The organism is Calderihabitans maritimus (assembly GCF_002207765.1).
Taxonomy (GTDB): domain Bacteria; phylum Bacillota; class KKC1; order Calderihabitantales; family Calderihabitantaceae; genus Calderihabitans; species Calderihabitans maritimus.
Genome location: NZ_BDGJ01000002.1, coordinates 1 through 57671, shown reverse-complemented (window position 1 = coordinate 57671; position 57671 = coordinate 1). Strand labels below are relative to the sequence as shown.

General features: G+C 47.7%; 58 protein-coding genes, 1 other RNA gene and 1 pseudogene (1 of these 60 running past the window's edge). 18 read left to right on the top strand and 42 right to left on the bottom strand.

All coding sequences use genetic code 11. The features are described 5' to 3' along the window. From KKC1_RS00610 to KKC1_RS00595, 4 genes are all read left to right on the top strand, one after another. Positions 1-37, top strand: partial view of an arsenic resistance protein gene (locus KKC1_RS00610; protein ID WP_088552576.1) — the 3' portion only. The gene continues 956 nt to the left of window position 1, outside the view; 37 of the gene's 993 nt are visible here — the last part of the coding sequence; the start codon falls outside the window, past its left edge; its stop codon occupies positions 35-37. A gap of 89 nt (positions 38-126) precedes the next feature. After that, positions 127-696, top strand: a complete 570-nt coding sequence (locus tag KKC1_RS00605; RefSeq protein ID WP_088552575.1) for a GerMN domain-containing protein — start codon at positions 127-129, stop codon at positions 694-696. 152 nt (positions 697-848) lie between these two features. Beyond that, the gene (locus tag KKC1_RS00600; RefSeq protein ID WP_192868009.1) at positions 849-1937 is read left to right on the top strand and encodes a 2-hydroxyacyl-CoA dehydratase subunit D; all 1089 of its coding nucleotides are present in this window, start codon (positions 849-851) and stop codon (positions 1935-1937) included. Further along, a complete protein-coding gene (locus KKC1_RS00595; RefSeq protein WP_088552573.1) occupies positions 1934-3181 on the top strand; it encodes a 2-hydroxyacyl-CoA dehydratase subunit D in 1248 nt (415 codons plus the stop codon). Before KKC1_RS00600 ends, KKC1_RS00595 begins: the two co-directional genes overlap by 4 nt. 88 nt (positions 3182-3269) lie before the next feature. Here KKC1_RS00595 and KKC1_RS00590 read toward each other — a convergent pair whose 3' ends face one another. The 9 genes from KKC1_RS00590 to KKC1_RS00555 form a co-directional block, all read right to left on the bottom strand. After that, positions 3270-4121 (bottom strand): 3-hydroxyacyl-CoA dehydrogenase family protein, encoded by an 852-nt coding sequence (locus KKC1_RS00590; protein ID WP_088552584.1) that lies wholly within the window; start codon positions 4119-4121, stop codon positions 3270-3272. A gap of 36 nt (positions 4122-4157) precedes the next feature. After that, entirely contained in the window at positions 4158-5360 is a 1203-nt protein-coding gene (locus tag KKC1_RS00585; RefSeq protein ID WP_088552572.1) for a thiolase family protein, read from the bottom strand. A gap of 36 nt (positions 5361-5396) precedes the next feature. After that, positions 5397-5552, bottom strand: coding sequence for an alpha/beta hydrolase family protein (locus KKC1_RS15920; RefSeq protein WP_153802832.1), 156 nt, complete (start codon positions 5550-5552; stop codon positions 5397-5399). 34 nt (positions 5553-5586) lie between these two features. After that, entirely contained in the window at positions 5587-6759 is a 1173-nt protein-coding gene (locus tag KKC1_RS00580; RefSeq protein ID WP_192868007.1) for a DUF362 domain-containing protein, read from the bottom strand. A gap of 161 nt (positions 6760-6920) precedes the next feature. Beyond that, positions 6921-8156, bottom strand: coding sequence for an MFS transporter (locus tag KKC1_RS00575; protein ID WP_088552570.1), 1236 nt, complete (start codon positions 8154-8156; stop codon positions 6921-6923). Positions 8157-8310: 154 nt separating this feature from the next. Continuing rightward, on the bottom strand, positions 8311-8694 hold the full coding sequence (mutT, locus tag KKC1_RS00570; RefSeq protein WP_088552569.1) for an 8-oxo-dGTP diphosphatase MutT: 384 nt from the start codon (positions 8692-8694) through the stop codon (positions 8311-8313). Positions 8695-8729: 35 nt separating this feature from the next. Beyond that, positions 8730-9785, bottom strand: a complete 1056-nt coding sequence (locus KKC1_RS00565; RefSeq protein WP_088552568.1) for a hypothetical protein — start codon at positions 9783-9785, stop codon at positions 8730-8732. A gap of 56 nt (positions 9786-9841) precedes the next feature. After that, entirely contained in the window at positions 9842-11452 is a 1611-nt protein-coding gene (locus KKC1_RS00560; protein WP_238134150.1) for a DAK2 domain-containing protein, read from the bottom strand. 24 nt (positions 11453-11476) lie between these two features. Beyond that, positions 11477-12310 carry a DegV family protein gene (locus KKC1_RS00555; protein WP_192868006.1) on the bottom strand — a complete coding sequence of 278 codons (834 nt, stop codon included), beginning with the start codon at positions 12308-12310 and terminating at the stop codon, positions 11477-11479. A 233-nt stretch (positions 12311-12543) separates the two neighbouring features. Here KKC1_RS00555 and KKC1_RS00550 point away from each other — a divergent pair, with 233 nt between their 5' ends. The 5 genes from KKC1_RS00550 (at position 12544) to KKC1_RS00530 (ending at position 15555) form a co-directional block, all read left to right on the top strand. Then, complete coding sequence (locus KKC1_RS00550; protein WP_088552565.1) at positions 12544-13230, top strand: Crp/Fnr family transcriptional regulator; 687 nt, start codon at positions 12544-12546, stop codon at positions 13228-13230. After that, positions 13223-13513 carry a hypothetical protein gene (locus KKC1_RS00545; RefSeq protein ID WP_088552564.1) on the top strand — a complete coding sequence of 97 codons (291 nt, stop codon included), beginning with the start codon at positions 13223-13225 and terminating at the stop codon, positions 13511-13513. Before KKC1_RS00550 ends, KKC1_RS00545 begins: the two co-directional genes overlap by 8 nt. A 120-nt stretch (positions 13514-13633) precedes the next feature. Further along, positions 13634-13873: an MTH865 family protein gene (locus tag KKC1_RS00540; protein WP_088552563.1), complete on the top strand. Its 240-nt coding sequence runs from the start codon at positions 13634-13636 to the stop codon at positions 13871-13873. A gap of 15 nt (positions 13874-13888) precedes the next feature. Beyond that, a complete protein-coding gene (locus KKC1_RS00535; protein ID WP_088552562.1) occupies positions 13889-14524 on the top strand; it encodes a flavodoxin family protein in 636 nt (211 codons plus the stop codon). Between the two features lie 215 nt (positions 14525-14739). Beyond that, positions 14740-15555 (top strand): tRNA 2-thiocytidine biosynthesis TtcA family protein, encoded by an 816-nt coding sequence (locus KKC1_RS00530; RefSeq protein WP_192868005.1) that lies wholly within the window; start codon positions 14740-14742, stop codon positions 15553-15555. A 198-nt stretch (positions 15556-15753) separates the two neighbouring features. Here KKC1_RS00530 and KKC1_RS16640 read toward each other — a convergent pair whose 3' ends face one another. The 9 genes from KKC1_RS16640 to KKC1_RS00490 all read right to left on the bottom strand — a co-directional run bounded on the left by KKC1_RS16640 (position 15754) and on the right by KKC1_RS00490 (position 30906). Further along, positions 15754-15969 carry a PIN domain-containing protein gene (locus tag KKC1_RS16640; protein WP_238134148.1) on the bottom strand — a complete coding sequence of 72 codons (216 nt, stop codon included), beginning with the start codon at positions 15967-15969 and terminating at the stop codon, positions 15754-15756. A 4-nt stretch (positions 15970-15973) separates the two neighbouring features. Then, positions 15974-16135 (bottom strand): hypothetical protein, encoded by a 162-nt coding sequence (locus tag KKC1_RS16625; protein ID WP_238134147.1) that lies wholly within the window; start codon positions 16133-16135, stop codon positions 15974-15976. 568 nt (positions 16136-16703) lie between these two features. After that, on the bottom strand, positions 16704-18389 hold the full coding sequence (locus tag KKC1_RS00520; protein ID WP_088552560.1) for a DUF262 domain-containing protein: 1686 nt from the start codon (positions 18387-18389) through the stop codon (positions 16704-16706). 188 nt (positions 18390-18577) lie between these two features. After that, positions 18578-21130, bottom strand: coding sequence for an ATP-binding protein (locus KKC1_RS00515; RefSeq protein ID WP_088552559.1), 2553 nt, complete (start codon positions 21128-21130; stop codon positions 18578-18580). Beyond that, positions 21127-23829, bottom strand: coding sequence for a DUF1156 domain-containing protein (locus tag KKC1_RS00510; RefSeq protein WP_088552558.1), 2703 nt, complete (start codon positions 23827-23829; stop codon positions 21127-21129). The genes KKC1_RS00515 and KKC1_RS00510 overlap by 4 nt, the downstream gene beginning before the upstream one ends. Further along, on the bottom strand, positions 23819-27166 hold the full coding sequence (locus KKC1_RS00505) for a helicase-related protein (RefSeq protein ID WP_088552582.1): 3348 nt from the start codon (positions 27164-27166) through the stop codon (positions 23819-23821). Before KKC1_RS00505 ends, KKC1_RS00510 begins: the two co-directional genes overlap by 11 nt. Before the next feature lie 653 nt (positions 27167-27819). After that, positions 27820-28134 (bottom strand): phosphoribosyl-ATP pyrophosphohydrolase, encoded by a 315-nt coding sequence (locus tag KKC1_RS00500; RefSeq protein WP_368731538.1) that lies wholly within the window; start codon positions 28132-28134, stop codon positions 27820-27822. Positions 28135-28139: 5 nt separating this feature from the next. Continuing rightward, positions 28140-28532: an HIT family protein gene (locus KKC1_RS00495; RefSeq protein WP_088552557.1), complete on the bottom strand. Its 393-nt coding sequence runs from the start codon at positions 28530-28532 to the stop codon at positions 28140-28142. Between the two features lies 1 nt (position 28533). Then, positions 28534-30906 carry a DEAD/DEAH box helicase family protein gene (locus KKC1_RS00490; protein WP_088552556.1) on the bottom strand — a complete coding sequence of 791 codons (2373 nt, stop codon included), beginning with the start codon at positions 30904-30906 and terminating at the stop codon, positions 28534-28536. A gap of 138 nt (positions 30907-31044) precedes the next feature. Between KKC1_RS00490 and KKC1_RS15915 the strand changes: the two genes are divergently transcribed. Both KKC1_RS15915 and KKC1_RS00485 read left to right on the top strand, forming a co-directional pair. Further along, complete coding sequence (locus tag KKC1_RS15915; RefSeq protein ID WP_153802831.1) at positions 31045-31200, top strand: hypothetical protein; 156 nt, start codon at positions 31045-31047, stop codon at positions 31198-31200. Then, positions 31197-31535, top strand: a complete 339-nt coding sequence (locus KKC1_RS00485) for a TOBE domain-containing protein (protein WP_192868003.1) — start codon at positions 31197-31199, stop codon at positions 31533-31535. Before KKC1_RS15915 ends, KKC1_RS00485 begins: the two co-directional genes overlap by 4 nt. Positions 31536-31658: 123 nt before the next feature. On the opposite strand, the gene rnpB is transcribed toward KKC1_RS00485, so the two are convergent. Beyond that, positions 31659-32065: RNase P RNA component class A (gene rnpB, locus KKC1_RS00480), an RNA gene on the bottom strand. A 183-nt stretch (positions 32066-32248) separates the two neighbouring features. Next, on the bottom strand, positions 32249-32467 hold the full coding sequence (locus KKC1_RS00475; RefSeq protein ID WP_088552554.1) for a hypothetical protein: 219 nt from the start codon (positions 32465-32467) through the stop codon (positions 32249-32251). Positions 32468-32877: 410 nt separating this feature from the next. Between KKC1_RS00475 and KKC1_RS00470 the strand changes: the two genes are divergently transcribed. Genes KKC1_RS00470 through mntR form a run of 4 tightly spaced genes read left to right on the top strand, consistent with a single transcriptional unit; the run spans position 32878 to position 35775 of the window. After that, on the top strand, positions 32878-33135 hold the full coding sequence (locus tag KKC1_RS00470; RefSeq protein ID WP_088552553.1) for a FeoA family protein: 258 nt from the start codon (positions 32878-32880) through the stop codon (positions 33133-33135). An 18-nt stretch (positions 33136-33153) separates the two neighbouring features. Further along, on the top strand, positions 33154-33939 hold the full coding sequence (locus KKC1_RS00465) for a FeoB small GTPase domain-containing protein (protein WP_088552552.1): 786 nt from the start codon (positions 33154-33156) through the stop codon (positions 33937-33939). Continuing rightward, positions 33932-35284 (top strand): nucleoside recognition domain-containing protein, encoded by a 1353-nt coding sequence (locus KKC1_RS00460; protein WP_088552551.1) that lies wholly within the window; start codon positions 33932-33934, stop codon positions 35282-35284. The genes KKC1_RS00465 and KKC1_RS00460 overlap by 8 nt, the downstream gene beginning before the upstream one ends. 17 nt (positions 35285-35301) lie before the next feature. Further along, on the top strand, positions 35302-35775 hold the full coding sequence (mntR, locus tag KKC1_RS00455) for a transcriptional regulator MntR (RefSeq protein WP_238134146.1): 474 nt from the start codon (positions 35302-35304) through the stop codon (positions 35773-35775). A 12-nt stretch (positions 35776-35787) separates the two neighbouring features. Here the strand turns inward: mntR and KKC1_RS00450 are convergent, their stop codons facing one another. Together KKC1_RS00450 and KKC1_RS00445 are read right to left on the bottom strand one after the other, a co-directional pair. Further along, complete coding sequence (locus KKC1_RS00450; protein ID WP_192868002.1) at positions 35788-35982, bottom strand: aspartyl-phosphate phosphatase Spo0E family protein; 195 nt, start codon at positions 35980-35982, stop codon at positions 35788-35790. A gap of 43 nt (positions 35983-36025) precedes the next feature. Beyond that, positions 36026-36256: a helix-turn-helix transcriptional regulator gene (locus KKC1_RS00445; protein WP_202819888.1), complete on the bottom strand. Its 231-nt coding sequence runs from the start codon at positions 36254-36256 to the stop codon at positions 36026-36028. A 209-nt stretch (positions 36257-36465) separates the two neighbouring features. Here KKC1_RS00445 and KKC1_RS00440 point away from each other — a divergent pair, with 209 nt between their 5' ends. Continuing rightward, complete coding sequence (locus KKC1_RS00440) at positions 36466-36837, top strand: helix-turn-helix domain-containing protein (protein WP_088552547.1); 372 nt, start codon at positions 36466-36468, stop codon at positions 36835-36837. A gap of 7 nt (positions 36838-36844) precedes the next feature. On the opposite strand, the gene KKC1_RS00435 is transcribed toward KKC1_RS00440, so the two are convergent. The 18 genes from KKC1_RS00435 to KKC1_RS00350 form a co-directional block, all read right to left on the bottom strand. Next, a complete protein-coding gene (locus tag KKC1_RS00435) occupies positions 36845-37552 on the bottom strand; it encodes a zinc ribbon domain-containing protein (RefSeq protein WP_088552546.1) in 708 nt (235 codons plus the stop codon). A gap of 60 nt (positions 37553-37612) precedes the next feature. Beyond that, complete coding sequence (locus tag KKC1_RS00430; protein WP_088552545.1) at positions 37613-38731, bottom strand: Nif3-like dinuclear metal center hexameric protein; 1119 nt, start codon at positions 38729-38731, stop codon at positions 37613-37615. Continuing rightward, positions 38707-39411, bottom strand: a complete 705-nt coding sequence (locus KKC1_RS00425) for a tRNA (adenine(22)-N(1))-methyltransferase (protein WP_088552544.1) — start codon at positions 39409-39411, stop codon at positions 38707-38709. Before KKC1_RS00425 ends, KKC1_RS00430 begins: the two co-directional genes overlap by 25 nt. Positions 39412-39489: 78 nt before the next feature. Further along, entirely contained in the window at positions 39490-40374 is an 885-nt protein-coding gene (locus KKC1_RS00420; RefSeq protein ID WP_088552543.1) for a restriction endonuclease, read from the bottom strand. A gap of 38 nt (positions 40375-40412) precedes the next feature. Continuing rightward, positions 40413-40865: a ferritin-like domain-containing protein gene (locus tag KKC1_RS00415; RefSeq protein WP_088552542.1), complete on the bottom strand. Its 453-nt coding sequence runs from the start codon at positions 40863-40865 to the stop codon at positions 40413-40415. Positions 40866-40974: 109 nt separating this feature from the next. Then, complete coding sequence (gene bioB / locus KKC1_RS00410; RefSeq protein ID WP_238134145.1) at positions 40975-41952, bottom strand: biotin synthase BioB; 978 nt, start codon at positions 41950-41952, stop codon at positions 40975-40977. A 291-nt stretch (positions 41953-42243) separates the two neighbouring features. Further along, the gene (locus KKC1_RS00405; RefSeq protein WP_088552540.1) at positions 42244-43413 is read right to left on the bottom strand and encodes a LysM peptidoglycan-binding domain-containing protein; all 1170 of its coding nucleotides are present in this window, start codon (positions 43411-43413) and stop codon (positions 42244-42246) included. Between the two features lie 129 nt (positions 43414-43542). Further along, complete coding sequence (locus KKC1_RS00400; RefSeq protein WP_088552539.1) at positions 43543-44016, bottom strand: HyaD/HybD family hydrogenase maturation endopeptidase; 474 nt, start codon at positions 44014-44016, stop codon at positions 43543-43545. Further along, a complete protein-coding gene (locus KKC1_RS00395) occupies positions 43958-44590 on the bottom strand; it encodes a cytochrome b/b6 domain-containing protein (RefSeq protein ID WP_088552538.1) in 633 nt (210 codons plus the stop codon). The genes KKC1_RS00400 and KKC1_RS00395 overlap by 59 nt, the downstream gene beginning before the upstream one ends. A gap of 2 nt (positions 44591-44592) precedes the next feature. Continuing rightward, the gene (locus KKC1_RS00390; protein ID WP_088552537.1) at positions 44593-46182 is read right to left on the bottom strand and encodes a nickel-dependent hydrogenase large subunit; all 1590 of its coding nucleotides are present in this window, start codon (positions 46180-46182) and stop codon (positions 44593-44595) included. Between the two features lie 3 nt (positions 46183-46185). After that, positions 46186-47274, bottom strand: coding sequence for a hydrogenase small subunit (locus tag KKC1_RS00385; protein ID WP_088552536.1), 1089 nt, complete (start codon positions 47272-47274; stop codon positions 46186-46188). Next, a complete protein-coding gene (locus tag KKC1_RS00380) occupies positions 47261-47671 on the bottom strand; it encodes a hypothetical protein (protein ID WP_088552535.1) in 411 nt (136 codons plus the stop codon). The genes KKC1_RS00385 and KKC1_RS00380 overlap by 14 nt, the downstream gene beginning before the upstream one ends. A 365-nt stretch (positions 47672-48036) precedes the next feature. Further along, complete coding sequence (hemG, locus tag KKC1_RS00375) at positions 48037-49458, bottom strand: protoporphyrinogen oxidase (protein ID WP_088552534.1); 1422 nt, start codon at positions 49456-49458, stop codon at positions 48037-48039. Continuing rightward, positions 49458-50399, bottom strand: a complete 942-nt coding sequence (hemH, locus tag KKC1_RS00370; RefSeq protein WP_088552533.1) for a ferrochelatase — start codon at positions 50397-50399, stop codon at positions 49458-49460. The genes hemG and hemH overlap by 1 nt, the downstream gene beginning before the upstream one ends. A gap of 21 nt (positions 50400-50420) precedes the next feature. Next, positions 50421-51452, bottom strand: a complete 1032-nt coding sequence (gene hemE, locus KKC1_RS00365) for a uroporphyrinogen decarboxylase (protein ID WP_088552532.1) — start codon at positions 51450-51452, stop codon at positions 50421-50423. Positions 51453-51584: 132 nt separating this feature from the next. Continuing rightward, the gene (gene nagA / locus KKC1_RS00360) at positions 51585-52739 is read right to left on the bottom strand and encodes an N-acetylglucosamine-6-phosphate deacetylase (protein WP_192868001.1); all 1155 of its coding nucleotides are present in this window, start codon (positions 52737-52739) and stop codon (positions 51585-51587) included. 62 nt (positions 52740-52801) lie between these two features. Beyond that, complete coding sequence (locus KKC1_RS00355; RefSeq protein WP_088552530.1) at positions 52802-53725, bottom strand: PP-loop family protein; 924 nt, start codon at positions 53723-53725, stop codon at positions 52802-52804. A gap of 16 nt (positions 53726-53741) precedes the next feature. Then, a complete protein-coding gene (locus tag KKC1_RS00350; protein WP_088552529.1) occupies positions 53742-53939 on the bottom strand; it encodes a MoaD/ThiS family protein in 198 nt (65 codons plus the stop codon). 169 nt (positions 53940-54108) lie between these two features. On the opposite strand from KKC1_RS00350, the gene KKC1_RS17255 reads away from it, so the two are divergent. Together KKC1_RS17255 and KKC1_RS00345 are read left to right on the top strand one after the other, a co-directional pair. Then, the gene (locus tag KKC1_RS17255) at positions 54109-54198 is read left to right on the top strand and encodes a flavin reductase family protein (protein ID WP_143288646.1); all 90 of its coding nucleotides are present in this window, start codon (positions 54109-54111) and stop codon (positions 54196-54198) included. A 149-nt stretch (positions 54199-54347) separates the two neighbouring features. Next, on the top strand, positions 54348-55496 hold the full coding sequence (locus KKC1_RS00345) for a YkvI family membrane protein (protein WP_192868000.1): 1149 nt from the start codon (positions 54348-54350) through the stop codon (positions 55494-55496). 28 nt (positions 55497-55524) lie between these two features. Here the strand turns inward: KKC1_RS00345 and KKC1_RS00340 are convergent, their stop codons facing one another. Together KKC1_RS00340 and KKC1_RS16175 are read right to left on the bottom strand one after the other, a co-directional pair. Beyond that, positions 55525-57381 (bottom strand): FAD-dependent oxidoreductase, encoded by a 1857-nt coding sequence (locus KKC1_RS00340; protein ID WP_192867999.1) that lies wholly within the window; start codon positions 57379-57381, stop codon positions 55525-55527. Between the two features lie 98 nt (positions 57382-57479). Next, positions 57480-57671 (bottom strand): annotated as a pseudogene (locus KKC1_RS16175) (hypothetical protein); the annotation flags it as partial.

Below are 57671 nucleotides of genomic sequence, written 5' to 3'. Positions count from 1 at the left end.
ATCCAGTAGAGCACCGTTGGCCCCCAGACATCATTAGCCCTGTTAATAACAACTACCTATTTTCAGCCGGCTCCATTTAATATACAATGAATGTAGGTAGCAAAATCTTAAAGAGAGGTATAGACCATGAAGCGAGTCTTAATTCTGTTTCTGGTAGCTATGCTTGTTTTGGGAGTTGCCGGCTGTACGACCAGGGGTGAGCCGGAGGGCGTGAACCAAAACCCGTCTCCTCCACCTGATTCCGGCCAGCCGAAGGAAACAACAAACGACAAGATAACTGTGACTCTTTATTTCGCCGATACGCAAGCCATGTACGTGGTTCCGGAAACCAGGGAAATCACCCTGAACGACGAAGAGAAACAGTCCCAGGAAAAACTGGTTAAAAGGATTCTTGAGGAACTGATAGCCGGTCCCGTTTCGCCTTCCCTGCATAGAACCATCCCCGACGGGGTAACCGTCAACGCGGTTGACATCCAGGGCGATATTGCATATATCGACTTCAGCCGGGAGATGGTCGCCAACCACTGGGGAGGCGCCGCAGGAGAAGCCATGACCATTAATTCTATCGTCAATACCCTGACCGAATTGGAAGGAATTAATAAGGTAATGATGACGGTAGATGGCGGAACCATGCTTATAGAACACATGGTTATCGAGGAGCCATTGGAAAGAAACGAAAGCATGATAAAACCTTAATAAGAGGCGGAAACGCCTCTTTTTTTATTGCTTATTCGATTTAAAAACAGTGAATGTTAAGCCGGAATCATTTCTCAAACCTTGACAGATGGCATCGTATTTGCAGTAATCATTACACAACACACAGATATTCTCATCCGAGGAGGGAAAATATGGTTTATAATACCACAGGTAGACCCTTTTTAGGCTATTTTTGTTCTTATGTTCCCGTGGAAATCATTACAGCTGCGGGTTTTGTTCCTTACCGTCTTACCGGAGACAAAAAGGCTACTACGCTTGCCTACTCCTATGTTCCACCCAACTGCTGCTCCTTCCAACGCAGTGTGCTGGAAAGGGCATTGCGGGGAGATTTTGACTTTCTGACCGGAATCGTTATTCCCCAGACCTGTGACGTAATGCGTGAAATTTTTGATGTCTGGGAAGAATACACCTCTTATGCATTTTACCATCGCTTGGCTGTACCACTCCGGGTAAATACTCCGGCAGCCGTCGACTTCTTTGAAGAGGAACTGGTAAAACTGACCACGGCTCTTTCCAAAATCAGCCCCCGTAAAATCACTGGTGAAACTTTGAGAGAAGCTATTGTTACCCATAACCGTCAGCGGCAGTTACTCCAGAAGATTGCCAAAACCCGTTCTTTTTCTACCGGTTTGAGCGGTAGGGAGTTTATGGAACTGCTGTTCAGGACCTTTAGGACACCACCGGAGAAAAGCATTTCCCAGCTAGAGACTGTCCTCAACTCTGTACCCGCCGAACAGGCAGAAGAAGCCGAAAAACTGCGTTTCATGGTCCTCGGTAGTGTGATTGACAACCCGGAAATAATATCTCTTTTGGAAAACGGTTCTGGTATGATAGTGGCTGACGATCTTTGCTACGGCCGTCGTTTCTACCGCCTTCAAGTGGATACCAGGGAAGAGCCCCTTAAAGCTCTGGCCACCACCTATTTAAGAAAAATAAACTGTCCGTGCAAATTCCCGGGTGAACGCCGCTGGGAAGCGATACTGGAAGAGGCGCAGCGGGTTTCAGTTGATGGGATGGTGTTTTTACTTCAAAAGTTTTGTGATACCCACCGGTTCGAACAGCCGGACTTAGAGCGAAAATTAACTGCCAGCGGATATCCGGTTCTGGTGCTAGAAATCGAAAATCAAACGGCACCGGAGACCCTGAGTACCCGGGTTCAGGCTTTTACGGAAATGCTTGCCACCCGGCGATCAATTACCGGCAGGAAGGAGAGAGGATGATGAACGCGAAAACGGTTAAGGTTCTGGAAAGTTCCCGCCAGCTTTCCCAAATAATCAGGAACACCTACCGGGAAGCTCATGAGAAAAAGGCAGAAGGCAAAAAAGTGGTCTGGTCTAGTGGGATAGCACCGGTAGAACTGTTTCATGCTATGGATGTAGTTCCGGTTTTTCCCGAAAACTATGCAGCCGCCTGTAGTGTTAAACAACTGGGACTAGAATTGCAACAATTGGCAGAATCTTCTGGATATTCCCCTGACCTTTGCTCCTATTTTCGTTCAGACTTGGGGCATATTATGGGCAACTGTACTTATTTGGGCGGCCTACCTGCGCCGGACGCGGTAGTGGCCAGCCGCAATCTGTGTACCACTCATGTCAAATGGTTTGAAATTCTTGCCCGTCGTTTCAACTGTCCTATGTTTGTATTGGATCAACCTCTGGGGTCCTTGGGAGCGGAGCTGGAACCCGAGCCTCACCGCCTGGCTTACGCGGTAACTCAGCTTAAAGAACTGATCAGCTTTCTGGAAAGACTTACCGGAAAACCCTTTGATCCCGACCGCCTGCAGGAAACAGTAAACCTCGGCGACAGGGCAGCTGCTCTTTGGATAACTATTAACGAAAGTCGCCGGGCCCGCCCGGTACCGATCAGCAGCACAGACATGCTGGGCAACCTTTTTGTGCTGGTCGTGCTCTCCGGTACCCAAACAGCTGTAGATTTTCTCGAAAAAGTTGCTATTGAAGTAACCAACCGGGTGGCGCAAGGCGTCGGGGTGGTACCCGAGGAACGTTATCGCCTTTTATGGGACGTAATGCCTCTCTGGTACAACATGAGGCTGTTTGAGCGTTTCCAACAGCACGGAGCCGTATTTGCCGTGGAGCTGTATAATTACGGTAGAGTATGGGGACAACGACTGGATCCTGCCAATCCCCTAGTGAGCCTGGCTCGTCGTAACCTGACCCATATTTTTAATATCGACGGACCTACCCGCGTTAAACTGGTTTCTCAAATGATTAGGAATTTTCAAATCGACGGGTATGTTAACCACGTCATTCGAAGCTGTATTGTTCTGAGTACCGGTACATATCACCTGGCCAATCAAATACACAAAGAACTAAATCTCCCTGTTTTGAGAATTCACAGTGATCATTGTGACCCACGTGCCTTTACCCCGAGTCAGGTGGAAAGCCGCCTGGAAGCTTTTCTTGAAATGCTCGAATCCAGACAAAGAAATGGTATACAGGCTTAATTGAATGAAAAACGGCTGCACTCCCGGAGCCAGGAGCCGCCCCTTCCTGGCTATTCCGGGAGGCAGCCGTTTTTTAGCGGATTATTTTCTAGTTTTTCGTATAATCATAAAAGCCCTTACCACTTTTCACCCCAAGATGACCCGCCTCGACCAGTTTGCGCAAAACCTGCGGGGGCCGGAAGCGGTCACCGTAAGCCTCGGTAAGATTTTCAGCTACAAAGAGCATGGTATCGAGACCGACGTAGTCTGCCAGTTCAAAAGGACCCATGGGATAATTCAGGCCCAACTTAACCGCCTTATCAATATCCTCTATCGAAGCCACCCCTTCCTCCAAAACTCTCATACACTCAATCATATGAGCCGCCAGGACACGACTCGTAACGAATCCCTGGGCATCCTTCACCCTAACCGTTTCCTTACCCAACCGTTGAGAAATATCTTCTATAGTAGCAACTGTCTCCGGTGATGTGTTTCGTCCTATTACGATTTCTATCAATCGCATGACGGGCGGTGGATTAAACCAGTGCATACCGATAACTTTATCAGGACGCTGGGTGGCCGCTCCAATCGCCGTAATACTCAGCTCCGAAGTGTTCGTCGCCAGGATCACCTCTGGACGGCATACCACATCCAAACGCCGGAAGATGTTTTTCTTCAGTTCCAGGTTCTCCGGCACCGCTTCAATAACCAGGTCTGCATCTTCAGCCGCTGCCTCCAAATCAATGAATCCCTGGATACGGCTGAGAACGGTCTCCGTACTTCCCGCAGGAATCTTTCCCGCCTTTTCCAAACGCTGCAAACTTCGGCGAGCCCTGTGCAGTCCCTTCTCAATCAACTCGAAGGTCAAATCTACAAGATGCACCTGAAATCCATTTTGCGCGGCTACCTGGGCAATACCGCTGCCCATTAACCCCGCTCCCAAAACGGCAATAGTTTTGATTGACAAGGTGTTTTCCCCCTTTCCTCGGCTTTAAGCTTATACCTCCACCAGCATGGCTTCTCCCTGGGCCAGGCCGCCACATATGGCAGCTACTCCTTTTCCACCGCCCCTACGTCCAAGTTCATACAATAAAGTCATCAAAATTCTGGCTCCACTGGCTCCAACAGGGTGGCCGATAGCAATAGCACCGCCGTTAACATTAATTTTCTCATGGAGGGCTCTTGCTTTGTCTTTATCTCCCCCGGCCAAAACCAGACTTGAAACTAAGGGCATGGCTGCAAAGGCTTCATTGATTTCAATTAAGTCAATTTCTCCCAGATCGATGCCAGTCCGACGAAGTAATTCTTGAATAACTATTCCCGGAATACTGGCAATATAACGGGGGTTCGTGGAACGTCCAAGGGCAGCCTTAATTCGTCCCAGAGGTTTAATACCCAAACTGTCTGCCTTTCGGCGGCTCATCAACACCAGGGCAGTTGCCCCATCGTTAAGCCCGGGCGCATTGCCCGCCGTAACGGTAGGGCTACCGTATACGGTGGGCAACTGGGCCAGTTTTTCTAAAGTAGTGTCAGGCCGGGGCTGCTCGTCACGCTCCACCTGTAGAGGAGGTCCCTTTTTCCGGGGAACCTTTACGGGAACTATCTCATCTTTAAATTTTCCGGCTGCCAAGGCTGCGGCATAACGTTTCTGGCTCTGTAAGGCCCAGCGGTCCTGATCCTCTCGCGTAACCCCGTATTCAAGCGCTACTTCACCGGCATCTACAGAAACAGGATTATATCCTTTGTATTCCAAACCGTAATTGAAGTCCTCTATGACCAGATGTCCTATCCGGGTTCCCCACCGGATTACCGGTGGAACCAGATAGGCCATCCGGCTCATGCTTTCCACGCCCCCTGCCAACGCAACCTCTGCCTGGCCGCTGGCAATAGACTGATAAGCCAGGCGGGTAGCCAAAAGACTTGAACAACATGCCGTATCTACCGTCACTGCCATTACCTCAGGAGGGATACCTGCCTTAAGGGCGATCTGTCTTCCTACTACCGACGGAGTCTCTGCCTCCGGTGCAAAACAATGCCCTATGTAAACTTCTTCAATAACTTCCGGGCTTATACAGGCCCTTTCTACCGCAGCCTCCACCGCAATTTTCCCCAGTTCCACCACCGGAACATCTTTCAGGCTGCCCAAATAGCGTCCAAAAGGAGTTCGGGCGGCACTGACCACCACAACTTCCTGAACCAATGTTTATCCTTCCTTTCCTTAGTTTAATTTCCAAAATTATAAATGCCGCTGAAAGAAATCCACTGTAAGCTGCCAAGCAGAAGAAAATCCACCTGGGGAAAAACTATGCCCTTCCTTCGGTATGATTTTTACTTCACAAGGCTTACCCAATTGCCTGAGTTTTTCCGCCATGGCCACTGAAGATTTGGCCAAAAAGACCCTCCTTCCATATATTGAATTCACCAGGTCAGGCATGTGCGGGGGTTAATTCTTTTTTAAAACATTCGTACATTTTTTGAACCGAAGGAGGACAACCTCTGATAAGCACCGCGTTTGGGTGCTTTCTGTTTGCATCACATGCGCACTTGCCCAAACAAAATACCTTGCTCGCCTCGGGGCTAGCAATCGTTTCTCTACCCATACATATTTCTATTCCTTGAAAATTTGCCCCGGCATTTTCCCGGAAAAACTTGTTCAAAGCGGCGAAAATACCAAAACCACAACCGGAACAGATGGACACTCCGGGGTCTTCCATGCGAATACCGGAAATGTTGTACCGTTGCATTAAGTCCCGGGGCCATCTATCCACCCACTCCAGCGGTTTACGGAGTTCCTCCACTTTTTCTCCCCGTATTTCTCCAGGCTCGACGGTTAAAGACCGGTCAGTTAATTCGGCAAAAATGCGCAGGTGCCCGACCTGCTCAGGCTCAATTCCCAACAGCCTGCTTCCAACTATATCCACTTGCAATATATCCTTCCCGGCCACCAGCAGATCAGTTCTGTGTACGTCTTCTCCCACCGGACCCTTCTGCATGGCAAAAGTACCGTCTATCACCGTAAGATCAACCTTTACTTTAGTACCGAGGAGGGCAATCATACGTTCCAGACCGTATCCGTGAAAATCTTTCTTGGATTTAAAGCTAAGAATACCTTTTAAGTTTTTCAGCCCCAGGGATACTTGGGTCTGGTGATGAGTTTTTAAAACCGGAAGGTTAATTACAAAATCCGCATCCAAAACCCGGCGGGCAATTTGTACCTTCAATCCTTCCAGATCAACCATAACGAAAGGCCCTTCATTAAGATCAATTAAGGGAACATTCAACCGTTCCGCCATTTCCACATATCCTGCCCATTCGTAGGCCGTAAAGGTATTTAGCCTGAGTTCCGGGTGTATGACCCCTCCGTCGGCTATTTCTATTTTCGAGCAACCCGCCTCCCGCAGAAGACTAATCATACCTTCTACCACTGTAACACTGGTAACCTGCCCGTGGGGCGGTTGATTCCGGCGACCCCGCATAACCATATTGGGTTTCAACAGAATTTTATCGTTCGGTTTCAAACCTTTGAACCCCTGGCAAAGCTCTATTACCCGCCTCAAACTTTCCAGAATGTGGTTCACTTTTGTTAAAGCTACGGACATTTTTCTTAAACCCCCGGATGTTTTACTATCATACTTTTTTGAAAATATATTTAAAAGCAATATTAATGCCATCAGTTGAATAGATTTTTACGCATAAAAAAACTCTCCTCAACGGAGAGCTGTTGCAATTTTGGTACAATGTATTGTACTAACAAGACGTTTTACTGGATTTTGCTAGCTTTTACTGGCTGACCAGCAATAGTTTTTCCCTTTCCCCAGAAGTTCAACGGTAAAGAAGTAGCTATTCCCACTAGAGAAAGCAGGCCAATTGCTTTAATAGTCACTATAATACCGAAATGATCAGCAATCCATCCCAGCAGGGTTACTCCAATGCCACCGGTACCGATGGCAAACCCCAGCATCAGCCCGGAAGCCACTCCTACATGATTAGGAAGAAGTTCCTGGCCCAGCACTACCGTAATGGCAAAAGTAGAAACAATGACCGCCCCGAGAAGGCTTACCACTACATAAGCCCAAAACCCGGAAGAATGTAAAAAAGCAAAAATCAGCGGACCGATCATTACCATAGATCCTATGATTACCCTTCTGCCTCCTACTGCATCAGCCAAAGGACCGCCAACCAGCGTACCCACAGCACCGGCAATCAAAAAGGCTGAAAGAACGTAGCCGCCTTTAGCTGGATCGCCGTGGAGGTAGTCCTGATAGTAAAAGGGAATGTAAGTAACCAGACCAAAATGAATCCAGGAACGGGCAATGACATAAAGCAGCAGTAGGATGAGAGGAAGCAAGCTCTTCCCCTTACCGGTATCCTCCAAACTGGCTGAACCCTCTCCCTTACCTTCTGTGGTCTCCTGGGCATTGGCAGGTACCTGCTGCTGGTTCATCCTTTCCCGAATGACGGGCAAAGACCGCCACAAAAAGAAACTCATGGGTAATCCAATTAACAGAAAAAGCATCGAACCCCGCAAACCCGCCCAGGTTAAAAAGACAGTACCCAGTAGAGGACCCAGACCGAAACCTAAATTACCTCCTACGGAAAAGACAGCCATGGAGGAAGCTTTCCGGTGGCCGCTCAAAAAGCGGGCGGTCTTTGACGCTTCAGGGTGATACGCGGCCACACCTAACCCGCTCATTAATACCGCCAGCAGTACTAAGGCGTAGTGAGGACTGATTCCGGCCAGGCCAATACCCACCAGTGACAGTAGGCACCCCACCGGTAGAAGCCAGTCGCTGCTTCGCAGGTCGCTCCATAAACCAAATAAGGGTTGAATTACAGAAGAACTGATATTGGAAACCATAACCAGAATTCCTACCGCAAAATAAGAAAGATTGAAAGCATCCCTAATTTCCGGAATTATTACCGGCAGCGCTCCTTGAGCCATATCGGTCACTAAATGCCCGAGACTCAACAGCCACAACAGGTTTAAATTTTGCAACTTCGATACCTCCCTGGCTGGTAAATTTTAAAACCGACTGGTTTTCGGTACACCATAAAAAAAACAAGGTATTAACTCTGCTCTTCTGGTAGGCGGTTTGAGACCGCTGGGAAATACCCATAAAAAATGTGGGGCGGACATTGGCTTCGGGTGATTAGGGCGTTTTTCGCAGCTTATTGACAATAGGCTTGTCTGCTTCCGTAAACTCGTAATTGTCTAGTTCTTCCTTGGTTACCCACCGGTAACTCTGTCCTTCCCGCGGAGTTACATTTCGGCTCAGTAAACGGCATTGATAACACAAAAGTAAAATGTGCCTGTCCTTATACTTGTGAGAAACAACTTCGAATATATCCCTCACTTCCACCTCTATACCCAACTCCTCGCGCAGCTCTCTGCGCAGCGCCTCCTGGGGATGCTCTCCTTCTTCTACTTTTCCCCCTGGAAACTCCCATTTCAAACCCATATAACTGCCCGCGGGTCTTTGAGCAATAAGGATTTTCCCGTTCGCCTTAATCAACGCTGCAGTTACTACAATCATAACTTTCCTCCCTCCCATCGACCCCGCCGATGTCCTTACTTTCCTGTATTCTCTCGAACCTCGAGCAAGAACCGGCGCAATTCATCGGGATTCAATCCCGAATCCGCCGCCCAGGGCACCATGTATTTTTCGGTAAACTTAATGAAGGAATCCAAGGCTCCCGTTATATAGGTCATACATTCCTCCGGGTGAAGTATTTCTTCCCCGATGCGGGAAACCAGCAATAATACCTGTGTAACCGTATATATTAGAAAACAACTGGTCCATATCAAATGGTGCTCCAGCTTGGAACCGCCAACCCAAAGCACGGCAGTTTTCCGGTTAGGTTCCTGCAGGTTAACCCTCTGCACCGCTCGAGCCTGCAACCAGCGAAAAGTAGCATGCGTTCCATGGTCTGATAAAAAATCGTAAATCGGGTCAAACTTCTCCCGGCCGAGCTTTTCCCTTACAGCCGAAGGAGAAAGTTCCTTTAATATTTTTTTCACATCATCTCCCGCCCAAACCTCTATCCACTCCGGGCAGTTGTGAAACAGTTCCACCTTGTCCAGGACCTCGAGCACGGTTCTAATGTGGGCGTTGGCCTGGGTGTAATAATTATGGCGGGCCAGGTGAGTAGCCGCCAGTATTTCATCAATACACCCGAATAACAACCCCAGAATGCTCACGTCAACCGGCTCATGCCTTTCTGCCCTGGTCAAATCAAAAAGCAAATCAAGAACTCTTTGAAGATAAATTTGGATAAATTCGTAAGCTTCTTTCCATGCCTCATGTTCACCGGAAGGAGAAACCTCCAAAGCCCGCAGTAGTTCCCTGACGTTAAAATGTTCTCCCCTCGCCAGGGAATACAGCCGCCGGGACCTTCGTCGTTGAGGAGAATCCGGTAAATTCTCTACATTGATTTCCGCCAGATCAATCAGGGACTCGAAGACCTTATCGGCATACTTTTGGGCTTCATGGTCCATCTCGTCGTAATGCTTGGAAAGCCAGTAAAGCAAATGTTGTAAAGTCTTGTCGAGGGTAACACTGTCCGGTGAGGCCCCGGGAGGCACCAGTGAAAGCATATATCTTCGTATGTCAGACCGCGTAATCATCGTCTACTACCTCGTCTCTTTCGAAAAATCCACAGTTTGTAAGCCTTCACCACTAATTATTCCAGCATTAGCAGAAAATAATCATGGGGCTGCCCTCCCGGCAGTAACTCGACTTCAATATCCGGAAACGTTTCCCGAAGGGCGTCTGCAACTTTTTCCGCCTCGGATCGGGTAACCTTCCGGCCGTAAAACATGGTCAGTAGTTCATAATCTTCGCCAACCAATTGTCTGACCAGTTCCAGGGTAGCGGTAGCGACGTCTTCGGCTACGGCCAGCAATTCACCCCTGCTGAACCCCAATACGGACCCCTGTTTGAGGGAGCGGCCCTGCCAGGTACTCTCCCGGGCAGCAAAGGTCACCCGCCCGCTCTGGATGGCCTGAATCCTGACCAGCATATTTTCGTAATTTTCTTCCAGGCTGTTTTTGGGATCATAGCTAAACATGGCTGCCAATCCCTGCATCACATCTACGCACGGCAAAACCTTGACCTTCCTGTCGCTCACTGCTGCGGCCTGCTCCGCGGCAAGACGGATGTTGGAATTGTTGGGGAGCACCAAAACCTGTTCCGCGCGGGTATTCTCTATGGCCTCCAAAAGTTGTTGTACACTGGGGTTCATGGTATCCCCACCAGCAACTACCTCTGTGACCCCTAGATTTTTAAAGGCTTCGTCCAGTCCCTCGCCGGGGGAAACTGCCACCACAGCCATAGGAACCGATACTTGAACCGTCTGCCGGTGTTGTTCAGACATATTGTCAATCTTGATATCATAGAGAGTTCCGTACTGAAGCAGTATCTCCAGGGCTTTGCCCGGATGGTTGGTATGCAGGTGAAACTTTATCAGGTCTTTCCCCTCTACCAGAAGCAAGGAATCTCCCAACGTTTCCAGCTGGGACTTAAGCTCTTGCAGGTCCGGTTTTGTTCTATACTTTAGAAGGGCCTCGGTGCAATAGGTAAATTCGAGGGAGGAAGTAGAAATATCTTTAAATGCCTGGGGGACCACCGGAGTAGTCCCCCTGCCCGCAGGCAATTTTTCTAAAACCTCCCCTTTGAGACCCGCCAGACAGCCCTCCAGAAAGACCAGTAAACCTTGTCCACCGGCGTCTACCACTCCCGCTTCCCGGAGCGCCGGCAGCTGGGTGGGAGTTAAGGCCAGAGCACGCTCTCCTACCTCGACCGCCTTGGTCAACACCTCTACCAGGCTGTTGCTTTCCCTTGTGGTTTTTCTGGTTCCTCGGGCAATCTCCCTGGCTACAGTCAATATAGTGCCCTCCACCGGGGAAGAGACGGCCTGATAGGCGTAGACCAGTCCATACTGGAAAGCCTTGGCCATTTCTGAACAGGAAACTGTGTCTTTGTTCCCCAAAGAACGGGCCAGTCCCCGCAAAAACTGGGAGAGAATCACTCCCGAATTGCCCCGTGCCGACATCAGAGCCGCTTCGGATGCCAGCACGGCCACTTTACCTAGGGGTACGTCATCCGGCAACTCTTCCAGAGGAGAAATGGCTCCCGAAGCCGTCATTGTCATATTGGTACCTGTGTCCCCGTCGGGCACCGGAAATACATTCAGTTCATTAATCGCTTTTTCGTTCTGCTGCAGGTAATAGGCTGCCATACGCAGCATATTTTTTAATTGCAGACCGGTAATTTTCTCGGTATTGTTGTCCACGCGCTGCAAGCAAACTTCTCCTTTCTATCTGGCGAAGAAAGTTATTCCCAGGGCTCCGGGCCCGGCATGAGTGGCCAATACCGGCCCTGCTTCCAAAACGTGTATTTCAGCCTGTGGTGCTTTTTCCAACACCTGTTGCTTCAATTGTCCGGCAGCTTCCGAGGCCGCTATGTGGAGCACTCCCAACGGCCCCCTGTAATTGGCGGGCAGTTCTTGTAGCATCCGCTGTACGGCCTTCTTGAAGGTGCGCACTTTATCCAGCACGTTTACCTGCCCTTTAACATATAAAACGGGTTTAATCTTGAGCAGGGTGCCAATCAGGGCGCTGGCACCACCGATCCGCCCGCCCTTTTTAAGATATTCCAGGGTTTCGAGGACAAAAACCAGGCGAAGCGCTTCTACATCATTTCTCAAACGGGAGACAATTTCTTTGGCCGCTATGCCTTCCCGGGCATATCGCAAAGCCTGCCGTACCACCAGGGCCAGGCCCCCGGCCACACTTCCTGAATCAAGAAGATAGATACCTTCCTCCCCTACATTTTTGGCCGCAGTCTGGGCACTGGTCATAGTACCGCTCAGTTTTCTAGATATAAAAATTCCAACAATATCATGTCCTGCTTCCTTTAATTTTCGAAAAACGGTTTCAAAGGCAGCCGGCGTCGGCTGGGAAGTGGTTGGAAGCTGCGGAGAGTGTTTTAGCCGGTATAAAAATTCGGCCTGGTTATCCAAGCTGTCTTCCATCGTGTCCTTACCGAACAAAACAGTTAAAGGTACAACAGTTATTAAATCCCGATATTCCTTTAACCACTCCTCGGGAATATAGGCGGTGGAATCGGTTACAATCCTAACCGGACGCAAAAAAGCCCCTCCTTTCGTTGCCTTTCTCATTTTACCACGAAATATCGACATTGAACACACCGTATGTTGGCATACTTTCGTTTACAAAAAGGTTATGTCGAATAGCCTTCAAAGTTTATTCCTAAACGTAATCTTCAAAAACTTGCTATTTAATTTGTAAAATGTTTTACTGAAAATAGATGTACCATAACTTACACTTTGGCTGGAAATATTAGGCGGGGGGTGAAATAACGGTGACCCGTAAGGTCAAGTGTATGAAAGACCTGGAGATCTTCGAACCTCTCAGCGAGGAAGAAAAAGAACAGGTAACCAAGTTGGCCCGGGCCGTATCCTTCCGTAAGGGGGAAATAATTTTTGCGGAAGGCGACCCGGCCGATACCATTTACCTGATCCGCGCCGGAAAAGTTCTTCTTTATAAAATCTCTGAGGAGGGCAAAGAAATCTCCCTGGACATTCTTCAGCAAGATGATATTTTTGGAGAAAACACCATTTTTGATAATGTTCAGCATACAATGCATGCCAAAGCGCTGGAAGATACGTTTGTTTGTACCTGCTCGCGGAACGATTTCCTTCACCTTATCAAGAATCCAATGACAGCCTTTAAAATAATCAAGGCCCTGGGGGAAAAATTAAATAATTATACCGAGCAGATGGCCAGTATGGCCTTCCGGGACGTTAAGGGGCGGGTGCTGGATACCCTGGTTCGTTTGGCTAGAGAATACGGTAAAGACACTCCGAAAGGCATTAAGATAGATATATCTTTAAACCACCAGGACCTGGCCAACCTGGTCAATGCCTCCCGGGTAATGGTGACCAATACACTTAATGTTTTGAAACAGGAAGGGAAGATAGCTGTTTACCAGCGCCGGTTCTACCTCCTCAATCAACCACCGGAGAAGGAAGTAGTGCGGCATGTATAATTTAAAAGACTGTGATGAAAGCCATTACGAAATGGTTTTATTGAGACTGGTGCGGGAGATAGAAACGGCCCGCTGGGCCCTATATGAAATCAAAAAGGGATCGAAGATAGGCAAAATCCTTAAGGATATTATTTTCCTCATCAGCACCGAGCCCAGACTTAAAGAAGAAACCAACTGTATAGATGTCGGTTGGTTGGCAGAACGGCTGGTAGCCACCGGATTTGACGAGAACCTGGTAACCCAGGTTATAACCAGGCTGTTCAGCCCAAAGACCGGCCATTGAAAAGATTGCCTTGAAGGCATTTTTTTGTTTTTGTAAACCATTTTACAGAGTTATTTGCCATCATCCATTATTATCGGTACTAGAATTTACCAAAAAATATTAGAAAGGAAGTGTTAAAACATGTCTGTACGGGAAACCATCAAAAGTCAAATTATCCAAGCTCTCCAAGGAGCTACTTTCCCTATCTCCTCGCCGGAGGAGTTGCTGGCCGCCTTTCCAGAGGGCCCCGATACAACCTGCCGGGCCGGCGAAATTGAAGTAACGGCAGGCGAAGCCGGTAAACTGCTGACTGCTGATGATTTCCCCTTTAACAGCGCTGAAGAAGTGGCTGAAACAATTGTCAGCAGAGCCGGGTTCTAGCGGAGGCGAATAACTATGAAGCTACTGGCCGTTAACGGTTCCCCCAACCCAAAAGGGATTACCCAGGCTTTACTCAAGCAGATTGTCAAGGCGGCAGCCCAAGAAGACAGCATTATTAACTTGCGAGATTATACTATCTTACCGTGTCTGGGCTGTCGCTCCTGTGTAAAGACCAACGTCTGTATCAGAAATGACGACTGGTCCAAAGTTGTTGCTTCCCTGGCTGAAGCGGATTTGCTGGTCATTGGCTTTCCTACTTACTACGGAGCTGCGTTAGGCTTAAATGCCCTCACCCATAATTTTCTGGAGCGCTGGTTTTCTTTGAGGCACCGCGGTTTTAAGCTAAAGGCCCGCAAAGCGATTGCCGTGGTTGTCAGCGGTGAAGGCCATGCTGAATTCGGCCTGCAAAGCATCAAAACTTTTCTCGAAGTATACCATGGAATGGAACTGGCCGACAGTGTCACGGCTGAAGGAGTAACACCATGCTATCTATGCGGTCAGGGCGAAACCTGCGTTCTGAGTTGTGTTAGGGCCAGGCACGGGGAAGACGTGGTTATCACTGCGGACCTCATTCCCTCCCTGGAACGCCAGCCGGAGGTTGTTGATAAGGCAATTGAAATCGGTCGTAAAATTAAGACAGGACAAATTTGAAATTGTGCAGACAGGCGGTCTTACACCTCGGCGTTCTTAAAAACATTCAAAAGGTAAAATAGAGGCTTCCAGGTAAATTTGCCCGGAAGCCTTTTTGCTGAAATACACTTCCTAATCAAAAAATTGCGGAAAGGGTTTTTGATTTCTGCCGCCAATAATACAACATAGAAAATAAATGCAACTTTAGCGTATCAAAGAGACAAGGAGTTGTAAAATTGAAGAAAAGAATTTTACCCAAAAACTACGTCCGTAAGCTTTGGCGTACAGCTGTGGAATTCAAACTCCTACAGCCTGGAGACAGGGTTCTGGTAGGTTTTTCGGGAGGAAAAGATAGCTCGTTCCTGCTCTATGCCCTAAAAATACTCCAGCATAACTTCCCTTTTTCTTTTGAATTGGGGGCAATTCATGTGGATATGGGGTTTGAAAAAGACTCAGATCCGTCTCCTTTGGAGGAGTTTTGTCGAGAGTTGGGTGTTCCCTTCCACCTGCAACCGTCTCGTATTGCCCAAATAGTCTTTCGGGAGAACAATGGGCAAAATCCCTGTTCAATCTGCGCTCACCTGCGGCGTGGAATAATAAACGACTACGCGGTTAAAAAAGATTACAACAAAGTGGCCCTAGCTCACCATTATGATGATGCAGTCGAAACCTTCCTGATGAGCCAACTTTATTCAGGCCAATTGCGTACCTTTTCGCCAAAAACTTATCTGGACCGAACCGGGTTAACAGTTATCCGGCCATTATGCTACTTCCGGGAATCCGAAATCAAAGGTGCTTTTCGTTTCATTAATTATCGGCCAGTGGCCAGCCCCTGCCCCTTAAACGGACGAACAAAACGACAGGAAGTTAAGGAGCTTATCCGCTCTTTACTGAAAAAAAACAAACTAGTCTTTGACAACCTGGCCTCTGCCATGCGTGAAGGAAACCATATAGAACTGTGGCCATCTAAATTATCAAGAGAGGAAATGAAGAAAAACTATCGGGAATTTCAAAGCAACCACTCCCCAGAATCAGACTTCTCACGGGAGTGAAAACAGTTTATCTCGATGGCCTTCTCTCCAACACCTGAAAGACCAGATTCTGGCCGTCGGGCAACCCCATGAAGGCTCCTGCCTGCTTCCCGGGATGCCCAGGCGGGCCACCTTTTCCCCTTTTGTGTTTACAACCCAGATACTGCTGGCCTCCAGATAAACTCCGCCATCTATGGATATCACCTGAAAAGCCGATTATTATTCGTTCCGGTATCCCGAAGGTTTAACACAACTTACATTTAACTTTTCAAAATCATTATCAAAAGAACACACTCTCTCTTCATGGGAACGGGCCACTGCAGCGAGGTATGCGTCTATAAAGTCCACGTTTTTTTCCGCCATGTCTTGCAAAGCCCGTATGGCCAGATCGGAGTTTTCGGCCTGGATGCCGTCCGCGTTTATAAAGGCAATCAACGTATCAGCAATCTCCCCTTTGGTTCCCCTTATCCAAAATCTTCTGGGAAAGCTTGGCAGCCACTTCTCCCCGCACTTTTTCTTTGCCGGGATATTTTTTTGTGGCCGGCAAAGAGGCATACAGCTCCGTTAAACGCTTGCGTTTGAAAGTTGGTGACCTTGCCATATTTGTCCACCTATCTTACCACACATCCCAAACATTTATTTTCTTATCACAGTTGGGAAACCCTCTAGACACTTACCTAACGGAGGAAAGACATCCGCTGGAATAATTTTCAACATGCTCCCCATCCTTACATAAAAATTATCTTAAATCTCTAGATCTCTAGATAAAAAATTCCCTCACAAAAATCTCACATCCCCGATATAAAATTAAAGCACCAAAACCTTTGGCCATGGTGGAGGTGCAATAACTCTTGATCAAAGATGTAGAAGTCTTGAATATCTTTCCCCTGCATTAAAGAGCGCTGTACGTCAATTGTCCGCTGGTTGCGGGATCCCCGGTAGAGTAAATTCAAGTCCCTTTCGGCCAGGACATAAACCTGTCCACTAATCAGTCGCTAACCTGCAGAAGTTCCCAGACAAAAGGGTTGATCTCCGCGAGAGCAGGATTTGCTCCAAGAGTATCATTATTTAAGTTGAGAACCGTTTCTGACATAACCAATTAGATTGGATTTTAATGATTTTTCGGGGAGTATACACACAATCCGCATACGAAATAAATATAATAAAATTTAGAGTTTCGAAAGTAATTCATTAGCCGCACGGGCAAGTAAACTCGCTCGTTCAATAACAAAATCACCGTATCGCTCGCGAATATTTTCTTCACCCCAACTTTTTTTCAGCATTGCTTCGCCGCTCTTGGCGTCCTTAAAAAATGCTGGAACCAGATGCTCGTCTAGCTTTTCCCTGGTAATTCCGTACTGCATAACATATCGCCAAGGCGGTTTGCCAGCTAGTTTATTAACGTTTGTGCGTTCATTGAGGACCGTAATATTACCGAGAGCATGGATATCATCATTTGCAATACCTGCTTTCCTGAGCAGGCTACGGGGATAGATGTGGTGCCATTGTGGCGCAAATCCTGACGTTATAGGGCTACCCGTCTTATCATAACCGATACGTGTACCGTCTACCCAATCATGTGCTCCTCGTTGGAATAACACTAGATAGACTAGCAACCTCAAAAAACGGCTCCCGCCGCGGTCGTACCGGTTGAGAAAATCTGCAGCATCAACTTTTGGTTCAACCCTAAGGCGTTTTAAAAGGCTTTCCAGTGCAGCGTTAAAATGTTTCGCTTCATTGATTGCCCTTACATCTTCATTAAGGTTAGTAATTGCAGAACCGCTGTAACGTCCATCACGGCTTGCTAAAAGGAACCAGCGTAAGGCTTTTCCAAAAGAATAACTTTTACTATTACCCCACCGAGCATGCAGCACAAATAGAGGGATAAGTGCATTCGCCGATGGAAGGAGGTCAGCAGTCATTACACCAAACTCAGCCAAACGCCTTAAAACGTCAGTTATAACCTGGCTAGTACGCTTCCAAACTCCCGGGAGGTTTGTCTGGTTCCAAAATTCCTTCGGTACCTCAGCCAACCGAGCCCGACCATATCCAATGGCTGTCATAGTGCGAATGAAAACACCAGGGTCCAAATCCCACCCCCGATCTTCGAGATCATTACGATATGGAAGGAATTGATCCCGCACCCAACCGGGATTGCCTACAGCAGCAAGGGCCAGATAGACGTCAGCCTCCTTGACGCGCGTACCCGCTTGGTTTAAACGACGGAAAATTTCCGCCACATCTTCAACTTCGTGTGAAATCTTGATGATAGGTATATCCTGGTCACGGATTCGCCAAAGGCGCTGAATCCGTGCATTTACTTTTCCGAATAACTCCATTTTTTTACCTGTATCAGATTCCAATTTCTTTAAGACCTCTTCGGTCAGCTCGGTCAATTCCTCTACATTTTTGATTGCCAGGATGCTGCGCAGGCTTACCCACCGAGGGTCACGCCGCCGGATGGGGTTTGGTAAGGCAAATTCCAATTGAGCTCCATTCGCATCAGGCAAAAGGTTAACCATTACATCGTAACGATCCAAAGCCTTATTCCAGTCATCATAACTGGCCCACCAGTAAGGTTTCTGCCCCATTAACAAACATAGTGCCGTCGTCCGTTGCTGGCCATCCACAATCCACATTGAAGCCTGAGTCCCTTCCGCCGTTTTAGCTTCTCGATATTCAGATGAATCCCATAACAGAAAGGAGCCTACTGGGTATTCCCGGTACAAGGATTCCGCAAGTAGCTTTACCTGTTCTGGATCCCAAACAAACTCCCGCTGAAACTCTGGAATGTCCACATTCTTGCTTACGGCCTGCTTGACAATTTCCCATACCTTAAGCTGCTGAAGCGCCATAGGTAAGACTTCGCCCTCCCTATTGATTTTATATCTATATCACCATCACCGCGTTACTTGTAAGCTCAGTCCGTAATAAAAAAATCTGCAAGCCCCCACACCCTTCAATTAAGATTGCGCCAGTCAAGGGTGAAGGGCTAAGAGCTATATGCCACATTTAACTCGGGCTACATAGTCTTAGAATACAATCACTCAATTTCCAAGTCTATCCCCAACTGTCGGAACGTTTCTTTGATTCGGTCCTCATATTCTTGCTCTGAAATCGCTCCATCTTCAGCAAAGATGGTGATCTTAATCTTATCAAACTTCGTCTGAAGATAACCAAAGGTCCCCATTAACTGTGACATCTTTCCTTTAGGGACATAAAATTCTAGATACACTTTTTCTCGGACTTCCTTCTTTGAATTATCTACACCAATTTCAGTAACATCTGCCGGCTTTTCAAAGACCGGAGTTGGAACACCGATGTCTTGACCATCAACAGGATAACTTATTTCTGTTTTTTCCTTTTGCCGCTGTTCCTTACACAGGGATTCTTTAATAATTACTTCGCTATCACATAAAGCCACAGTCGGCATTTCCTTGAAATAGCGGCACACAGCTCTATTTTCCTCTAATTCGCCCAACCCAAAAATTCCGCTTCTGACGCCCTCAACAATACTAGAAATAAGCACGTTGCTATCAATCATCCGCGGTTCGCCGGGAGTTTTTGAAGTTGCTTGGTAAATCTGTGCCGTTGAAACGTAGTCTTTCCCCGAAAGATACTTCTCTCGGATGACTATCGGGGCAATCCGCTCGATAATATCGCCACTGTCCCGCAGCTTATTATATACTTCGCAATCAAGGGTAGTAGTGTCCCCATAGGTAGGAATGCCGAGGTCCACTGTTTTAAAACCGCCCCGGTCTGGAACCGCAACCATCCGATAAAATCGTCGCAGATGTTCCCTGGTTTCTTCCTGCAGTTTTTTCAATTCCCCGCGAACCGTTTTCTTTTGCTCTTCTGTCAAACGTAACTGGCTGTCTTTTTCAAGCGATTCATAAGCTAATTTACGCCTCAAAGTTTTATAAAACGATGGGCGTTCAGGTTCTACGGGATAGAGAATAAACAATGTATTGCGATATACCCTTGGTGTCTGGCCTTTTGTCGTAAATATTTGTTCTATTTGGGCTCTGTTTTCCTGCGGTAAGATAACAAGTTTTAAATCTTCTGTATCCGGGATAGTAGAAGAATCTGCTTCCCAGATAAACACCTTTAACTTGCTGCCGCCCAAATGACTTTTTAATAATTCCTTTTCAAGTTCGACTACTGCAGAATCTTTGATATTCTCCATCTTGGTCAGGACAATCCTATTCAAATTAGGTAGATTGCTGAAGAAATATTTTCCATCCTCATTCTGCAGGTAAAACAACCGCGTTTTTAGTTGCTCCAAAACCTCAGAGATGATACTGGCAGGATTTGTCAGTGTCGTTGCCGAGCGTTTAATATCTGTGGCTGTCGCTCCCCGTTCTACCCCGCCGGAAAAGGAATATAAAAAGATGACCGTAGCTGTTCTTACGCCGAGGCGTAATCCTTTGTACGCATCGCCCAAATTGACGTCAACCTTCTTCGCCCCTGAATTGTTGTCGGTAATATCTGCAGCAATCACGCCGTTGTATTCTGAGCCGATATGTTTCAAAAACTCCTGCCTGATTTCCTGGTTGGCCAGGTCGTATTCTGCCGGCGTAATATAGGGCAAATTTTTATCTTTGACGGAGTGGATCAAAAGGGACAACAGCCGCAAAACGCCCCGGGTCCTCTGAAAGGCAGGGAAGGAACCCCAGCGGTGATAGAGAATATCGATTAAATCTGGAAGAAAGGGGTAAGAATCAAGAAACCTGTCCCGGTATTCGCTGGGCTGGACACCTGCGGGAAGAATGTTTTCTTTTTCGGCATAGTCAACGAAAGCTGATACAACTGCTTTTGCCTCTTTCTCGTCGATGGAGCTGAACAGGCGTTTGCGGATGACCTTTGTGATCTCCCGATCCTCAACGGGTGTATAAATTTTTTCCACGCGGCCGGATATTTTTTGCAGCTGCTGGAACAGCCGTTCGGCTGCCTCATCATAATGCTCAACAACGCTTGCCGGAAGAGTAATCACCAAACAGGCTTTTTCCAGCGTCGCCACCGCTTCCGTGATTTCCTGCATAAAGGCCATGGTCTGCCCGGCCAGGGTGCTCTCGCCCACCTTCTCGCCTGAGGCTTTGGTGGCATAAGCAAGGACCTCATCCATCAAAATCAGCACAGGCTCTTGTTCCGCAAGTAGGGAACGGAGGGCCTCTTTGCCGGGACTGATGAAATCCTTAAACCGCTCTATTTTACCTGTCAACTGCTGTTCCATTAATCCCCAGATGGTCTGTTTGGAGCTCATGGCTGTCCCCACAATGACTACAGGTTTTGCGCCCCACTCCCTGCATTTGTGGTACATGGCAATCAGGGAGTGGGTCTTGCCGCCACCAAAGGGTGTCTGGATCTGGATGACCGGGTCGCCGCCCCTGCCCGTCAGCCTCTTCTGGACAATACCCAAAAGGGTTTTCAGCCCCCGGGTCAGATATGTTTTCTTAAAAAAAATTTCCCCATCCCTGTATTCATCAGGGCCTCGGCCCTGACAGACCTCCCACAAATCCGCCGCAAAGACGTCCATGGTCAGGCGGCCTTCCAGGATATCCTTATGGGGCACAGCGATGGTATGAAAAGCTTTCACTTAAACAACCTCCCTTCTTTAATTCCAATTTTGGTTTCCTCGCGAATCCTTTCTTTCCCGGTTAAAAAGCCGTCCAGCCATTTCTTTTCCGTGCTTTCTTTGGAAAGGGACTCGGAAACGGCCTGGGCTACTCGGTAAAAAATATCGTTCCTGCCGTAACCTGTATCGGTTAACACCTTCAGCATACTGGTGCGGTCGCCTCTAGCCCACAGAATCAAAGCCAGATGCAGAACATCGATTAATTCAGCAGAGTCTTTCAGCTCCTCAGGTTGACGATCTTGCGGGCCCAAAACCCGGATAAACTCTTTTTCTTTTTTGATAAACCCCCTGTTCCACAGCTGGGAAAGGTCGATACTGCAGCCTGCCGCCAGTTTCCTGGCTTCATCAAAGGGCACCTTTGCCTCGCCATAATTCCACCGCCAGAGGACATAGAAACGGGTGAGATCCGAAATGCCAGAGGCAAATCCGTTGTGGAGAATCTGCCGCACGGCATAGTCGGTGGCCATCTCCCGGACATCCGCCAAGAGTCTATCTGCCCGGATGACGTTGCCTTCGTAGTCCATCACCTTCTCATATTTGCCGAACACCTCAATGGCCGAGCCGATAGCAGCGATGAAGAAATCCGCCCCACCGATGCCCTCCTGCCAGAGGTGCTCAAGTTTTGCTTGGAGGTAATTCTTCAGTTCCTCTTTGACCTGGTTATAGATCCCGGCAGGCTGCCGCTGCATTTTGCGGGCAACGAGGTAGATGGAAGAAGCTAAAGATGCAGTTTCTTTAGCGTTCAATCTCACTTGCATTTCAGTATTAAGAGGCCAAGCAGCTGTGACAATCAAACCCGAATCAAGTAAGGAATTAATGAGCGTTTCCCATCCTTCGGTCGACTTATGAGCATAAACGATGACGGCAATCCCATCAGGTTTGAGCACCCGGTAAATTTCCTGGAAGGATTTTTTGAGCATTTCCTCGAAGAATTTTTTACCGTCCTCCCAACCGCCGGGACCGTTGGAATAGGCCACAATCTCCTGCTTCTTCGGTGTTAAAGGAGTGGAAAACAGTTCTGGATGAACGTCTCCCAGCGTCCGTTTGAGCCAGACATAAAAGAAATCGGACAAATAGGAATAAGGTACATTGTCGTAATAGGGTGGGTCGGTAAACACAGCGTCGAAGTAATTGTCGGGATACGGGAGCTGGGTGGCGGAGGAGTTAGTGATAAACGTATATTGCTTTAGAAAACTAACTCGTGGCAAAACATTCCTTATAGTTCGCACACTTACTATCTCTCCAATAAAAGGATTTCTCTCTCCGTAATCCCATAACATAGGTAATGCTTGGCGACTAAAAATCCAGTGATTGTCCTCTTTATATGCCAACCACGGGCACAAAACAGAATTCCACGAAGAAAGCTTATCTACTATAAAACTTATATAGCTCACCACCGCTCTGGCGTAATCCTCATCCACCCCTTCATCCAACAGCCTGCTGTAAACCTGCCGCACCTTCTCCACAAATGTAATCAATGCCAGCTTCTGGCGGCTGTTGAACAGGTCACCCCAAACTTCAAAATCATATAATGGTAATTGACTTCCCACTGCTCTATGACTATTTTTGGGCGGTATTGGTTCATCTGGCACCGGGTCCATGCCCCATTCGTTCAAAAGCTTTTCTCTTTTCTTTTGCAGATACTCTTCCGCCTCAAAAAATACAGCCGTATCTTTTTCAGTCGCCAGACGGTATCTCTTGCCAGTTTCACCTTCTTTGGTTGTCACCACGGCAACCATCCTCTGTCCGGCTTTGCCTTCCTGAAATAGTTTCCGAGTTGTATTGGCATCAATGGTGGACCCGCACACTGGACAGGTAGCTACAGCTCGAGATACCGTCCCCTTTTCCGGCTTAAACCCTTTCGGCATTTCTTCGTAGCCGGTGCCAACAACCTTAAACTGTACCCTTTTACCCTCCACATAGGGATAGAGTGCCACTTTTTTCTTGTTCTTTTTAGCCAGCCAGAACTGGCGCATTAGGGGAATCTCCGCACCGCAGGCGGGATTCTGGCAGGGGATGGTCCGCGCCCAGATATAGCCGACCGGGATGCTTCCATCCGAGTCCTGTGGATAAAACCGGCTTATTTCCTTTTTCGCCTCTACCAGAACCCATTGCCCCCATTTTTTGACATCCTCAAGTAGGGGATTGACTTCTTTCTCTACCTCTATAATCTGTCCTAAGTACTCTTCCTTAACTTTTCGCTTTACCGGTTTCCCGTATTTTTGGGGATATTCCAGGGTGCACTTCTGAATGAGCACCGCCACCGGGTTGTAATCGTTGGAATAGGTCTCACAGCCCAATCGAAGAGCTTCCAGGGGTATGGCACCACCGCCGCCAAAGGGGTCTAAGACCCTGGGCGGTTTACCGCCGTTCGCCTTCAAAATCTCCTCACGGGCTTTTTGAATCATCTGCTCGTTGAGGGAATTTTCCCATTTGGAAAACTCGATAATGAAATTCCTCTGCTCATTTTTTTCTTTTTCCGTTTTTGGCGCGGGAATCAGCGCCGCATAATTGGTTGCCCTGGAAGAAGCCAATGGCCGGCGGGCCCACCAGATATGGAGGGTCGATATATGGCCGTGACGGATATTTTTCTCCTTGGCCGATTGTTCGCTCACTTCCCTTACCGGAAAGGTTTCCTCGATGAAGCGTTTACTTGCCAATCTGATCTGCCTCCTCTTTTATTTTCTGAGCTGAAACTATATAACGAACAATTTCAAGCTTCTCTTCAGGCTTAAGATTTTTGGCAGGATTGCGAACAATGTATAATTCAGGTTTTTTACCTGCGTTTAAAATGGTATAGAGATAATAATCATCGCCTAATCTTTGTGCCTTAAACCATTCATTAGGCGTCAAAGCCACCGGCCCGACCCCTGCCCGGGCCTTAACTTCGATGTACCGGATATTCCCTTTTTCATCCTTTGAACGGATATCAAATCCCAGGTTTTCCGAAGAAACATCCTCGGGGGAGCGACCGTGCTCCCGCTCGTATTGCATGGCTATTTCCATGCCAATAGTTTCGATCTCTTCGCTGCTCCTCATTGCTTCAGGAATGGTCTCTGCAGGAATAACCCGAACAACGCCTTTGAATCGTGGCATGCCTAGGGTCAGGCTCCGCTCTTTCTGTATCTCGTTTTTTAAATCGGCTAGCGCTTTTTCGTATTCTTTTTTTCTTTCGTTTTTGTTATAGATAACAATATCTACATTTTCGCCGTTTTCCTTTCTGATGTACAGGTCAATCAATTCGTTGTCCAGTTTGGTAATCAGATATTCCAAGGATTTTATGCCGTAGCGTTCCTTGATCTGGGCCTGGCGTTCCCGTTCCCTGGCCAGTTCCTCGCGATATGCTTCCAGCCTCTTTACCACGTACCCAAAGGTTTGTTTTCTCAAGGCTTCAATATCAACACAAGCTGAGAGGCTTCCATCAGCTTCTTTGAAATCCCAAAGAATTGCCGGGGAAACCTCTCTTACTCCTAAATCCGATACGTAGAAGCTGAAGAGCCTTTTACCCGCCACCTTGTTTGAACCGTCTTTGACCTCGGCCTCATAAAAGCAAAGGTATCCATCGTACTTGCCTGCAGGGTCGATAAAGGTTGTCCCTCGCAACGGGGAATCACCAAAATGACGTTGTATCCATTCCATCACCGCTTCAAAAAGCGGGTGGCCGAAACAGATAAACTCGACATCCTGATTTCTAAAGGCGATATCTTTGTCAAAAGTGACTCTAGGGTAACGTTTCAGAAGGCTGCCGTAAGCCTTCTTGAAATTTTCTTCTTCAGCTATCTTACGTATATCAAAGGGAATGCTGTCAATGGAAAAAACCCCGTTTCCTAGTTCACGATATTTACCACCAGCGCGAGAAAAAGCCTTTTTGAAGAAATTTTCCGTGTATTCGGGAATAAGCCTGTACTCCCGGGCCTTCTCAGCCATTTCTTTGATCCTGGTGTAGTCAATAAAACGGGTGGCCAAACTTTCGCCGAGATTCTCTTTAACCCGAGCAATGTATTCGGGGTTTACCGTAATATCGATGTCCTTAAGGATTTCATCGAGCCTGCGGGATTTTGCGGCGGCTTCCATGAGCAGCTGAGCCAGGTTCTTATCATTCAGAATTTCCCCTAAACAATCAAACACCTTATCATGGCCAAGGGCTTCCTTTATCTCTTCAAGTTTATCAAAAAGGCGTTTAAGGACTTGTCCTTCCCGGGTATCCTCGGCGACAAGGTTGATCACATAGACTTCCTTTTGCTGGCCGTAACGGTGAATACGCCCCATGCGCTGTTCGAGGCGGGTCGGGTTCCACGGGATATCATAATTGATCATCAAATGGCAGAACTGCAAATTGATACCTTCACCGGCAGCTTCGGTGGCCACCATTATCTGAGTTTCATTTTTGAATCGTTTTTCTTCGTTAATCCGCTCTTCCAGTTTCATGCCGCCGTGAATGGTGTTGACAGAATACCCCCATTCCCTGATTTTTTCCTCAAGGTAAGTAAGAGTGTCCCTTGATTCTGTAAAAATTAGGATTTTTTTATCTCTTGGGTCATTATACTTTGCTTCCAACTCCCGCAACGAAAACTTTAACTGGCGGAGCTTTGCTTCTTCTTCCGACTGAACGATGGCCTTTGCCTGCTGGATCAAATTAGTTAGGGTTTCGATTTCTTTTTTTAGTTCCTCCTTATTTTCCGAAACGCTTAAAGCCTCCCACATCTCTTCTGTCTTCCAGCGGTTTTCTTCGTTCATATCCTCAACATCTTCAAAGTCTATGTTTTTAGTTTGTAATGTATAGTTGTCTGCTGCAGTCAAAAGCTCTTCCAGGCGCTTTTTTCTTCGCTCCAAAGACTTCCACAGCGCAAAGACGCTGGAAGCAAAACGGCGCTGCAGAATAACCAGGGCAAAAGCAACATTCCGTTTCTTGTCTTTGGCAATGGCCTTGTTGTACTGGGTATTGACATATACCGATAGGTCGTTATAAAGCTTCTTTTCCCTAGGAGATTCCACGCCAAGGTTAAATGTTTTGGTCATAACGTGCCTCGGTAGAAATAACGGTTTGCCTTCAAAGTCTTTCAAGTCCTCTTTAACATGGCGGATAAAAAGCGGATTTTCTTTGTTCTGAATAGATTCCTGCACCATGTCAGCAGTAGCAAAGAACCCGGGCTCTAGCAAATCCAGAAATAAACGAAAATTTTCGCTGTCTCCTTTATGAGGGGTTGCTGTCAGAAACAACAGGTGTTCCGTTTTCTTGGATAAAACCTCGCCAAGCTTATACCGAATCGTTTTTTCTGTCTTCTGACCGTAGCGATACGCGCTCATTTTATGGGCTTCATCGACAATAATCAGATCAAAATGGGAGGCGGCAATTGATCGCATTACATCTTCCTGCTTTGCAAAATCTATAGAGGTCACTATTTGATTCTCCCGATCCCAAATATTTTCTGCATAAAAGGCTTCCATGAAGTTCCGGTCAACAGGAACAAAGTTTTCATTAAACCTCTCTTTTAATTCCCTTCTCCACTGGTCCTTAAGATGCCCGGGTGCTACGATAAGAATCCTTCGCACTATATTGCGGAGTTTGAGCTCTTTGATAATAAGGCCTGCCATAATGGTTTTCCCCGCTCCCGGGTCGTCGGCAATCAAGAAGCGAATCCTCGGCAGTTTCAAAACATAACCGTAAACCGTTTCTATCTGGTGGGGTAGCGGGTCAACTTTGGAAGAATTCATGGCCAGAAGGGGGTCAAACAAAGAGGCCAATTTATAACGTGTTGCTTCTAAAGCAAGAAAAACTTTCCACGGTTCTTCATTACAAACAGCATTAGCGTCAATAACGGTGATTCTGGACAATTCTTCCTCCGAGAGCAACTGATCAACATGCACCTTTGATTGCAAAGTAACCCCCACTATATGGACATAGCCAGAAGACTCCTCTATAAAATTGATTTCTACTGGCTCAGGCCAATAAGGACCTTTTACAATTTTGTTTCTTAAATTACTTATGGCGTTCATCCCCACTAGTCCCAGCCTCCTTTTTCCAAGCGCTCATGGGCAACAGCTGCAGGAATGGCAACATTTATGACAAAGTAATTTCATATCGTTTCCATCCTGTGAAGTTTTTTGGTAACCTTGCTTAAAAAGATTCTTCAACGAGATAAGGAAAGCCTACTTTTTTGTTATTTATAAGGATTTATATTAAGTTTTTCAAGAGTACTAAATAATTTCCTTCGGGGAATTTGCATAGATCTCCAAAACAGTTATTTCCCCCATTTTTCGCCGTTGGTGGTCATTTTTCCTGCTTTTACCTGCTATTTGAACTCAATCAAAAAGGCCTACCAGAGAGGTGTCAACCTGTCCGACGAGATCTTGTGTTTCTTTACTGTAAAGACAAAAAATGGCTAACCAAAAGGTCTTCCTTTCGGTTAGCCATAAGTAGCAAATCGATTAGCCGAGTTCTACAGGAGAAGGGAGCCGACCCCTTCTTTCCTTATGCCTTAATACGCCCGGGGCGCTCCCCTTTGCTTACGTCTGCTTCAGGCACTTTTGTCGCACGTATTTTGAGCGAAATTTATACAACGGGGGTGTTTCGATGGACTTACTCGGCAATCTTATCATGTGTTAAACAACTGGTATGTTATGTCTAAAAAATTCTGTTTTTTCATGTGTCAATCATCAACCACCTTTTCCAGAATTATCCCTTCGTTAAATCCACCGCGTTCCCTTTCTTTTTCTTCCCTCAGCTTCTCTACATCTGAAAATTTAATATTATGTATATTATGTACCAAAGCACGGATAACTTCCAAAATATCAGCTAATTCCGTAAGCTCTAAGGATAAACAGTATTCCTCAACTTCCTCTTTTAATTTAGAAACTAACATCTCTTTCAGCGTTTTTTTGTCCCGTATTCTAGAAATTACCGGTTTTTTACCGTCTTTTTCTATAATCTCAGGTATCCTGTCCCTAACTAACTTGTTATACACAATTGTCAATTTTCTTCCCCCTCGGCCAAATAGGGTATAACGCTCTTTTTAATTTTTCGGATTCCTCCTCTAGGGTCTTTAACGTCACCGAGATACCGTGGTATGACATGGTAGTGAAGATGGAAGATTGTTTGCCCGGCAGCCCTGCCCACATTCACCCCAACATTATATCCATCAGGGTTAAACTTTTTATCAAGTTTATCTTTAACTTTAAACAACAAGCGATTAATTGCGTCTAGTTCTTCTAGGGTGGCTTCGAAAAGCGTTTCAACATGCCGCTTAGGGACAATTAAAACATGTCCTTCATTTACAGGGTATTTGTCATAAAAAGCCCTCGCTAAATCGTTTTCAGCAACAATTTCCGTTTCGGGCTCACTACAAAAAATACAACTATCCAAATTAAACATCCTCCTTAAATCTCTTACGAAAGTAATCTATCCGCCTATATTCTAATATATCTTTTACGTGCCTAGCTAGGTCAGGGCTTAAATAAGGCTCTATCTCAGAAGACAGAAAGAATACTTTATTAATCTCATCATAATTAAAAAATCTTCCCTTGCTTAAAAAATGTATAGGGTTCTTCCTCGCCAACTTAGTAAATTTTTCTACATCCCAAGTCCACCAATCCTTATTACTTTTGTCGTTTAGATCTTTCTGATGTAAAGGATTATGCTTGTAAAAGGTCATAAACTTTTGTCCCACTTTCGATAAGGGTACTTCTTTCAAAATGTGTTCTCCCTCTATTAGAGCACCTATTGTAGGAATTTTATAAGATTTGGTCATGGCGGTTTTTTCCACATACCTTAGAAACTCCTCTGCGGGAGTATCCAACCATTGTTCCTCAGAGGGATAAAGTTCACCAATATCCTTCAAAAACCTTATCCATCCCTTCCGAAGAAATTCTCTAATAGGTATATCACTTCCTTCATAAATATCAACCCGCGTGGGGCGTCTACCCAAAGATTCTTTTAATCTGTAAAAATCGTTCTTCATCCGCTTTCGTAGAGGATCGGCTTTGGCCATCTCTTCAAATAGATCTAAAACCTTAAAATCAAATTGAACCTGGCAGTTATCAGGAAAATCGTAATCCGCGGGTTTCCTTCCCCTGCCCGTTTTAGAAGCCATGGGATTTTCGCCAGCCAGTAGTGCGGGAATATAATGGGCTCTTTTATAGTTTCCGATAAAGTCTAGTACGGTCAGATATTCCTTCCCTTTATATTTCCGCAGGCCCCGGCCCAACTGTTGTAAAAAGACAACAAACGATTCGGTAGGCCTAAGAAACATTACCGTATCTATACTGGGTATGTCCACCCCTTCGTTAAAGATGTCTACTGCAAAGATAACTTTAATACGCCCCGCTTCAATTGCTCTGATAGCTTCCGTCCTATCCATTACATACTGGTTACCCCTGACCCCGCTATGAACCGCTACTGACGGAATACCATTTTGGCTGAAATATTGTGCCATGTATTCTGCATGGTTTATGGAAGCACAAAAACCTATAGTTCTTTTTTGGGCAAACTTTTTATATTTAGCTAAAATTAAATCCGCCCGTTCTTTCCGCGAAAGTTGTTTTTCCAGGTCATCAATAACATATCTGCCATTCCGGTATTCTACCTTGGAGTAATCAGTAGCATCATAAATTCCATAATACCTGAAAGGAACTAACAAATCCCTATTAATAGCGTCTTTTAAATATATTTCATATATTACGTTATCTTCACATAAAGCATAAATGTCCCTGTTATCCGTTCTATAGGGAGTAGCAGTGAGCCCTAAAAGAAACCGGGGTCGGAAATATTTAAGAACATTTATATAACTATCGGCAGCGGCATGGTGGAACTCGTCAACTACAATATAATCAAAGAAGTTCCTTTTAAAGGTCTCCAAGTTGTTTATCTTAGTTAGTGTCTGAATGGTGGCGAAGTAAATATCTGCTCCTTTGTCTTTTCTTGTTCCACTAAAAAAGCCAGTTTTGGCATTAGGTCGAACCATTTTAAAAGTTTTTTCTGCTTGTTTTAAAATTTCTTCTCTATGAGCGACGTACAGAACGCGATTGAACTTCAAAGAATCAAAAGCAGCTAAAAAGGTCTTACCAACTCCGGTTGCCGCAATTACCAATCCTTTTGTTACTCCTTCTTCCCTAGCCTTTTTCAGTTCGTACAAGGCCTCAATTTGGGCTCCTCTGGGTTTGATGCTATCCGGTTCTTCTAATTGTTCTTTCTCTAATGATTGCTCCACCTTGACAAAGGCAGGCTTTCTCCAATTCACAGTATACTTTTTTAAAACCTCGGGAGTAATTTTTTCTGAATGGTTATAGAATAAGTCATTAAATGTATTAGAAAATTTATAGTAATCCTCCGGGTTTTTACTTTTTAGCAAACGGTAATTCCATTCAATTCCCCAGGTTAACGCTGGTAACGATAAATTGGAAGAACCAACAAAAACCTCAGCTTCTTGTTCGTAGTCGAAAATATATGCTTTTGGATGAAACGAACGTAAGTTATCTGCAAAGAAACGAATATCTAATTTGTCGCCTAGTTTATACATCAGATAGTAAATAGCTGAAGGCTCGGTTATAGACATATACCTGCCAGTTAGGATTTTAATCTCTACCCCACGGTTAGCAGCTTCTTGAAGTTGGGAAGCAATTAACTTGGCCCCTGATTCCATAAGGAAGGCTACATTAAAACGTATCTTCTTAGCCCTCTTTATGGCAGAATTTAAATATGAAATAAGGTGGTCGTCTCTCCCAACAATCGCATTAGACATAGTTTTCTCTCCTAGAAAAATAAGTCCCAGTTATTGTTAAGCTATTCTGTAAGTTCCCTTCCAATCCTTCTTTAAATTACCGTAATTGTTTTCGATGGATGCAATAGAGCGGTCCAAAGGTGGTAGAAACGCGGTCCCTTGAAGATACTTGAGGAAAAGGGCGACAGTCGCAGGGTTGAAGTAAAGACCAATCACGTTTCATCGGGCTATGAAGAATATAACAAAAAATTTATGCTGGCTCATAAATCGGGGGGCGGAGCCGATATCAGGGCTATAGGGAGAACGATCAAGTGACCTTGAAGGGAGAAAACTTTTCCTTCAAGCTGCCCAAGAATGTGGAAAAAAGATTTGCCAAAAAGAAAAGCGGCGAGCGGTTAACCCTGGGAATAAGGCCGGAAGACGTTGTCGTGGGAAAAGGTGAGTCGGACTTAATAAGAGGTGAGATATACGTTGTTGAGCCTCTGGGGCGGGATAAGTTGGTAGACGTAAAGCTGGGAGGAAACAGAATAAAACTCATTGCCTCACGGGATTTTCAGGGCAATGCAGGGGAAAATGTGGGTGTAAGTTTAAACGTGGCAAACATTCACCTTTTTGACAAAGAAAGCGGAAAATCATTGAGAATCGATTAGCCCACTTCTTTTTCGTGCAGGGGTGATGGCATTCGCTTCTGGTGAACGGTAGGCGGTTAAAGATAAAAAATGGCTAACCGAAAGGTCATCCTTTTGGTTAGCTATAAGTCCAAAAAAATTAGGCAATTGAGCAAATCGATAAGCCGAGTTCTGTCGTTGGGTGATCATCTGTCTGGGGTGTTAGTTGCCTAACACCTCTAGCGACCTTACCCGGGAACGGAGCGGGCCACTCCATTGTTCCCCTATTCGGTCTTGCTCCAGGTGGGGTTTACCAAGCCAGCCAGTCGCCTGGCTGCTGGTGAGCTCTTACCTCACCGTTTCACCCTTACCCGGCACTTAGTTTGCCGCGCTAAAATTGTTAGTTAAGTTATCCTTGTACGGCAAACTAAGTGCCGGGCGGTTTGTTTTCTGTGGCACTTTCCTTAGGGTCGCCCCCACTGGGTGTTACCCAGCACCCTGCCCTGTGGAGCTCGGACTTTCCTCAGGTACAGCCTTTCGGCATTTGTACCCGCGATCACCTGATTTACTCAATTGCCTATTTTATTTTTAACATGGGTTCTAATAATAACACAAGTTTAAAATCAATTCAATACTCAATTTATGGGAATGATGGTGTGCTGTTACTTAATTAGCCATACGTGGGAAAAAACAAAAGCAAGTTTTTAGTAAATTATTACTTATGGACGGTCTGAAAACGTCTTCAAGTTGAAATGTTACTGCTGCGACTGTTCTTGCGTAGATTCTTGATTCTGTTTTGCAGGTTGCTCAGTAGAGGTCGTTGGAGCCTGCTCTTCATTTTGTTGCTGCTCAGTACTGGTCTGTTGTTCTGCCGGTGGTTGTTCTTGTTTGGTAGATTCCCCACATCCAAATAATAAGAAACTGCTAAGTGCTAATAATGCAATTATGTAGGCAAACTTGCCTATCTTTTTCATAATTCCAAACCTCCTCTTAGTAGTTTATTTGCCTACCCATACAAGCAGTTTCCCCTCTATCCAGCACCTCCTTTCATCTTCCAAGTAAAAACCTGAGCCCTTAAATTTCCCGCTGCTTAGTTGGGATTTTTAGTGCTCAGGTAATAAGATTTTCGACTGTAATTAAAATATGTATAACCCCTCACAAGGTATTCCATAAAATTTACATCATATGTAATTTTAGCAAAAAATGATATTTAAGTCAATTATATCCAAAAATTGTTTCCAGTGATTTGACATCACCTCATTCTAATAACTTACATACTATATTTCCAGGCGGAAGAATTTAGCCGCCGAAATTTTTGACCGCCTTTTAGCCACGGCTAACAAATTTACCCAGGCCTAAATTTTACGGAAAAGGAGGGCTAGACATGAGTACTAAATTTAATCTCAGCCATCTCCCCATAGGGCAGGCTGCCGTAGTCCATTCTATAAAATGCACGGGATCCATCAGGCGAAGACTCCTCGATTTGGGGCTCGTTCCAGGGACAAAGGTAGTGGCAGTACGCCGCAGTCCCGCCGGTGACCCCACAGCATTTCTAATCCGGGGGGCACTGGTAGCCTTGAGGAAAGAGGAAGCGGAACAAGTTGGGGTTACTTTCCCCATAGAGAACAAGGAAGTGATTTAAACAGGAAGGAGAACCCCTATGGGCCACTGCCATTCATGCAGTCTCCCCGTTTGCCGCCAGGATGCTGGAGAAAATTTGAACGGCTCTTCTCAACCGCTGGTTGCCCTGGCCGGAAACCCAAACACGGGGAAAAGCACTCTCTTTAATGCTTTAACCGGTCTTAACCAGCATACAGGAAACTGGCCGGGCAAAACCGTATTGATTACCGAGGGAAGCTATTTCTACCGGGGTAAAAAGTTCAGGGTGGCGGACCTGCCCGGGACCTACTCCCTGCTAGCCAATTCCCCTGAAGAGCAGGTGGCCAGAGATTTCATCTGCTTTGCCGACCCGGATGTCACAGTAGTGGTTGTCGACGCTACCTGCCTGGAAAGAAATTTAAACTTAGTACTACAGGTTATGGAAATAACGCCAAAGGTAATAGTGTGTGTAAATTTGATGGATGAGGCCCGGAGAAAAGGAATTGAAATTGACCTAGAGGTACTTTCCCGGGAGTTGGGGATTCCTGCGGTACCGACTGCTGCCAGAAGCAGGTGGGGGTTAACCCATCTAAGGGAGGTAATTCATGATGTAGTAAGCGGAATCTGTCGTCCCAAGCCAAATCTGGTCCGCTATGACCCTGAATTGGAAAGATTAGTACGCAAGCTGGAAAGCAAACTAGCCATACAACTGCAGCGAAAATACCTGGCCAGGTGGATTGCTTTACGCTTACTGGAGGCCGACGCTGGATTCCTGGAGGCCATTAACCGGCACCTGGGGGTAAATATCAGCCCACACCTGATCGAGGAGGTACTCTCTAATGGATAAAACCCACACCTTTGCCGCCAACTACCGGGACGAGATCGTCCGCGCCATTTACCAGCACGCAGAAATCATTGCCGGCCGGGTCGTCCGGGAAAAGACATCACCCCGGAAGACCCGGTGGGATCAGAGACTGGACGATATTGTTACTTCCCGCTGGCTGGGTTTCCCCCTGATGGGTTTGCTTCTTACGGGAGTACTCTGGTTAACGGTGGTAGGAGCCAACTACCCTTCGCAATTGCTGGCCACAATTCTTTTCTGGGGAGAAAAACAGTTGGTAGAGTTGTTCCAATTTTTGAATTTCCCGCCGTGGTTGTCAGGAGTCTTAGTGAAAGGCACATATCGCAGCATGGCCTGGGTTGTTTCCGTTATGCTACCGCCCATGGCCATCTTCTTTCCCTGCTTTACCCTGCTTGAGGATCTGGGCTACCTCCCCCGCGTAGCTTTCAACCTGGACCGATTTTTTAAGAAAGCGGGAGCTCATGGAAAGCAGGCTTTGACCATGAGCATGGGCTTTGGCTGTAACGCCGCGGGAGTCACTTCCTGCCGCATCATTGACTCTCCCCGGGAACGCCTTATCGCCATATTGACTAACAATTTTGTTCCCTGTAACGGCCGCTTTCCCCTGCTTATCACTTTATCCGTCATTTTCGTGGGAAGCTCCTTGCCCGCCCACCGCAGTTGGGTGGCGACAGCCGTCATTACTCTGATAGTACTTTTAGGTATAACCGTAACCTTTATGACTTCCTGGCTTCTCTCGCGAACTTTGTTGAAAGGCCTGCCCTCTTCCTTTGCCCTAGAGCTCCCGCCCTATCGTCCCCCGCAAATAGGGAAAGTTATTGTTCGTTCCGTGCTGGACAGAACCGTGCTTGTCCTGGGCAGGGCAGTCGCCTTTGCCGCCCCGGCAGGAGCAATTACCTGGATTCTTGCCAATACCTATATAGGCAAATACAATATGATCAGTTACCTGGCCGGGTGGCTACACCCCTATGGCCAGAGCCTGGGACTCGACGGGTACATCCTAACTGCCTTTTTTCTAGGGTTACCGGCTAATGAGATCGTTTTACCTATTCTCATTATGAGTTATACATCCGCCGGAGCCATGGTGGAACTCGAAAGTTTGGAAACCCTGCGTACACTGCTGGTCGATCACGGGTGGACCTGGGTGACGGCAGTATCCATGATGCTCTTTTCCCTGCTGCATTTCCCGTGTTCCACTACTTTGTGGACCATTAGAAAGGAAACCGGAAGCTGGTTATGGACCTTGACCGCTTTCGGTCTCCCCCTGGTTACCGCTTCTTTGGTAACGTTTCTCTTTAACCAGACAGTAAAACTGCTGGGCCTCTTTTAATAAGGATGGTGGTATATTTGAGTAAGAAAGAAAAATTTTATACGGTGAGAGGTTACGCCTTAATGAAACAGAATACCGGTTCCTTAACTCCCAGCATGGAGGATTACCTGGAAATGACTTTCCGCTTATCTATTGAAAAGGGATTTGTTCGGGTGAATGAGCTGGCTGAAACCCTCAACGTGCAACCTCCTTCAGTTACTAAAATGGTCCAAAAACTGGCGGACAGAGGATTATTACACTACGAAAAATACGGTCTCATCAAACTTACGGAAGAAGGAAACAAGCTGGGCAGGTACCTGCTCCAGCGCCATAACACCATCAAAGAATTCCTTCAGTTGATCGGCGTGAAGGAAGGCCTGCATGAAGATACCGAAAAAATCGAACACAGCGTACGCAAGACCACCATGGAGTGTCTTCTCCGTTTTATAGAATTTCTCAAGCAGGAACCGGCTATAATGGAAAAGTTTTATCGAACTACAACCAAAAACTGATTGCCACCATGGTCATTGGGAACGCTCTTTACGATAATGCATATCCAGTTTTAAACGGCTGTAGATGGCTATCAATTTATCTAATTTGGCATTGACCTCAACTACCTGCGGGTCCTGCAGCTTCTTTAAGTCGTTACCAACCAAATTGGTCAACTCCTCCCTGAGGCTTTCTATCTCTCGTTCTATAAGCTCCAGCTTTCTTCTCACTGTTCCGTCTTCCTCCGACCCTCGCTTCCCCTGTAAGTGGAAGTCATTTATTTTTTTTAATAAGAAACACTTCACCCTCATGTTGCACTGTAATAGAGCCGAATACCCGTGCAACTTTCAATGCCAGCGCAAAGGATATGTTACGTCTTCCCGCTTCAATTCGCGAGACGTGCAGGGACGTGATGCCCAGTTTCCTCGCCAGTTCTTCCTGCGTCCACCTTCTGGCCAGCCTTTTCTCTTTGAGGTCAACCGGTCGTATAATTTTTTCATCCACACCACCAACCCTCCCTATAATTATACCTATAAGGCTTATTTGAATAAATGCATATTCCCGCTAGGTATAATATTTGCCATTCGTTAAAAAAATCCTCTATTAAATAACAACAATGGGAGGAGTTGGCGAAAAATCTTGCCAAGTAGGCCAATTTGGTTTATATTAGATTTAGCCAACTTGGTATAATTCTTGACCGAAGGAGCGCAAAGATGAAAAACAGCTCTTTTATCGGCCAAAAAATCAGGGTGCTGCGAGAGAAAAACAAGCTGACCCGGACAGAATTGGCCAAACAGTTGGGCATTACCGGACTTCACCTGTACCGTATCGAGACGGGCCGGCGGAATCCTACTATAAAAATGCTGCAAAAGCTGGCGAAAATCTTTCAAGTTCCTTTAAGCTACTTTTCCGGCGAAGAACCCTCAGGACAGAGCGTAAAATATGAAGTAGTGGACCTGGAACAATTTCTACGGGAGAACACCGTCAGGTTGGAAGGAAGGGAGCTCTCCCCCGACCAAAAGGAGAAAGTTTTAACTCTAATTAAAACAGCTTTAGACCTGAGCAGTAAGAATGATAAGTCGTGACCGGTCACTATTCGTAAAGAAGAAGACGCCCGCAATTCTCACACCTGATCAAGTCGGTTTGGCGCCTCAACGCCTGCAATAAGGACGTGGGGATCTGCACCCGGCAGCCAGTACAGGTTTGGTTTTCCACCCTGGCCACCACTCGCTCGCCGTATTTCGGGCGCATTTTTTTATAAAGTTTAAGGAGATCTTTATCTATTTGAAAAATAATTTGGTGGTGACTGACCTCGATCCTTCTCATTTCTTCCTCCAATTCTTGTTTCCAGCGGTGGTACTCTTCTAACGCGGCGGAGTAAGTTTGCTCCAGTTGCTGAAATTCCTGTTCTGCCTTTCGCAACTCCTCTTCCAGTTGTTCTTCTTGCAAAGCCATGTTGATTATCTCTTCTTCGATTTCCTCCTGTTCCTGCTTAACCCACCTGAGATTTTCTTCCAGACTTTTCAGTTCCCTGGAATTAGTTATATTTCCCTCATAAAGCTTCTGCTCCAGCCTTTTTATCTTTTCCCCCACTTCTTTGGCATCTAGCTCTCTTTGACGCAATTCCCGGCTCAGCCGGCGCAGCGCTTCTCTTCTCTCCGTTAGATCCGCCCTGATCTTCTCCATCACGTGCTTTTCTTTTTCCAGTTTTAAGCCCAGCGGACTTGTCTTAATTTGTTGTTTGAGCTGTAAATAACGCTGGCGCATTTGTTGCATTTCCCATAGTTTTTTCAAGGACATAATTTATCCCCCCTTATCAAGGTAATAATAAAATAGGATAGAAAGCATACCGCTTCTATCCTAAAGGACTTGCCACGGATTCGTATCCACTTCAGACAGAATAAGGTTGATTTCCGCCTTCAGCGTGGAAAGCCGTTGCTCCAGAAATTCCGCCAGAGCCGGGACGATAACCTTTTCTGTACCGTGATGCCCGGCATCAATAACGGCGAGGCCTAAACTAGCTGCATGCTGTGCCTCATGGTACTTCAGATCACCGGTGATATAAAGATCGGCTCCCTGTAGAAAAGCCCTCTCTATGAAGGAACCACCAGCACCGCCGCATACGGCAACTTTCTTAATTTCCGTCTCCAGATCCCCGACCACCTTAAGACTGCCCACGTTGAACTTCTCCTTGACAAGAGAAACAAGGGATTTGAGAGGCTGAGGATGGGGCAACAGCCCGATTCGACCCAGACCTATCTCTTTCCCCTGGTTAAACAACGGGTAAACATCATACGCAACTTCTTCATAAGGATGGGATTCGTTCATGGCTTGAAGTACTCTAGGCAGCCTGTTTTGGGGTACAATAGTCTCCAGGCGAAATTCCGCCGTTTTTTCCAGACGTCCGGTCTCTCCAATAAAAGGATTAGTCCCCTCCAGGGGCCTAAAAGTGCCCGTTCCCGCCACCTGAAACGTGCAGTGAGAGTAATTGCCAATCCACCCCGCTCCTTCGTCGCAGATGGCCTGCCGCACTCTATCCTCATAACCTTCCGGGACAAACACCACCAGCTTGTAAAGTTTTTCCCGGAAGGCCGGTTCCAGGACTTTGACCTCCTGCAGCCCTAATATGTCGGCTAACCGGTCGTTGACTCCACCGGGAGCATTATCCAAGTTGGTATGAGCAGCATAAACATTTATGTTTTCTTTCACCAGACGATGAAGTAATCGACCCAGGGGTTGGTTGTATCGCAGGTTGCTAATGGGGCGAAATATAACTGGATGGTGGGAAATAATAAGGTCTATTTGTTTGTCTACCGCCTCCTCTACGACGGCGTCCGTCACGTCTAGAGTAAGTAAAACATTTTTGACCGGCAGGGCAGGATCACCCACCAAGAGCCCTACGTTGTCCCATTCTTCTCGCCAGCGAGGCGGTGCCAGTTCTTCTAAAATGCTGATTATTTGCTGGCACGTGACAGCCATTCCAACACCTCCTCCAGTTCCTTAGCCCGCTCCCTGAACTGTTCTTCTTTTTGCCTAGCCTCCCGCGTTTTACTCCGATAAAGACTTTCCAATATGCCACGGACTTCCGCCAGCCTGTTTTCAGTTAACTCCACCAGCAACGGGTGTTTTTTAGCCATCAGCACCGGTCCCAGTTCCAGCTGGAGGGGGTGCAAAGGTTCCTGGTGCCCCGGTTCGGCCAGGATTATTTCATAAATATGATTGTCTTCTTTAACCAGTTCTTCCTCTGCGATTTTCCACCCGTTTGTAACCAACCACTTTCGCACCACTTCTCCGGCTACCATAGGCTGGAGAATCAGTCGGTTCAACCCCCGTACAATTTCAGGTGAAGCCGATAAAATGTCTACCATGGTCTTTCCGCCCAGCCCGGCAATAACTACTGTATCCACTTCTCCCGGCCGCAGGGGCTTTAGCCCGTACCCCAACCGCATGGAAATCCGACCGACAAGATTATGGGAACGTACCAGCTGTTCTCCCCTTTTCAGGGGTTCCGGTGCCACATCAGTAGCAATGACTCTGGGGCAGATTTGGTTTTTTACCAGGTAAACCGGAAGCAGGGCATGATCGGTACCTATGTCACCCAGGACACTCCCCGGTTTAACCAAAGAAGCAATGGCTGTTAACCGCTTGGATATTTTCATAACCTCTACCGCCGTTCTTACCAGTTAGCTGCCCATCCTGTAATAATTTTTCCACTTATTTAAGGCAAAATCCTTTTTTTATTTTTTATTACCCTCTCCTTCCAGCGGCCAATTGATGACCCAAACTGCAGCGCTTAAAAAGAAATTGGCAAATGCCCCTATAAGGTAAAAACTTTTGAATGCCAGTCCCTGTCCGGATAAAAGCCAGAACAGGAATAAAATCAGGCCAACCTTGAGGTAAGATGAAGCTTTTCGGGGATCTGCCAGAAATAAATCCAGCCAGGAAGACTTAGCTTCAGTTTCGATTTCTGTTTCCAAAACACGTTCCAGAGCTTCACCCGTAGGATATACCTCGCTTCGGGCCGTGGCCGCCCACTCCACCAGCTTGTTTTGGTCTACTAAAGTAATACGGTACCGGTTTCTAATCTTCTTTACCGTTTTGTAAACTTCCGGACTGAAACCGCCGGTGGTAACCAAAATCCCGTTTCGGTATCCTTCTACCGCCATAGCGCCAACAAAATTCCTCAATTCAGTACTGCTTACCATTTCCTCCTCATCCCTGAGGTTAGCACACCATACAGCTACAGGCACTCCCCGGTAATAGCCGGTTAAATCCAATCCTGTACCTTGTGCCGGTTGTATTTTTTCAAACCCGTCCAGGTTGCGCAAAATATCCCCTACCAGGTGACAGAACAGCCCTCGCTCCAATAGCCGCATATTTTCAATGCATTTCTTCCCTGCAATCCACAAACGATAATTCCGCTCGCGAAGCTCTTTTCTCTTTTTTTCCCGGTGACGTACAATCCAGTATGCCGCCACCACCAGCCCGCTCGAAAGAAGCAGGGCCCAGAAACCATCACCCGTTCGGGCTCGCAAAACAAGGAAACTCAAGATCCAGAGCAGAACACCGCCCAGATAAATATCTACCCACCGGGCCAGTTTGGAACGGGGATCTTTCCTCATTTTATCACCCCTAATTAGCTTGCCCACAATCTACCATTTTATTCCACTTCTAGCGCTTCCAATTCTTTAACCTTGTTGGAAAACCAGGCGGCATGTAAGTCCTCGTCAACGAGATTTGCCCACAAGAGATCAAATAAATCCTTGTCGCCGACCCTGACAATCAGATTTTTGTAATCGGCCATAGCTTTTTGTTCCAAATTAATATTTATTTTCAGCATCGTAATTATTCCCGCCCAGCCGCTGATCTTACCCGCTATCCTCCCTGAAACGGGAGCCAATAAATCACCTACCACCGTCGGCTTGCCACCAAGCTCTTTAATAAAATCGGCAATATTGTTTACATGCTGCTGTTCAACGCTCGCAACCCTTTCCAGCACTTTTCGGATATAAATATCGTTAACGTCCTTGCTTTGAGACGTATAAAAGCCCACCTGGTTAAGTTCAAGACTGTAGAACCAGTTTAGCTTGTTAATCAAATCATTTTTATCCAAATCCCCAGCCTCCCAGGTAATTCAATTGTTGTTTTCGGTATTATTTTCTCTGTAACTGTAAAAGCTATTCCCACTTCCCTTTGTTGAAATCGTTGCCGGTTTTAAATGTTTAAAACTCCAGTCCCAAGTCTTTAATCATTTGCAAATCTTCTTCCACTGGCCTGCCGGTGGTGGTCAAATAATTGCCTACCAACATACCGTTAAGCCCGGCCATCAGACCCAGGGCCTGTAAATCCCTCAAGTTAACTTCTCTCCCTCCGGCATAACGAAGATTTTTTGCCGGCAGGATGAAACGGAAAAGGGCAAAAGTGTGCAGGATTTCCGTGGGGGGCAAAGGGGGCTGGTTTTCTAATTTAGTCCCTTTGATGGGGTTCAACACATTAATGGGAACGGCGTCCACATCCAATTCTTTTAAAGTAAACGCAAACTCTATGCGCTGAGCCATGCTTTCTCCCATGCCGATGATACCGCCGCAACAAATTTCCAGACCCGCTGCTTTCGCGTTTTTGATGGTCTGAAGGCGTTCCTGGTAGCTGTGGGTAGTTACAACTTCCGGGAAAAAGCTTTCCGAGGTTTCAAGGTTATGGTTATACCTGGTTACTCCTACCTCTTTAAGTTGAAGGGCCACCTTTTCGGTCAGGGTTCCCAGGCAGGCGCATAATTCCAAGTTGGTTTCTTTACGCAACCTGGCAAAAATACGGAGGATTCTCCGGAAATCGGGGTCCTCCTCGGTAACCCCTAAGCCGCTAATGACAATATCAAAACGGTGGGCCCCCGCTTTTTCCATCTCTTTGGCCCTGGCCACGATAAAGTTTTCGTCCAGCAGGTCATGGGTGGCAATCTGAGTTTGGTGGTGTACTGATTGAGCACAAAAAGCGCAGTCTTCAGGACACTTACCAGTCCTGGTGCTGATGATGGAGCAGAGATCCACCCGGTTTCCCGTAAAGCGCTCCCGTATCAGGTTCGCATAAGCTGCCAGTAGTTGTATCTCCGCCCCCCGTGCTTCGCTCAGACGAAATGCTTCTTCCCGGGTGATTTCCCCTCCATCTAAAATCCTTTGAGCAACCGTGCTGATTAATTTTTCCACAAGCATTCCCCCTTAATTTCACATTGTTAACCAATTAAATTATAGTAGTTAACATTTAGTGCAAAAAAAATTAACTCTCACCTTTTCCTTTTTTTCAATTCGTCTCTTTTGCCAAAATTCCTCCTTCTCTTTACCAATCTTTCCGTATTGCACCACAAGACTCTGCATCTTATTTATGATTTTTCACCGCCCGGACGTTGTCAAGTCCGGAACCGTCCCCAACTTGATAATGGCCAAAAAAGCGGGGGTTTTACCTCCCGCTTTTTTGGCTCCGCTTTTCCCGTAGGCGGCTTACTGCCCTGCCGCTATATGAACATTTTTCTGATGGCTCTCGCTGATGGTATTGTCCTTGTGCCTCCGGCTATTGAGAAAATGAATATCGCTGTGGCCGGGAAAATCATTATCCAAGATCTTCTCTACACTGTGAGGCATGGCGCTGGCCGACGCGGCAATCCGCCTTCCGTTAACCACCACCAGAACCGGGCGGGGCGTCCAGCTCCATTCCCCTCCCCAGACACTCTTCATAATTGCCGTATCTTCCGCCGTGAGGGGTTCCACATCGGCATGGGCCGCTCCGAAGGTACGCCGCATCCGCCAACTTTTTCCCGTATAAAAGTCAATAATGGTTGCCTCCCGGCCAATAGGCCAAAGGTACTGGGCCTCCGTCCACCAATCCAGCAGTTCTCCATGCCGGGGGCTTACCGTAGGCTTTACCGGGATATGATGCACCGGAATGGTAAGTTCCTGCCCCGGATACAAAACGGTGGATTCATCTAGGTTGTTAACTTCCATAAGTTCCTGCATAGGTATGCCGTACTGGATGCTCACATTCCATAGGGTATCTCCCGGCTGCACCGTATGAGTAGTATACGTTACATAAGGCTCCTGTGCCTCCAGTGCGGCATCTGGCTCAGGACCGGAGACAGGAACTATCAGCTCCTGTCCCGGGTAAATTACCGACGTCTCCTGCAATCCGTTAACCGCCAGCAATTCTTCCAGGGAAACATTATACTGCCGGCTGATAAGCCAGGGAGTATCGCCTTCCTGGACGGTATGGACCAGATTAGGGTTTAGCAATAGTAATTTTTGCCCCGGGTAAATCACATCCCCGGAATTCAAACCATTTAAGTTCAGAATTTGTTCCAGCGGAATATTGAAGCGCTGGCTTATAAGCCACGGAGTATCCCCGTCTTGTACCGTATAATTTGCCGGTACTATTAACAATTTTTGCCCAAATAGTATAACATCGGAAGATAAGCTATTTTGCCGGCGTATCTGGTCGACCGAAACACCGTACTTTTGGCTGATCTTCCACAGGGATTCTCCCGGCTGAACTTCATGTACCACCCCTTTCTGAAACTCCGTAACTGGTTCCCCCGCAGCTTCCGCCTTAAGAAGCCAGGGGGAAAAGGCTAAAAATCCCCCTATAACTACTGTCGCCAGTACCTTCTTCCCTTTCATAAACCCTCCCCGCTTTACTAATTTTCGGTACTGACGACATATTTCGACACAATCTGACCCGGACCTCTAAGTAAATTCAACCAAATATTGGTTTTCTTTAGGATATTTCCCTATCATCTTACATCCGGCTTACCCGCTTCCAGTAAGCCGCTGTAACTCTCTCAGTACCGCTTCCTCCAAAGCAGGCAGAGCCTCGGCTACCGGCGGCGACAGTTCCATCCCCCAGGAAAGGTCTGCCGCCTGAACCCCGAAGCAGGTTACCCGAAAGCGGTGGCCCAAAAGCTTAGCAGCCGTCAACAGTTCCCTAACGCCGACCTGGTGAAAAGATACCTGGCGGGACAGGAGGTCGGGTTGGACCTCCTCCCAGCGAAAAATTTGACCAGGTTGACGTCCTAGATCTACCGCGTCCACTAACACCAGGTGACTGTAGCCGTCCAGGTAAGCTAACAAGTCGAGCCCCAAGGTCCCACCGTCCAGGAAATCCACACCCGGCAAGGAACACCGCTGTTCCAGGCGGCGTACCACCACCGGACCCAGCCCGTCATCACGACAGAGGATATTGCCTACTCCCAGTACCAGCACCTTCTTTTTCAGAGCCGACACCTCCCGTTTGGCCCAGCAACATCAGGCGCAATCGGTCTGGAGTTTCACTGATAACCATGTAGAGATGTACCATAATAAACGTTATTAGCAACCAAGTCAGCGCGTAATGCGACGCCCGTACGCCCGCTAAACCCTCTAGGGAAGCCACCAGGCCGGAAAAAGTACCTGGCCAGTAAAGGGCCATACCTGTAAGGCTCTGCGCCAGGACTAAGACAACCACTCCCAGGTAGCTCAACTTCTGCAGCGGGTTGTATTTGCCCGAATGGGGGGGAAGTTCCCCCTTCAAGGTTAAATAGTGCCGGATAACGGCAGGTAAGTTGCGCCAGTCATCTCTTCTGAGGGCAAACTGGTGGGCATCCCGGTAAAATCCGTTGAAAGCGTAGTAGATGCGCACCAAAACTACTACTAAAACTATTATGCCCACCAGTACATGAACTACGCGCAAAGCCGACTGGCTGGTGCCTTGAGGCGGGTGGTGGATGAGAAATCCGGTAAACACCAGGGTGATAATACCTATTAGGTGCAGGTAATGCATTACTCTTTGCGGAAAGGGATAATCCGTCGGTCTGGCCACATTTACCAGCCTCCCATCGGAGAAATTTCCACAAACCGTTCGCCCCGGGGCTCTATAATATGGATGGCGCAGGCCAGGCAGGGATCGAATGAACGAATGACCCTTACCACGTTAGCCGGATTCTCGGGGTCCACCGGCGTGCCAATCAGAGCCTGTTCAATAGGGCCCCGTACACCCTTATCGTCCCGGGGAGAAGCATTCCAGGTTGTAGGTACCACAATCTGGTAATGGCTTATTTTCCGGTTTTTAATTTCCACCCAATGGCCCAAAGCTCCCCGGGGCGCCTCGTTGAGACCTACCCCTCTGCCGCTCTGGGGCGGTTCCCAGTGCGCCGTATCATGGATTTTGGCACTGCCTTCTGCCGCGTAGGCATCGCCTTCCTTCAGCACTTCCATCAATTGATCCAGCCAGAGGAACATGGCGTCAGCTACTAATACGGTCTCCAAGGCCCTGGCCGCATGCCTGGCCACAGCCCCGGGCTTGATACCGTATTCCTGCACCAAGTCCAGCAGCGGCTGGTGTTGCTTCACCAGCATCCTGGCCAGGGGGCCGACCTCCATGGGTTTGCCCTCATAGCGCGGGGCCTTTACGAAAGAGTAGGCTCCCTCTTTATCCAAATCCGGCTCGGTACTCCCCTCCCACGGGTGTTTGGCTTCCCCGTATTCTTTGTACCAGGAGTGAGTAACCGCTTCGGTAATTTTCTGCGGGTCTAACTCTTCCACCCGCGAAAGATTCCCGTCCTTGATCACGCCTGCGGGCAACAGTTTTTCCTTCCCGTCGTCGTCCTGGGGAAATCCTCCGTAGGCGAGGTAGTTGCCGGGACCCGCTCCTATGCCGGCCTGGGCCAGGGGCAACAGGGGACCGGTACCGAAGAAAACCACATCGGGAACATATACGTTTTTAATAAAATCAACTACCTCCACCAGCAGGTCGCGAAACTGGTGCAATTGCTCTATATTAGGATACCCGGTGACGCCCCCCACCACGATACTGGACTGGTGGGGTTGTTTGCCGCTTAGAATGGCCGACATTTTTTTTGCTTTGGCCTGAATCTCCAGGGCCTTCAAGTAATGGGCCACGGCAGTGGTAACGATTTCCGGGTCTTTTACGGAAAAATCGTCCGGCTGGTAGCGCGGTGTCAGGGGATAAGTATCTCCTGCTTCCACCAGGGACATGATCTTTTCCTTTACCGCTAATAGTCCCGGGTCATTACCCTGGTATTGGGCTACCGCCATCACGTCCAGGTAATCGAGAGCAGATAAGTGATAAAAATGCAGAGGGTGGTCATGCAGCCAAAGGGCTCCCACCAGAAGATTCCGGATTAAACGCCCTGCCGTAGGAACCTTTGCCCCGTGAGCCTGTTCGACTGCCATCGCCGACGTCCAACCATGGGAGCCCATGCAGACGCCGCATATCCTTTCAGCAACATAGGTAGCATCGCGCGGATCCTTGCCGACCAGGATCTGTTCGAAACCCCGGAACATAGTACCCTTGCTCCAGGCATCCACTACCTTTCCGTTTTCCACTTCTACTTCAATGCGCAGGTGACCCTCTATTCTGGTAACAGGGTCTACTACTATTCGTGTACTCATCCTTTACTCCTCCCCTCCACCTGACTTGTTCTTCACTGCCTTGGCTACCGCGTGACTAGCCACGCCTACTGCCGTTAGTCCAGCGATTCCTTTAGCCAGAGAAGCGGGACTCAGCCCGGCTATCCCGGGGTTGGGGAAATTTTCCTGCTTGGCGTACAAGGGGGTGAACTGGTCATAAAACTCGGGTTGCGTACACCCCGCACAGGGGGAACCGGCACGAATACAGTAATTGACCCCATCGTTCCACCAGATGCGCGGGCAATCGGTATAGGTGTACGGGCCCTTACAACCTTTATAGTACAGGCACCAGTCCACCGTTTCGGGATCGTTCCAGTCCCGCAAAAATTCTCCCCGCTCGTAATGGCCCCTCCTAGGACAACTGTCATGCTGCAGATAGCGCTTGTAATAAGGTACTGGCCGGTTGTACTCGTCCAGGGGTGGCGCTTCACCGAAACTCAAGTAATAAAGCACGGTGCCGAGCAGCCGGGTAGGTTTAACGGGACAACTGGGTAAATTGATAACCGTCTGGCCTTCCAGGACGTCCGCGGCTCCGACAGCCCCGGTCTTACCTGCCCTAGGGATCCCGCCGTAAGAGGCGCAGGAACCAGCGGCCACTACTACTTCCGCCTTCCGGGCCGCCTCCCGGAACTGGTCCAAAAGGGGACGTCCTTCAACCATGCAGAACCGGGGATCCGCCGTAGGGATAGACCCTTCCAGCACCAACAGGTAACCTCCCTGCTCTATTGCTTCCTTCCAAGCGCTTATAGCCCCCTCGCCCGAAGCGGCCATAATGGTGGGGTGAAAGCGAACGGAAAGCATATCCAGTATGATTTCCGCCGGTCCCGGTTCAAAAGAAGATAACAGGGATTCGCTGCAGCCGGTACAACCCTGCCCCTGCATCCAGACCAGCGGTTTTTTACCAATATTTTCGGCCGCAGCCTCCGCCATTTTAGGTCCTAACTGCACTTCCAGGCCGAAAGCCGCTGCCGTCATGGCACACAGTTTGATAAAGGTCCTTCGGGATATGCCCCGTGCTTCCAGGCGCTGGAAACCCTCCTCCACTAGCTCTTCTCGCTTCTTAAACGATGACATATAATCCCTCCTCCGTTAGTTGAGTTTCTAAGACCCTTAGCCGGTCTCCTGACTCTCCCCGCCCGGTATGAGGATCATAGGCAGCGTTACAGCGAACACAAACCAGGTAACTTGAGGGTGGCTGTCGCTGCAGCCTGGCCCCATCGCGGGGACAGTAGGCCGCATAAATTCTAGGAGCTTCCGCCGGGGGACAGAGCAGCAGCCAAAGGCCCTGAGCCACCTTAAGTTGGGGACGGGTAACCTTTTGCGAAGTCACAAAAATTCTCCTTTGTCTTCCCCCGGGCCATACCTCGAGCACAGCCCCTAAGAAATCCCGACTGGTTTCCTGGAGAGAACGGAACAGGGAACGAAAAAACTCCTTGCGGTTCATTCTCTCCACGGGTGTTTGGCTTTTCACAGTTATCACCCCTGAAAATTGGTTTTCCCCCTGAGGGACTCCCGAGGCACAAATTTACTTGAACACGAACGCGAGGTCAAGCGTTCTTCCTGTACTACCGCTTCGTTTTTATTGGCTAAGGGCCTTGCGCCATCATTTGAGTGAATTTTTTATAAAATTTAATAAAATTTAAATAATTATAAAAATTAAGTAATATTCAGAATTAACTACACAATTTAAACTTTTCTTTATTATATCATTAATCAACAGTTTATAGAATAAAAAAAATCTTTGAAGAAATCAAGGGTTTTTATTATTTTTTGTCGAACTCCCTGAAAGTACCAAAATTTAAAGCCTCCCGTGATGGAGGCTTTGTACTGGAAGAATTATTTCAAAAGATGGGCAATAGCTTTTTCTGCCGCTTCCGTTCCCGAGCGGATACAGTCAGGAACGCCGACACCCCAATAAGACCCGCCGGCCAGGTACAACCCGGGTATCTCCTGCAGCCGTTTCTCAATTATTTCCAACCTTTCTAAATGCCCCAGGGTATACTGCGGCATGCCCTGGAACCAGCGATAAATGCGGGCCATTATGGGTTCCGCCCGGATACCCAGGATGTCCTCCAACTCCGCCCGGACCATCTTCAACATTTCCGCATCGTCCAGCGCCACCAGGTCCTGATTGGCGGCACCACCCACAAAGATGCGCATGAGAATCACACTATCATCGGGCACCCGGTATTTCCATTTCCGGGAGCTGTACGTTACGGCCATTATTTTCCGTCCCTCGATCCTAGGGATGACAAACCCGAACCCTTCCAGCGGGCGGTTGATATCGCAGGTACGAAAAGCCAAAGAAACGGTAGCCGAAGAAACGTGGGGAATCTCCTGTAATTTTTCTCTCAGTACAGGATCGACCAGGTGCAGAATTTCCGCCGCATGGTTGGCCATGGTGGCCACGATCAAGGCATCGGCTTTTAGTGGCTCCATCCCTTCCCCTTCCACCAAAAAACCTTTACCCGCCCTTTTAACTGCTGTAACCCGCCTTCCCAGAAGGACTTTCGCAGAGTCCAAGCACGCGGCTACGGTACCGGGTAATTCCCCCATTCCCCGGCGGAAGCTCATAAAGTACGTATATCGCGGGCCATCCTTGGCATCAGGCTTACGGGGAGGAGCCTTCTTACGGGCGGCCAGCATGGCCCGTATAAGGCTGCCGTAGTTCCTTTCCATTTCCAGAAAGCGGGGAAAACTAGCTTTGAGACTCATAGTATGGGCGTCTCCGGCATGGATGCCCCCGATAAGGGGCTCCGCAATCTTTTCCAGGGCTTCCCGCCCCAACCGCCGGGTCACAAAATCGGCCAGGCTCTCATCCCCGTCACCTTTTTTCTTCGGTAAAAAGAGGTCAAAGGCCATACGTATCTTGCCCGGCCAGGAGATCAATGAGCTCATAGCAAAAGGTATTATCTTAGTCGGCACCATCAACATCAGGCCTTCCGGAAGCTTGTGCAACCTGCCTCCGGACAGGACATAGGTCCCCTGGTTTTCCTCGTTAGTCCCCAAAAGGTCGTCCCGGATACCTACTTTGGACGCCAGCTGAGCCGCCCAGGGTTTCTGGGACAAAAAACAATCGGGGCCTCCTTCGATGACAAAACCGTCCACCTGTTCCGTTAAAACCTTGCCTCCCAGCCGTTCTTCCCTTTCAATCAGCAGGTAATCTATTTCTGCCTGCCCCTGTTTTTGTTTTTCCGCCAGGGTATAAGCTGCCGCCAGGCCGGCTATGCCGCCCCCGATAATTACCACTTTCTTCATTATTTCCACTCCTGATCCAACTTCTGTTCGATGATCTGAACCAAAGCTTCTATAAAAGCAGGGGAATCGTTTAAGGTACTGCACCGGACAAAATTGAGACCCAAACTTCGCGCATACTCCTTAAGGGCGATGTCCATGTCATAAAGCGTTTCCACATGGTCAGAAACAAAGCTCAATGGCACCAGCAACACGTTTTTCTTCCCCTGATCTCTCAATTGTTCCAAAACCTTTTCTACCTCCGGTTCCAACCAGCGGCCCTTCCCGGCTCCCTTGCTCTGGAAAGCCAACTGCCACTGCACTTCTCCCAGCGTTTCCGCCAAAGCAGAGGCGGTTTTCTCAACCTGTTCCAGATAAGGGTCTCCCCCTTCGATATGCTCCAAAGGTACGCTGTGGGCGCTGAAAACCAACGGTACCTCAGCCCGTACGTCTTCCGGAAACTGGCGCAACCCTTCCCCTACTTTTTCGGCCAGGGCCTGGATGTACAGCGGGTGATCGTACCAGTCACCCGCCCGTGTTACCTGCAAACTGCCGCCGTAGCGGTCTAGGGCCGCTTCCAGCTGGCGCAGATAGGCTCCCGTGCTCACTCGAGAATAGTGAGGCGACAGGCTCAAAGCCAGTACCCGGTTTATTCCGTCCTCTACCATCTGGGCCAGAGCTTCTTCGATAAAGGGATGCCAGTAACACATGCCCGTGTAGACCCGGCAACTCTTGCCTCTCTGCTTTAACTTTTCTTCCAGCTTGAAGGCCTGAGTTTGGGTAATTTCCAGCAAAGGCGACTTGCCGCCTATGAGGTTGTATCGTTCCTTAATTTTAGCCAGAACGGGTTCAGGGAGGGGACGGTTCCCCAGTAATTTACGGAGAAAAGGCTCCACCGCTTCGGGTGAATCGGGCGCCCCGAAGGCCATGAGCAGAATCCCGGTTAAATTTCCTCCGGTTACCAATTAGCAGACCTCCTTTGATTATCAGGAACGCTTGCTGTACTTGTGAACAGCTTCTACCAGAGCAATGGCGTGCTCTACAGGAGTCTCCTTGTGAATACCGTGTCCCAGATTGAAAATATGACCCGGGCGTCCTCCCGCCCTTTCCAAAATACGCCGCACTTTCTTTTCAATTACCTCCGGTGGTGCCAGCAGTGCCGCCGGGTCCAGGTTGCCCTGAATGGCTACGTCGTAACCAATACGCCGCCAGGCTTCATCCAGGTTTATCCTCCAGTCTACGCCTATTACGTCACCACCGGCCATCTTTACTAACTCCAAAAGGGTAGAAGCATTATTGGCAAAGTGGATAACAGGAACGCCTTCTTTTTTCAAATTCTCCATCACGTATCGCGAATGAGGTAAGACAAACTCTTCATAATCCTCGGGAGATAAAGTACCCACCCAGGAATCGAAAACCTGAACGGCCTGGGCTCCGGCTCTGATTTGGGCCCTTAAATACCTTACCACCACCTCTGCAATTTTCTCCATCAGGGCATGCCACACTCTGGGAGCCTTCCACATCATCTCCTTACAGTGGAGATAAGATTTGGATCCTCCCCCTTCGATAATATAGCTCGCTAAAGTAAAGGGTGCTCCAGAAAAGCCGATAAGAGGCACCTTTCCCGCGAGTTCTCGACGCACCAGCCTGACCGCTTCCAAAACGTACGGTACATCTTCTTCCGGTTCGATGAGACGCAGTTTTTCCACATCCGCCTCAGACCGCACCGGGTTGTGAATAGCCGGCCCTTCATTTTGGGCAAATTCCAATTCTATACCCATTCCCTCGAGGGGTAATAAAATATCAGCAAAAAGAATAGCTGCATCTACTCCTAGTTTATCCACCGGCTGCAAGGTTACTTCTGCCGCCAGTTCCGGCGTCTTGCACATAGTTAAAAACGAATATTTACTTCTAATCTCCATGTATTCCTTCATATAACGTCCGGCCTGTCGCATCAGCCAGACAGGTGTGCAGTCTACTTCTTCCCGACGGCATGCTTTCAAAAAGCGGTCATTCATTTAACTGATCCTCCTTTAATTGATAGATAAATCCCGCACTCTATCATCAAGGCGATTTTGTGAACAAAAGAGCAAGCAAGTTAGCTTTCGACATCTCTTATTTAATTTCCTTTTTTAAACCTCAATATTATTTCAACTTTTTTCCTTAATCACTGTAAAACTGGCTATACTATGAGGAGTTATACTTCCCCACTGGTCACCTAACCCCAAGAATCGCGCCGGATTGAGGGTGGCGTAAGAAACCACCTGTTCCAAAGGCTTTTCAAGGTAACGGGAAACATTTAACAGCATTTCCAGCAGGGACTTGACGCTGCCCACCAGGTTGCCGTTACTGTCAGTCACCTGAGTTCCGGTTTTGGTGACCTCTCGCCCCCATAAAAGATATCTGCCGTCAGGACTGTCGGTTAAAGGTAAACCATCACTAATTAGAATAACCTTTTCTTCCTTTTTCAACCGGCAGGCCAGGCGAATAACGGCCGGATGTAAATGCAATCTATCGGCTATCAGGTCGGCATAAACTTCGGCCTCCAGAGCCGCGCCTGCCAGGCCGGGGTGACGGTGGTGAAAAAGACCCATGGCGTTGAAAAGGTGGGTAACCCCTTCTACCCCCGCCTCTATGCTCTTCCAAAATTCTTCGTACGAGGCCCGGGAGTGTCCCACCGACACCTGAACGCCCCGGCGGCGCAGGTACTCGATAAGGGATAGGGCGCCCGGCAGTTCGGGTGCCAGGGTGACCAGCTTAATATTTCCTTCCGCGGCGTCCTGAAGCTCCTCAAAAACCTGTTTATCCGGCGGCAGAAGGTATTCCGCCCGGTGAATCCCTCTTCTTTCAGGATTTAAGAAGGGCCCTTCCAAATGTATACCCAAAAGAGCCGCCCCGTCCTCCGGCTTTTGCCTCTTTATACGGCGGGCTATCACCGCGAGTACCCGCTTTAACTCCGGCAGAGGAGCCGGAACCGTCGTGGCCAGGAAGGCCCTCGTTCCCTTGCGGGCCAGTTCTTTTTGCATAACCATCAAGTCGTCTTCTTCTGCCGACATGATATCTACTCCCGCCATGCCATGGACATGGATGTCAATCAGTCCCGGCAACACCAGGCAGTTATCGAGGTCAAGCAACACAACATCCTTTACCTTTTCAGGTATTTTATCCGTTACCCGGTGTACTACTCCATTTTGCACATAAATACTCCCGTGTTCTATAACCTCGTGCGGTGTTAAAATTCGGTCGGCCACAATCAGGGTGTTTTGATGGAAAGGCGGTAAATCTATCACTTCATACTCTCTCACCACGTTATCCCCCGCCCCCGAGATGTAGGTACAAATAAAAGCCCTCAGTAAAACCGAGAGCTTTAGGTCCTTTCAGCCTCTGTTTGACGCCGTTGGGCTATTTCCCGCAGTCGGCAGAAAGAACACACTTCCGCCGTGGTGACCTGGCCGCAAATCTCACATTCGCGCAGTTCTATGCTTTCCCTGTGAGCTTGAAAATACTTTCTTCCGTTCTTTAAGAAAGTTGTTAGGAACCGCTGTTTAGTTCCGGGGTTAGCTTCCTCCAACCGGTTTAAGGTTTCTTTGTAAAGTATAGAATTGGCCCCTTTGGAGTAAGGACATTCTTCATGCACAAAACCGATCCGGTTCAACAAAACGTAAGCCAGATTTTCTCTTTCGGTCAGGGTGAAGAGAGGTTTTACTTTTTTAACCAGCTTGGGATGCGTGCTGGGTAAAACGGGAGCCTGACGGGCCAGGTACCCCACCTGCCAGCTCAAAGTATTGCCCAGTAAGGTCGCCGCTTCATCATCTAAATTATGTCCGGTAGCCACTACCCTAAAATCTTCTTCCAAAGCCACTTTATTAAAAAGGTATCTTTTGACCACGCCGCAGACCGAACAGGAGCTCCGCCGGGCCTGACGTGCCAGCCACGGTACGGTAAAACCGTATTCCTTCTCCAGGTCAACTACTATCAGGTCTGCCTGGTGGTTTTCCGCAAACTGTTCTACCACCCGCCGGGAGTTTTTCGAGTATTCACCGATACCGAGATCTATATACATAGCGGTGACCCGATAGTTCTCCCGCAGAAGAAAATCCCAGAGAGCCATGCTGTCTTTGCCGCCGGAAACCACCAGCAACAGCCGCTCCTGGGGCCTAAACATTTTTTCCCGCCGAATGTTACGGTGCACCTGCCGGGAATAATACTCCAGGAAACACTCAGCACAAAAAGCGGCATGATGTCTTTTCAGGTGAATCTGAGCCTTTTCTCCGCAACGACGACAGCGCACCTGGGCGCCTCCTTTCTTAACCTCCGGATACGGCCGAGAAGATTTCGATTACATCTTCATCTTTGACCAGTTGGTCGGGAGTAAGCATTTGCCCATCCCGGATTACCAGGTGGGATTCCAGACTGAAATTAAGCTCCTTTGCCAGTTGCTTAACCGTCCTGTCACCTTTTACTTCTATCTCCTTTTTGTCCGGGGCACGAAAGATAACCCGCATAGCAGTCCCTTTCCTCCTTTAGCAATGATGGAAATGAACCAGAATTGTCTAAAACTCTTCTTCAACGCTTATTATATACTAACAGAGCAGCCTATAAGCGTCAAGTTGCTCAAGCGGAAGCTACAATTTATTTTGACATTCATTTCCATCTTTATCCGGCGACCATACGATCTTTGTAGGCGAAGTAGTAGCTGCCCACTATGATGAGAATAAAAAACCGCTTGTCTTCTACGGAGGCAAGATGAAGGTGCTAGGATAACACAAAAGCCGCAATACCTGCGGCTTTTTTAGTTTTATTTAACTCAACTTAAACCAAAAATTTCGTGTCTGCCCTTTTTGATTTTTGGTTTATATCACGGCACTGGGGGGTAATAATAATATCGACTAGTCTCACAAGGAGTCAGAGTTATGCAAAAGAAGCTTTCTACTTTCGCCATCGCGGCAACATATGTGGGAACGGTAGTCGGGGCCGGTTTTGCCTCCGGTCAGGAGGTACTGCAATTTTTCGGCTTTTACGGCAAATGGGGTTTGATAGGAATTATCATTAGTACTGTGCTTTTTATCTTCTTCGGCATCTCCATCATGGAGTTGGGACATGAACTAAAAGCCAAGTCTCACTTGCCGGTCATCAGAGCGGCAGGTGGGAGGTGGACCGGCACAGCAATAGATGCAGTAATCACCTTTTTCCTCTTCGGCGCTCTCGTGACTATGGCTGCAGGGGCCGGTGCGATTTTTGTAGAACAGTTCAAGTTACCGGCCTTATGGGGAAGCCTTTTGATGGTCATCCTTACGCTGGTAACGGTACTGCTGGGTATATCCAGAGTCATTGAGTCCATAAGTTTTATAGCACCTATTTTACTAACCTCCGTCCTGGTGTTGAGCCTGGCGACTGTTTTTTCAAATCCCCAGGCATTCATAGTCAACTTAAACTGGTCAAACACCGCAAAGGCTGCCGTCCCTTACTGGCCTTTGGCCGCCATTCTTTATGCATCATACAACCTGGTATTGGCCGTCGCGGTGCTGGCACCTCTGGGAGCCTTGAGCGAACCCGGCAAATTGCGTCTAGGGGCTGTATGGGGCGGCCTCGGCCTGGGAATAGGTGTGTTGGCTATAGTTGCCGCCATACTGACTACGGCACCACAGGTCACCGGGCTGGAGGTACCCATGATAGCCATTGCCGGTAGGATTTCTCCTTTGGCCCGCACCGCGTACAGCGTAGTGCTCTTTGCCGAAGTATACACGACAGCAGTAGCCAGCCTTTACGGCTTTGCCTCCAGGCTAACTGATCCTGATAGCAATAATTATAAGTGGCTGGTTACTGGTGCCAGCGGGGTGGCCTTTGCTTCCGCCCAATTCGGCTTTTCCAATATAGTGGGGACTCTTTTCCCCGCCGTCGGGATTGCAGGGCTATTGCTACTGGGGAGTTTAACTTATGGCTACTTCAAAACCCTTCGTCTTGGCATTCTTGAACCCGTTCCGGCGGCAAAACCCGCGCTGGAACTACCTGACGATAATAAGCAAAAAAAGAGATCGCCCACTAAAGGTGTGAAGGAATAAGCTTCAAACTTCTCTTTTGGGTTACACTTCAGGGGGTTGCTAGACAATACTTGTATAAGTTGGCTACAAGCATAATTACTTCTGCTTTGTTAGGCCGTTTGTTGTTATCTGTAAAATATGGCTTTAACTCGTCAGTAAGGATACCTAGCTCAGATAAGATTTCTCTTGCTTCATGAACAGTTTCTACTTGTTTGCCAAGACCAAAAGCCACACTCTTTAAAATCTCTTCGTTGGCAGGCCTTGCGGAAACTTCAATGTACCTCCCAGGTGGACTTCCTGCTTTTTTCAAAGATTCATTAAGGATTGTTTGAAAGAACCATTTATCTATTTTTTCATTCAAACCGTAGTCGTTATTGTAACCACCCTTGACCAGCCCAAGTCTCCGCAGTGTTTTAACACCCTCGTAGGCCCAGTGATCAGTTAAAGGGTCTTTTATGTTAAACGGCTCCAAATATGCGCCTCGGGCGACAAGTTCCTCCTGCACCGATTTAATGGCCTCTTCAGATTTGGTCATCTCTCTGAAAGAGATATTATGCTTTATGGAGTATGCCGCAGCCACACCAGCCGCTTCCCCCTCACACATGCCCACAGGTATTACCCGGGCACTCCCTGCTGCTAAGGAAGTATAAGATGCACTACGACCTACAACCAGTAAGTTTTCAATTTTTAAAGGCACCAGTGATCTAAATGGTATACTGTACCTGTCCGGATTTCCCAAAACAAAGCCATAATCGTCCTTCGATGAAGGCTGTATATCGACCGGGTAACTGCCGATGGCAATCCTATCCCAGTGATCCCTGTTTTCGAGAACATCATCTATGGTCAACTGGTATTCTCCAATAATATGTCTGCTTTCCCTGACATAGAGCTGTTCTGCCGTCCCTACCAATTCCGCGTTTTCAAAACCCGCAAAGTTCTCTCTAATGTATGGCATAAGATATTCCAACTCTCTTCGGGCTCTGGCGATTGCTTTTTGCCTGCTTTCTGGGTCAAAAACGTCTACACCGAAGATGATGAGGGCGTTAATTAATACGTTGCCGTTGTCCTGGCGGGCAATATTAAATCCCCTTAAACGTATACCGGGATCTTTCGGCTCGTAACTGTATCCTTCTTTTTTATATCCCCACGCGGCTCTTTTACCTGCTCCGGAATACTTATCGCCATCAGTTCTAAGATAGTTGACTATTCGGGGCCAATTTACATTAGTTAATTCAAAAACCAGCGTTACTCCCATTGTTTTCTCTTTTTCTCCAATGTCTTCCCTTCCTATTGTGTAAGGCACGCCCGCCGGGGCAGCAAGGTCGGCATCTGCCGTAGCATCTATAAATCGTTTGCCGTAATATTCTTTGATCTCTCCACCCTCTCTGACCCTAACCCCTATTAAATTGTTACCATCTTTAATGGGCTCTACAAGAGACGTGTTGAGCTTTAAGGTGATGGTATCCTGCTCTTCCACCATATCAGTAAAAACTTTCTTCGCCTTTTCGACATCAAAAACAGTCCCGCCCACGGCATCATAAAACTCTTTAAATATTCCCCTGGTCAAAAGAGTACCATCTTTGCCGTAATTCATATCTAGAAAACTCAGCTTCCCCAGGGTTATCAGGCCGCCCAAAGCCCGGTCGTCCTCGATAAGAAGTACACTGAGCCCGCTTCGAGCTCCAGAAACGGCGGCAGCAACACCCTCCGGTTCTCCACCTACCACTATCAGATCGTAATAATTGATTTGGGTAAGATGGGGAGCCGTTTCAGCCTTATCACTAGAATTTTTGTTTTCCATGTGGGCGGGACCAGGGTTAATCTCATTTTGTACTGTACATCCGGTAGTAAAAAATAAAAAAAATAATAATGGAATTATTAGGGTAGCGTAAAATCTATTAGTCAAATCTTTCACCACCATTATTCTGCATTAGTCTTCACTAAATCCAATTCTATCACCATCGGTCTTTATCCACAAGGCCATCGCCACTTAAATTACCAGCACTAGGCTCCAGACCAACCCAATCGCGCCAAGCTGCCCGAAGCAGCAATGACGACGGTGCCTGCGGCAATGAAAAGATTATACGTTGCTCTGCTCCGCATCCAGGAATAAAGAGCCCCACCCACCAGAACCAAGCTGCCGGGAATGGTCAACAGTGGCGAGAAGATTCGCACTTCCTTGGCCATGGCCTGACC

Excerpts from the sequence above, each read along its gene's own strand:
- KKC1_RS00430 (WP_088552545.1), bottom strand. The coding sequence starts at position 38,731 with ATGGCTGTCACGTGCCAGCAAATAATCAGCATTTTAGAAGAACTGGCA.
- KKC1_RS00350 (WP_088552529.1), bottom strand. The coding sequence starts at position 53,939 with ATGCGGGTTATCTTTCGTGCCCCGGACAAAAAGGAGATAGAAGTAAAA.
- KKC1_RS00405 (WP_088552540.1), bottom strand. The coding sequence starts at position 43,413 with ATGAAAGGGAAGAAGGTACTGGCGACAGTAGTTATAGGGGGATTTTTA.
- KKC1_RS00545 (WP_088552564.1), top strand. The coding sequence starts at position 13,223 with ATGTATAATTTAAAAGACTGTGATGAAAGCCATTACGAAATGGTTTTA.
- KKC1_RS00420 (WP_088552543.1), bottom strand. The coding sequence starts at position 40,374 with ATGAGGAAAGATCCCCGTTCCAAACTGGCCCGGTGGGTAGATATTTAT.
- KKC1_RS00390 (WP_088552537.1), bottom strand. The coding sequence starts at position 46,182 with ATGAGTACACGAATAGTAGTAGACCCTGTTACCAGAATAGAGGGTCAC.
- mutT (WP_088552569.1), bottom strand. The coding sequence starts at position 8,694 with ATGATTGTAGTAACTGCAGCGTTGATTAAGGCGAACGGGAAAATCCTT.
- KKC1_RS00475 (WP_088552554.1), bottom strand. The coding sequence starts at position 32,467 with ATGAAAAAGATAGGCAAGTTTGCCTACATAATTGCATTATTAGCACTT.
- KKC1_RS00505 (WP_088552582.1), bottom strand. The coding sequence starts at position 27,166 with ATGAACGCCATAAGTAATTTAAGAAACAAAATTGTAAAAGGTCCTTAT.
- KKC1_RS00565 (WP_088552568.1), bottom strand. The coding sequence starts at position 9,785 with ATGATTACGCGGTCTGACATACGAAGATATATGCTTTCACTGGTGCCT.
- KKC1_RS00540 (WP_088552563.1), top strand. The coding sequence starts at position 13,634 with ATGTCTGTACGGGAAACCATCAAAAGTCAAATTATCCAAGCTCTCCAA.
- hemE (WP_088552532.1), bottom strand. The coding sequence starts at position 51,452 with ATGAATGACCGCTTTTTGAAAGCATGCCGTCGGGAAGAAGTAGACTGC.
- KKC1_RS00440 (WP_088552547.1), top strand. The coding sequence starts at position 36,466 with ATGAAAAACAGCTCTTTTATCGGCCAAAAAATCAGGGTGCTGCGAGAG.
- KKC1_RS16625 (WP_238134147.1), bottom strand. The coding sequence starts at position 16,135 with ATGGCAAGGTCACCAACTTTCAAACGCAAGCGTTTAACGGAGCTGTAT.
- KKC1_RS00460 (WP_088552551.1), top strand. The coding sequence starts at position 33,932 with ATGGATAAAACCCACACCTTTGCCGCCAACTACCGGGACGAGATCGTC.
- KKC1_RS00580 (WP_192868007.1), bottom strand. The coding sequence starts at position 6,759 with ATGTCCGTAGCTTTAACAAAAGTGAACCACATTCTGGAAAGTTTGAGG.
- KKC1_RS00385 (WP_088552536.1), bottom strand. The coding sequence starts at position 47,274 with ATGTCATCGTTTAAGAAGCGAGAAGAGCTAGTGGAGGAGGGTTTCCAG.
- KKC1_RS00605 (WP_088552575.1), top strand. The coding sequence starts at position 127 with ATGAAGCGAGTCTTAATTCTGTTTCTGGTAGCTATGCTTGTTTTGGGA.
- hemG (WP_088552534.1), bottom strand. The coding sequence starts at position 49,458 with ATGAAGAAAGTGGTAATTATCGGGGGCGGCATAGCCGGCCTGGCGGCA.
- KKC1_RS00600 (WP_192868009.1), top strand. The coding sequence starts at position 849 with ATGGTTTATAATACCACAGGTAGACCCTTTTTAGGCTATTTTTGTTCT.
- KKC1_RS00535 (WP_088552562.1), top strand. The coding sequence starts at position 13,889 with ATGAAGCTACTGGCCGTTAACGGTTCCCCCAACCCAAAAGGGATTACC.
- KKC1_RS00470 (WP_088552553.1), top strand. The coding sequence starts at position 32,878 with ATGAGTACTAAATTTAATCTCAGCCATCTCCCCATAGGGCAGGCTGCC.
- KKC1_RS00595 (WP_088552573.1), top strand. The coding sequence starts at position 1,934 with ATGATGAACGCGAAAACGGTTAAGGTTCTGGAAAGTTCCCGCCAGCTT.
- KKC1_RS00425 (WP_088552544.1), bottom strand. The coding sequence starts at position 39,411 with ATGAAAATATCCAAGCGGTTAACAGCCATTGCTTCTTTGGTTAAACCG.
- KKC1_RS00490 (WP_088552556.1), bottom strand. The coding sequence starts at position 30,906 with ATGTCTAATGCGATTGTTGGGAGAGACGACCACCTTATTTCATATTTA.
- KKC1_RS00465 (WP_088552552.1), top strand. The coding sequence starts at position 33,154 with ATGGGCCACTGCCATTCATGCAGTCTCCCCGTTTGCCGCCAGGATGCT.
- KKC1_RS00520 (WP_088552560.1), bottom strand. The coding sequence starts at position 18,389 with ATGGCGCTTCAGCAGCTTAAGGTATGGGAAATTGTCAAGCAGGCCGTA.
- KKC1_RS00435 (WP_088552546.1), bottom strand. The coding sequence starts at position 37,552 with ATGTCCTTGAAAAAACTATGGGAAATGCAACAAATGCGCCAGCGTTAT.
- KKC1_RS00345 (WP_192868000.1), top strand. The coding sequence starts at position 54,348 with ATGCAAAAGAAGCTTTCTACTTTCGCCATCGCGGCAACATATGTGGGA.